At 61.4% G+C, this 57,671-nt stretch carries 51 protein-coding genes (2 of these 51 running past the window's edge); 43 read left to right on the top strand and 8 right to left on the bottom strand.

The window, feature by feature from the left end:
* The 4 genes from ctaE to qcrB all read left to right on the top strand — a co-directional run.
* Positions 1 to 105: the final stretch of an aa3-type cytochrome oxidase subunit III gene (ctaE, locus tag CS919_RS08105; RefSeq protein ID WP_099298983.1), read on the top strand. 507 nt of this gene lie to the left of the window's left edge; only the last 105 of its 612 coding nucleotides appear in the window; its start codon lies beyond the left edge, outside the window; the stop codon is at positions 103 to 105.
* 74 nt (positions 106 to 179) lie between these two features.
* The gene (gene qcrC / locus CS919_RS08100; protein ID WP_099298982.1) at positions 180 to 1,079 is read left to right on the top strand and encodes a cytochrome bc1 complex diheme cytochrome c subunit; all 900 of its coding nucleotides are present in this window, start codon (positions 180 to 182) and stop codon (positions 1,077 to 1,079) included.
* On the top strand, positions 1,076 to 2,284 hold the full coding sequence (gene qcrA / locus CS919_RS08095) for a cytochrome bc1 complex Rieske iron-sulfur subunit (protein ID WP_099298981.1): 1,209 nt from the start codon (positions 1,076 to 1,078) through the stop codon (positions 2,282 to 2,284). Before qcrC ends, qcrA begins: the two co-directional genes overlap by 4 nt.
* Positions 2,281 to 3,906, top strand: a complete 1,626-nt coding sequence (gene qcrB / locus CS919_RS08090) for a cytochrome bc1 complex cytochrome b subunit (protein ID WP_099298980.1) — start codon at positions 2,281 to 2,283, stop codon at positions 3,904 to 3,906. The genes qcrA and qcrB overlap by 4 nt, the downstream gene beginning before the upstream one ends.
* Before the next feature lie 138 nt (positions 3,907 to 4,044).
* On the opposite strand, the gene CS919_RS08085 is transcribed toward qcrB, so the two are convergent.
* Entirely contained in the window at positions 4,045 to 4,641 is a 597-nt protein-coding gene (locus CS919_RS08085; protein ID WP_234990872.1) for a 3'-5' exonuclease, read from the bottom strand.
* 450 nt (positions 4,642 to 5,091) lie between these two features.
* Here CS919_RS08085 and CS919_RS08080 point away from each other — a divergent pair, with 450 nt between their 5' ends.
* The 8 genes from CS919_RS08080 to CS919_RS08045 all read left to right on the top strand — a co-directional run bounded on the left by CS919_RS08080 (position 5,092) and on the right by CS919_RS08045 (position 13,388).
* Positions 5,092 to 5,691 carry a C40 family peptidase gene (locus tag CS919_RS08080; RefSeq protein ID WP_099298979.1) on the top strand — a complete coding sequence of 200 codons (600 nt, stop codon included), beginning with the start codon at positions 5,092 to 5,094 and terminating at the stop codon, positions 5,689 to 5,691.
* Positions 5,692 to 5,895: 204 nt separating this feature from the next.
* Positions 5,896 to 7,050, top strand: a complete 1,155-nt coding sequence (locus CS919_RS08075; RefSeq protein ID WP_234990871.1) for a C40 family peptidase — start codon at positions 5,896 to 5,898, stop codon at positions 7,048 to 7,050.
* Positions 7,051 to 7,072: 22 nt separating this feature from the next.
* Entirely contained in the window at positions 7,073 to 8,254 is a 1,182-nt protein-coding gene (locus tag CS919_RS08070) for a glycosyltransferase family 4 protein (RefSeq protein WP_099298977.1), read from the top strand.
* 78 nt (positions 8,255 to 8,332) lie between these two features.
* Positions 8,333 to 9,313, top strand: a complete 981-nt coding sequence (locus CS919_RS08065; RefSeq protein ID WP_099298976.1) for an ROK family protein — start codon at positions 8,333 to 8,335, stop codon at positions 9,311 to 9,313.
* A gap of 71 nt (positions 9,314 to 9,384) precedes the next feature.
* Positions 9,385 to 10,113, top strand: coding sequence for a lysophospholipid acyltransferase family protein (locus tag CS919_RS08060; protein WP_099298975.1), 729 nt, complete (start codon positions 9,385 to 9,387; stop codon positions 10,111 to 10,113).
* A 118-nt stretch (positions 10,114 to 10,231) separates the two neighbouring features.
* Positions 10,232 to 11,350 carry an acyltransferase family protein gene (locus tag CS919_RS08055; RefSeq protein WP_099298974.1) on the top strand — a complete coding sequence of 373 codons (1,119 nt, stop codon included), beginning with the start codon at positions 10,232 to 10,234 and terminating at the stop codon, positions 11,348 to 11,350.
* 10 nt (positions 11,351 to 11,360) lie between these two features.
* On the top strand, positions 11,361 to 11,873 hold the full coding sequence (locus CS919_RS08050; RefSeq protein WP_099298973.1) for a polyadenylate-specific 3'-exoribonuclease AS: 513 nt from the start codon (positions 11,361 to 11,363) through the stop codon (positions 11,871 to 11,873).
* Positions 11,874 to 11,996: 123 nt separating this feature from the next.
* Positions 11,997 to 13,388: a class II 3-deoxy-7-phosphoheptulonate synthase gene (locus CS919_RS08045; protein ID WP_099298972.1), complete on the top strand. Its 1,392-nt coding sequence runs from the start codon at positions 11,997 to 11,999 to the stop codon at positions 13,386 to 13,388.
* Positions 13,389 to 13,443: 55 nt separating this feature from the next.
* Here the strand turns inward: CS919_RS08045 and CS919_RS08040 are convergent, their stop codons facing one another.
* Positions 13,444 to 15,795 (bottom strand): PASTA domain-containing protein, encoded by a 2,352-nt coding sequence (locus tag CS919_RS08040; protein WP_099298971.1) that lies wholly within the window; start codon positions 15,793 to 15,795, stop codon positions 13,444 to 13,446.
* A gap of 234 nt (positions 15,796 to 16,029) precedes the next feature.
* Between CS919_RS08040 and CS919_RS08035 the strand changes: the two genes are divergently transcribed.
* The gene (locus CS919_RS08035) at positions 16,030 to 16,392 is read left to right on the top strand and encodes an Rv2175c family DNA-binding protein (RefSeq protein WP_143341780.1); all 363 of its coding nucleotides are present in this window, start codon (positions 16,030 to 16,032) and stop codon (positions 16,390 to 16,392) included.
* Here CS919_RS08035 and CS919_RS08030 read toward each other — a convergent pair.
* From CS919_RS08030 to CS919_RS08020, 3 genes are read right to left on the bottom strand one after another with little or no spacing between them, the layout of a single operon-like run.
* The gene (locus CS919_RS08030) at positions 16,361 to 17,935 is read right to left on the bottom strand and encodes an alpha-(1->6)-mannopyranosyltransferase A (protein ID WP_099298970.1); all 1,575 of its coding nucleotides are present in this window, start codon (positions 17,933 to 17,935) and stop codon (positions 16,361 to 16,363) included. The two genes, CS919_RS08035 and CS919_RS08030, sit on opposite strands and share 32 nt — an antisense overlap.
* Entirely contained in the window at positions 17,932 to 19,635 is a 1,704-nt protein-coding gene (gene crtI / locus CS919_RS08025) for a phytoene desaturase family protein (RefSeq protein WP_099298969.1), read from the bottom strand. Before crtI ends, CS919_RS08030 begins: the two co-directional genes overlap by 4 nt.
* 4 nt (positions 19,636 to 19,639) lie before the next feature.
* Positions 19,640 to 20,797 carry a polyprenyl synthetase family protein gene (locus CS919_RS08020; RefSeq protein ID WP_099298968.1) on the bottom strand — a complete coding sequence of 386 codons (1,158 nt, stop codon included), beginning with the start codon at positions 20,795 to 20,797 and terminating at the stop codon, positions 19,640 to 19,642.
* A 77-nt stretch (positions 20,798 to 20,874) separates the two neighbouring features.
* Here CS919_RS08020 and CS919_RS08015 point away from each other — a divergent pair, with 77 nt between their 5' ends.
* Positions 20,875 to 21,843 carry a methylenetetrahydrofolate reductase gene (locus CS919_RS08015; RefSeq protein WP_099298967.1) on the top strand — a complete coding sequence of 323 codons (969 nt, stop codon included), beginning with the start codon at positions 20,875 to 20,877 and terminating at the stop codon, positions 21,841 to 21,843.
* Between the two features lie 55 nt (positions 21,844 to 21,898).
* Here the strand turns inward: CS919_RS08015 and CS919_RS08010 are convergent, their stop codons facing one another.
* Entirely contained in the window at positions 21,899 to 22,486 is a 588-nt protein-coding gene (locus tag CS919_RS08010) for a GNAT family N-acetyltransferase (protein WP_143341774.1), read from the bottom strand.
* Between the two features lie 249 nt (positions 22,487 to 22,735).
* Between CS919_RS08010 and CS919_RS08005 the strand changes: the two genes are divergently transcribed.
* The 24 genes from CS919_RS08005 (at position 22,736) to CS919_RS07900 (ending at position 52,110) form a co-directional block, all read left to right on the top strand.
* The gene (locus tag CS919_RS08005; protein WP_099298965.1) at positions 22,736 to 23,146 is read left to right on the top strand and encodes an SAV_6107 family HEPN domain-containing protein; all 411 of its coding nucleotides are present in this window, start codon (positions 22,736 to 22,738) and stop codon (positions 23,144 to 23,146) included.
* A gap of 449 nt (positions 23,147 to 23,595) precedes the next feature.
* On the top strand, positions 23,596 to 23,997 hold the full coding sequence (locus CS919_RS08000) for a DUF3040 domain-containing protein (RefSeq protein ID WP_099298964.1): 402 nt from the start codon (positions 23,596 to 23,598) through the stop codon (positions 23,995 to 23,997).
* Between the two features lie 1,040 nt (positions 23,998 to 25,037).
* Positions 25,038 to 25,469 carry a division/cell wall cluster transcriptional repressor MraZ gene (gene mraZ, locus CS919_RS07995; RefSeq protein ID WP_099298963.1) on the top strand — a complete coding sequence of 144 codons (432 nt, stop codon included), beginning with the start codon at positions 25,038 to 25,040 and terminating at the stop codon, positions 25,467 to 25,469.
* 226 nt (positions 25,470 to 25,695) lie between these two features.
* Positions 25,696 to 26,733: a 16S rRNA (cytosine(1402)-N(4))-methyltransferase RsmH gene (gene rsmH, locus CS919_RS07990; RefSeq protein ID WP_099298962.1), complete on the top strand. Its 1,038-nt coding sequence runs from the start codon at positions 25,696 to 25,698 to the stop codon at positions 26,731 to 26,733.
* 59 nt (positions 26,734 to 26,792) lie between these two features.
* Positions 26,793 to 27,629, top strand: coding sequence for a cell division protein FtsL (gene ftsL / locus CS919_RS10650; RefSeq protein WP_143341773.1), 837 nt, complete (start codon positions 26,793 to 26,795; stop codon positions 27,627 to 27,629).
* A 177-nt stretch (positions 27,630 to 27,806) separates the two neighbouring features.
* Positions 27,807 to 29,696, top strand: a complete 1,890-nt coding sequence (locus CS919_RS07985; RefSeq protein WP_099298961.1) for a peptidoglycan D,D-transpeptidase FtsI family protein — start codon at positions 27,807 to 27,809, stop codon at positions 29,694 to 29,696.
* A gap of 2 nt (positions 29,697 to 29,698) precedes the next feature.
* On the top strand, positions 29,699 to 31,345 hold the full coding sequence (locus CS919_RS07980; protein WP_099298960.1) for a UDP-N-acetylmuramoyl-L-alanyl-D-glutamate--2,6-diaminopimelate ligase: 1,647 nt from the start codon (positions 29,699 to 29,701) through the stop codon (positions 31,343 to 31,345).
* 6 nt (positions 31,346 to 31,351) lie between these two features.
* Positions 31,352 to 32,866, top strand: coding sequence for a UDP-N-acetylmuramoyl-tripeptide--D-alanyl-D-alanine ligase (locus CS919_RS07975; RefSeq protein ID WP_099298959.1), 1,515 nt, complete (start codon positions 31,352 to 31,354; stop codon positions 32,864 to 32,866).
* Positions 32,867 to 32,870: 4 nt separating this feature from the next.
* Positions 32,871 to 33,971, top strand: a complete 1,101-nt coding sequence (mraY, locus tag CS919_RS07970; protein ID WP_099298958.1) for a phospho-N-acetylmuramoyl-pentapeptide-transferase — start codon at positions 32,871 to 32,873, stop codon at positions 33,969 to 33,971.
* 55 nt (positions 33,972 to 34,026) lie between these two features.
* Entirely contained in the window at positions 34,027 to 35,520 is a 1,494-nt protein-coding gene (murD, locus tag CS919_RS07965; protein ID WP_099298957.1) for a UDP-N-acetylmuramoyl-L-alanine--D-glutamate ligase, read from the top strand.
* Positions 35,520 to 37,148 carry a putative lipid II flippase FtsW gene (gene ftsW, locus CS919_RS07960; protein WP_099298956.1) on the top strand — a complete coding sequence of 543 codons (1,629 nt, stop codon included), beginning with the start codon at positions 35,520 to 35,522 and terminating at the stop codon, positions 37,146 to 37,148. Before murD ends, ftsW begins: the two co-directional genes overlap by 1 nt.
* Positions 37,149 to 37,154: 6 nt before the next feature.
* Positions 37,155 to 38,273, top strand: coding sequence for an undecaprenyldiphospho-muramoylpentapeptide beta-N-acetylglucosaminyltransferase (gene murG / locus CS919_RS07955; protein WP_099298955.1), 1,119 nt, complete (start codon positions 37,155 to 37,157; stop codon positions 38,271 to 38,273).
* A gap of 118 nt (positions 38,274 to 38,391) precedes the next feature.
* The gene (murC, locus tag CS919_RS07950; protein ID WP_099298954.1) at positions 38,392 to 39,882 is read left to right on the top strand and encodes a UDP-N-acetylmuramate--L-alanine ligase; all 1,491 of its coding nucleotides are present in this window, start codon (positions 38,392 to 38,394) and stop codon (positions 39,880 to 39,882) included.
* Between the two features lie 3 nt (positions 39,883 to 39,885).
* Positions 39,886 to 40,557: a cell division protein FtsQ/DivIB gene (locus CS919_RS07945; RefSeq protein ID WP_099298953.1), complete on the top strand. Its 672-nt coding sequence runs from the start codon at positions 39,886 to 39,888 to the stop codon at positions 40,555 to 40,557.
* Between the two features lie 202 nt (positions 40,558 to 40,759).
* A complete protein-coding gene (gene ftsZ / locus CS919_RS07940) occupies positions 40,760 to 42,085 on the top strand; it encodes a cell division protein FtsZ (RefSeq protein ID WP_099298952.1) in 1,326 nt (441 codons plus the stop codon).
* An 18-nt stretch (positions 42,086 to 42,103) separates the two neighbouring features.
* A complete protein-coding gene (gene pgeF / locus CS919_RS07935; protein ID WP_099299065.1) occupies positions 42,104 to 42,826 on the top strand; it encodes a peptidoglycan editing factor PgeF in 723 nt (240 codons plus the stop codon).
* 89 nt (positions 42,827 to 42,915) lie between these two features.
* Positions 42,916 to 43,608, top strand: a complete 693-nt coding sequence (locus tag CS919_RS07930) for a YggS family pyridoxal phosphate-dependent enzyme (protein WP_234990870.1) — start codon at positions 42,916 to 42,918, stop codon at positions 43,606 to 43,608.
* 98 nt (positions 43,609 to 43,706) lie between these two features.
* The gene (locus CS919_RS07925) at positions 43,707 to 44,300 is read left to right on the top strand and encodes a cell division protein SepF (RefSeq protein ID WP_099298950.1); all 594 of its coding nucleotides are present in this window, start codon (positions 43,707 to 43,709) and stop codon (positions 44,298 to 44,300) included.
* Positions 44,301 to 44,306: 6 nt separating this feature from the next.
* The gene (locus CS919_RS07920; protein WP_099298949.1) at positions 44,307 to 44,594 is read left to right on the top strand and encodes a YggT family protein; all 288 of its coding nucleotides are present in this window, start codon (positions 44,307 to 44,309) and stop codon (positions 44,592 to 44,594) included.
* A 283-nt stretch (positions 44,595 to 44,877) separates the two neighbouring features.
* Entirely contained in the window at positions 44,878 to 46,011 is a 1,134-nt protein-coding gene (locus tag CS919_RS07915) for a DivIVA domain-containing protein (protein ID WP_099298948.1), read from the top strand.
* 3 nt (positions 46,012 to 46,014) lie between these two features.
* On the top strand, positions 46,015 to 46,179 hold the full coding sequence (locus tag CS919_RS10780) for a hypothetical protein (protein WP_200818364.1): 165 nt from the start codon (positions 46,015 to 46,017) through the stop codon (positions 46,177 to 46,179).
* Positions 46,180 to 46,520: 341 nt separating this feature from the next.
* Complete coding sequence (gene ileS / locus CS919_RS07910; RefSeq protein ID WP_099298947.1) at positions 46,521 to 49,685, top strand: isoleucine--tRNA ligase; 3,165 nt, start codon at positions 46,521 to 46,523, stop codon at positions 49,683 to 49,685.
* A gap of 41 nt (positions 49,686 to 49,726) precedes the next feature.
* Positions 49,727 to 50,701: an EamA family transporter gene (locus CS919_RS07905; protein ID WP_234990879.1), complete on the top strand. Its 975-nt coding sequence runs from the start codon at positions 49,727 to 49,729 to the stop codon at positions 50,699 to 50,701.
* Positions 50,702 to 50,706: 5 nt separating this feature from the next.
* Complete coding sequence (locus CS919_RS07900; protein WP_099298946.1) at positions 50,707 to 52,110, top strand: DNA polymerase IV; 1,404 nt, start codon at positions 50,707 to 50,709, stop codon at positions 52,108 to 52,110.
* A gap of 6 nt (positions 52,111 to 52,116) precedes the next feature.
* Here CS919_RS07900 and CS919_RS07895 read toward each other — a convergent pair whose 3' ends face one another.
* Positions 52,117 to 53,154: an asparaginase domain-containing protein gene (locus CS919_RS07895; protein ID WP_099298945.1), complete on the bottom strand. Its 1,038-nt coding sequence runs from the start codon at positions 53,152 to 53,154 to the stop codon at positions 52,117 to 52,119.
* A gap of 95 nt (positions 53,155 to 53,249) precedes the next feature.
* Between CS919_RS07895 and CS919_RS07890 the strand changes: the two genes are divergently transcribed.
* Entirely contained in the window at positions 53,250 to 53,759 is a 510-nt protein-coding gene (locus CS919_RS07890; RefSeq protein ID WP_200818363.1) for a WKL family lipoprotein, read from the top strand.
* 116 nt (positions 53,760 to 53,875) lie between these two features.
* Here the strand turns inward: CS919_RS07890 and CS919_RS07885 are convergent, their stop codons facing one another.
* Positions 53,876 to 54,934 carry a hypothetical protein gene (locus CS919_RS07885; RefSeq protein ID WP_143341772.1) on the bottom strand — a complete coding sequence of 353 codons (1,059 nt, stop codon included), beginning with the start codon at positions 54,932 to 54,934 and terminating at the stop codon, positions 53,876 to 53,878.
* A gap of 182 nt (positions 54,935 to 55,116) precedes the next feature.
* Here CS919_RS07885 and lspA point away from each other — a divergent pair, with 182 nt between their 5' ends.
* The 4 genes in view from lspA to rarD are tightly spaced (each overlapping or abutting the next) and all read left to right on the top strand, a layout consistent with a single transcriptional unit that may run on beyond the window.
* Complete coding sequence (lspA, locus tag CS919_RS07880) at positions 55,117 to 55,623, top strand: signal peptidase II (RefSeq protein ID WP_099298942.1); 507 nt, start codon at positions 55,117 to 55,119, stop codon at positions 55,621 to 55,623.
* Entirely contained in the window at positions 55,620 to 56,558 is a 939-nt protein-coding gene (locus tag CS919_RS07875; RefSeq protein ID WP_200818362.1) for an RluA family pseudouridine synthase, read from the top strand. Before lspA ends, CS919_RS07875 begins: the two co-directional genes overlap by 4 nt.
* Positions 56,551 to 57,213 carry a hypothetical protein gene (locus tag CS919_RS07870; RefSeq protein WP_200818361.1) on the top strand — a complete coding sequence of 221 codons (663 nt, stop codon included), beginning with the start codon at positions 56,551 to 56,553 and terminating at the stop codon, positions 57,211 to 57,213. Before CS919_RS07875 ends, CS919_RS07870 begins: the two co-directional genes overlap by 8 nt.
* On the top strand, positions 57,210 to 57,671 hold the 5' portion of the coding sequence (gene rarD, locus CS919_RS07865; RefSeq protein ID WP_099298941.1) for an EamA family transporter RarD. 435 nt of this gene lie beyond the right edge of the window; the window shows 462 of its 897 coding nt (coding positions 1-462); it begins with the start codon at positions 57,210 to 57,212; its stop codon lies off the right edge, out of view. The genes CS919_RS07870 and rarD overlap by 4 nt, the downstream gene beginning before the upstream one ends.

Here is a 57,671-nt window from a genome sequence, read left to right as displayed (position 1 = left end):
TTCACCCCAGCCCAGGCCACCGCAGCCGTCGTTGTGTCTTACTACTGGCACTTCGTTGACGTTGTGTGGATCGGCCTGTGGATCACGATTTACTTCATTCAGTAGGCCGTAGCGGCCGGTAACTTCATCGGCCTACTTACAGCCCATCGCATTCCACAGACGAGTTAATAAGGAACAAGATGGATACCAACTCCACGAGCGTGAAGAGCGAAGGCGTGACGTCCTCCGCAGCACGTAAGGCGAGCGGCCTCCGCCGCCGTCGTAAGATGCGTAAGGCATTTGCAGGCGCACTCGCCATGGCAATTGCTCTAACGGGCGCAGGCTTCATCGCCAACGCCCTGACCCCAGATCCGCAGACCGCTGTCGCCGAGCAGGACACCACTGCACTGGTAGACGAAGGTAAGCAGATCTACGAAGTAGCTTGTATCACCTGTCACGGTGCCAACCTTCAAGGTGTGAAGGACCGCGGTCCTTCCCTGATTGGTGTCGGCGAAGGTGCCGTCTACTTCCAGGTTCACTCCGGACGCATGCCAATGCTCCGTAACGAGGCACAGGCTGCTCGTAAGACTCCTCGTTACTCCGAACAGCAGACCTTGGCTCTGGCTGCCTACGTGAACTCCAACGGTGGCGGCCCAGGCTTGGTCCGCAACGAAGACGGGTCCATCGCCATGGACTCCCTGCGCGGTGCGAACAACAGCAACGGTGAGATCGACCCAGCCGACGTTGCTCGTGGCTCGGATCTGTTCCGCCTTAACTGTGCCTCTTGCCACAACTTCACCGGCCGCGGTGGAGCACTCTCCGGTGGTAAGTACGCACCGGTCCTGGATCCTGCCAACGAGCAGGAGATCTACCAGGCCATGCTGACCGGCCCACAGAACATGCCTAAGTTCTCTGACCGTCAGCTTTCCGCCGATGAGAAGCGCGACATCATCGCGTTCATCAAGTCTTCCAAGGAGACCCCATCCCAGGGTGGCTTCGGACTGGGCGGCATTGGCCCAGTTACTGAAGGCATGATGATGTGGTTCGTCGGCATTCTGGTGATGATTATCTTCGCAATGTGGATTGGAAGCCGGCAGTGAGCGATAACCTAAAGAATCAGTACACGGACGAGCAGCTCAAGAAGATGAGCAACGATGAGCTCGCCCGCTTGGGCACCGAACTCGATGGTGTCACTGTTGCATACCGCAAGGAGCGTTTCCCGCTCGAAAACGATCCCGCTGAAAAGCGCGCCAGCTTCGGAGTAGGCATCTACTTTGCCCTCTCCGTAGTCTTCGGTCTCGCTTTTATCGCGACCTACCTCTTCTGGCCATGGGAGTACAAGCACTTGGCCGAAGACGGCCTGTGGCTGTACACCCTGTACACCCCACTGCTGGGCATCACTTCTGGTCTGGCAATCATCATGCTGGGCGTGGGTGCCGTGAAGTACACCAAGACGTTTGTGCCGGAGGAAATCTCCGTGCAGGTTCGCCACGATGGTCCTTCTGACGAAGCAGACCGTCGCACCCTGGTAGCACTGCTGAACGACTCTTGGCAGACCTCGACCCTGGGCCGTCGCCCAGTGATCGCTGGACTGGCAGGCGCTGGCGCAGTACTCGCTGGCCTGGCCGTGGTCCTGCCAATGGGCGGCATCATCAAGAACCCTTGGAAGCCAAAGGCCATGGGCATCCAGGGCGATGGCACCCTGTGGACCACCGGCTGGACCCTCGTGGAAGAAGGCGAGAAGGTCTACCTGGGCCGCGATAACGGCAACATTGCTGAAGAGCACGACGGCCACTACACCACGCAGGGCATTTCCCGCCTGGTCCGTATCCGCGCTGTCGACCTCGATGCCGGCGCCATGGAAACTGTCTTCCCGCTGACAGAGGAGATGGTCAACGATGGTGACAAGTACGACCCACAGCGTGACGTGTACGAAGAGCACATGCACTCCGTCCACGGCTCACGTAACTCCGTGATGCTGATCCGTCTGCGTCACGAAGATGCACAGCGCGCTGTGCTGCGTGAAGGTCAGGAAGACTTCCACGCAGGCGATTACTTCGCCTACTCCAAGATTTGTACGCACATTGGCTGCCCTACTTCCTTGTATGAGCAGCAGACCAACCGCATCCTCTGCCCTTGCCACCAGTCGCAGTTCGACGCACTGCACTACGGCAAGCCAGTCTTCGGCCCAGCAGCACGTGCACTGCCACAGCTGCCCATCGCCGTTGACGAAGAGGGTTACATGTACGCCAAAGGCAACTTCGTCGAGCCTGTTGGCCCTGCTTTCTGGGAGCGCCGTTCATGACCACTAAGACTTCCCGCCTCAGCCAGGCGGCAAACAACATCGATGAGCGATACACGGCCTCTGGCCTGATTCGCCCACAGATCAACAAGGTATTCCCGACCCACTGGTCCTTCATGCTGGGTGAGATCGCACTGTACGCGTTCGTCATCCTGCTGCTGTCCGGTGTGTACCTCACGCTGTTCTTCGACCCTTCTCTCTCGAAGGTGATCTACGACGGCGCATACGCACCACTCAACGGCGTGGAAATGTCCGCGGCGTACCATACTGCTCTAGACATCTCCTTCGAGGTGCGCGGTGGCCTGTTTATCCGCCAGGTCCACCACTGGGCTGCACTGCTGTTCGCCGTGTCCATCATGGTGCACATGTTCCGCATCTTCTTCACCGGTGCGTTCCGCAAGCCTCGTGAAGCTAACTGGGTCATCGGCTGCGTTCTGCTGCTGCTGTCCGTCGCAGAAGGCTTCATGGGCTACTCCTTGCCAGATGACCTGCTCTCCGGCGTTGGTCTGCGAATCATGTCTGCCATCATCGTGTCCCTGCCGATCGTGGGTACCTGGATGCACTGGATCATGTTCGCTGGCGACTTCCCAGGTGAGATCATCATCCCTCGCCTCTACATCGCTCACGTGCTGCTGATCCCAGCCATCCTGCTGGCCCTGATCGCGGCTCACCTGGCTCTGGTTTGGTACCAGAAGCACACCCAGTTCCCTGGACCTGGCCGCACTGAGAACAACGTCATCGGCGTGCGTATTCTGCCAATCTTCGGTCTGAAGGCAGCGTCCTTCGGTCTGATCACCGCAGGTGTTATCGCCTTCATGGCCGGCGCATTCCAGATCAACGCCATCTGGAACCTGGGTCCATACAACCCATCGCAGGTCTCCGCTGGTTCCCAGCCGGATATCTACATGCTCTGGACTGACGGCGCTGCCCGTGTCATGCCAGCGTGGGAGCTCTACCTCGGTAACTACACCATTCCGGCCGTGTTCTGGGTAGCCCTGCTGCTCGGCATCCTGGTTGGTCTGCTGTTCGCTTACCCTTGGATCGAGCAGAAGATGACCGGTGACGATGCGCACCACAACCTGCTGCAGCGTCCACGCGACGTGCCAACCCGCACCGCGCTGGGTGTCATGGCCATCACTTTCTACGTGATCCTGACGATCTCCGGTGGTAACGACTTGTTCGCCTACCACTTCCAGATCTCCCTGAACGCCATGACCTGGCTGGGTCGCATCGGCTTGGTGTTGGCTCCGCCAATCGCTTACTACGTCACGCACCGCATCTGTGTGGGACTGCAGCGCAACGACCGCGAGGTTCTGGAGCACGGCATCGAGACCGGCACCATCAAGCAGCTGCCTTCCGGTGGCTTCATCGAGGTCCACCAGCCACTGGGCGGCATCGATGAGCACGGTCACGCCATCCCACTGGAGTACCAGGGTGCACCAGTGCCAAAGACCATGAACGAGCTCGGCTTTGCTGGCGCTCCGGGTCGCGGCGGCATGTTCTCGCCTGACTCCCCAGAGATCGCAGAAAAGGCAGAGGATCTGGACCACCGTAACCACGAGGAGCAGAAGGAAATGTTCACTCGTCTTACAGAAAAGGCCCGCAAGGACCACGGCGAGCACTAAGAGTTCGCAGCTAGCTTCCCGCTAGTACGACTCCTGCTCCTCAGCGCCCCTGGTGGGGCGAGGAGTTAGGAGACACAACGACAGGGCCCTCAAGCATCGCGCTTGAGGGCCCTCTCGTTGTGTCTCAAGGGGGAGTAGTTAGGCAGGCGGGGGAGTATGGCGTCGGGAAAGATCAGCGAGACCCACGAGGACCTCGAAGGTGGCCTGCGCATCATCGAGAGCACGGTGAGAAGGCTGATGCGCAGTGTCCAAGTGCGCGGCCACATTGTCCAACTTGTAACGCCCAACGCGCTCACGGCTGATCAACTGGCGGGAATTTTCCGCCGTGCAGACCGAGGGAGTGCGTTCGAGGAAGTCCCACTGTGTGGAGTCAGTTCGCTTAGCTTCTGCAGCAAGGAAGCTGATATCGAAGTTGACGTTGTGGCCCACGAGGACCGGCTGCGAGCCTACTGCGGTCAGGAAGCGCTGCAAGGAGGGTAGTACCGCGTCCATCGTGTCAGCGTGTGCGACGTGGCTGTCTTGCAATCCCGTGAGTTCTACGACAAAAGCGGGGAGCGACCGCTGAGGATTCACGAGGGCATGGAAGGAATCCGCCACCTCGCCATCTTCGATCCGCAGCGCGCCTATCTCGATGATGCGCTCGCGCTCTGGATCCAATCCTGTGGTTTCCAGATCGAGGATCACACAGCTGCGCAGCGCGTGCTGAAGATCGGCGGCCAAGGCGTGGTTATTCACGTTCGCCATCCTAATTGTGGGCGGGACAAGGCCGTGTGGGCAGGTGCGAGATGTGGTGTTTTTTCTGCGCCAACCTCAGGAATATCCATAAATGTGACGAAGGTCATACTAGGTGATAGTGGCGGATATGCAGCCCGAGTGAGGATTTTTGCATGAATGCAACCCTTTGCGTTCGCGCAGGCCAGGGGAATATTACGACTTGATAACTTTCGTTGATATTTTCAGACTTACTCTCGGGGCAAAAGTGCACCATATGCAATCCGTGACCAATTTGAGATTTTTGGCGAGTTGGGTTGGACACGGATCGCAATCATTTCGTAATCTTTTCGAGACCTGAGAGGCGAGGGCTACTCGTCTAGGCCCTCCAATCAATCCGCGGTAGTGGCAATTGCTATCAGCGAGAGGCGCAACCGCCTCAGACTTAGGATCGAAAGGTACGAGACGAAACTTATGGGAAAGCACAACCTGAAGAACAACACCCACACCAAGCGTAATGCCGCCATCGTTGCAGCAATGGGCGTGGGCGCTGCAGTCCTGAACCCAGCAACTGCAGGTGCGGCTCCGGTATCCGTCCCAAACACCAACTACACCGTTGATGTTCCGGACGAGGCAATGCCATACGTTCAGCCATACATCGACCAGGCCACCCAGGCTGCTCAGCGGGCTGAGGCCCCATCCGCTCCAGTGGCTGCTTCCCCAATCAAGTCTGACGGACAGAAGATCGTCGACTTCGCCATGAGCAAGGTTGGCGCTCCTTACGTGTGGGGCGCTGCCGGCCCAGATGCCTTCGACTGCTCCGGCCTGACCTCCTGGTCATACGCCCAGGCAGGTAAGCAGATCCCTCGTACCTCCGACGCGCAGGCTTACGGCGGCACCCCAGTGGCCCTGAACGCTCTGCAGCCAGGTGACATCGTGTCCTTCTACTCCGGTGCATCCCACGTGGGCATCTACATCGGCGATGGAAAGATCGTGCACGCACTGAACTCTGATTCCCCAGTGCGCGTGGACACCCTGGATTACATGCCGATCAACAATGCGGTGCGCTTCTAAATAAGTGCGCGTTGTGACTCAAGAATTATTCACTTCAGTCACAACACTTCACTCCTAGAACTCTAGGAACGCGGGACTGATCTTCTACCCCTAAACGGGGAGGAGGCAGTCCCGTAACTTCGTTAAAACATGTGGCAAGATAATGAACCGTTACAATTTCTCCATGTTTTTAGTCTTTGTCTTTTTTTGAACAAGAAGGTTAGTGTGTCCAGCACCTCATCTCGCCACAGTGGTCGTTTCTCCCGCTCCGTCAGCGCAACACTCCTCGCACTGGCAGTCAGCACTTCCATCGCAAGCCCCATGGCGATCGCCGACCCAGCCCCAGCGGCTGCACCAGGGCAGGACAATCCAGCAGAGTTTGATCGTGACATCGACGAGCTGCTCCGCAAGCCCATCCCACAGGATGTGGACGGACTGCTGGCACACATGCGCGAGATCTCCCGCGTCACCGGTGCGACCAACGAGCAGGTGCAGCAAAACCAGATCGATATCGACGAGGCTCAGAGCGAGGTCGGCCAGTCCCAGCAAGACGTGGAGGACACCAAGCGCAAGGCAGACGAGGCGTTGCGCAAGCTCGATGTTTCCAAGGACAGCATCACCGACGTCTCTCAGGCCATGTACCGTGGCGCCTCCGTGGATCCACTGACTGCCGTAGCCGGCGCCACCGGCCCACAGGCAGCGATGGAGCGCGGCAGCTATTTGGCGAGCCTCTCGGACAGCAAGAACCGCGTGGTCTCCGTGCTGGACGAAGATCTGCAGCAGGCAGTGGAGGCCAACTCCGATGCCAACCGCGCCAAGTTCCGCGCAGACTTCCGCATGAATGATCTGAGCGCACAGCAGCGCAAGCTGGACCAGCGCAATGCCAAGCTGGATCAGCTTAAGGGCCGCGTCATGGAGGTCGTGAACGGCCTGAGCCCCGAAGACCGTCAGCGTTGGGTGGACAGCAACGGCCCGATCGACGTGGACGTCGACGAATTCCTGGGCAAGCTCAAGGCAGAAGCACCGGAAACCGGCGGCAACCACACCGGCGCCGTGGCCGCCGCACTGTCCAAGCTGGGCGCACCGTACGGCTGGGGAGCAACCGGCCCAGACGAGTTCGACTGCTCCGGCCTGATGCTGTGGGCATACCAGCAGATGGGCAAGACCATCCCTCGTACCTCCCAGGCACAGCTCGCCGGCGGCCAGTCCGTCACCCGCGACCAGCTGCAGCCAGGCGATATCGTGGCCTACTACCCGGGTGCTACTCACGTGGGCATGTACATCGGCGACGGTCAGCTGGTCCACGCCTCTGATTACGGCATCCCTGTTCAGGTGGTTCCCGTGGATTCCATGCCGATGGTGGGCGCATCCCGCTACTAGCAGCCCACTACACTGAAGCACCATGACCGTTCGCGTGCTCGTAGTGACAAATGATTTCCCGCCCACCGTGGGCGGGATTCAAACGTACGTACGGGATTATCTATCCGCCCTGAACAATCAGGACGCGGAGATTGTGGTGTTTGCCTCCACCCAGGACGCACAGGCTGCCGCGGAATTCGACGCGAGCGTGGACTACACCGTGGTGCGCTGGCCCCGGTCCGTAATGCTGCCTACTCCAGCCACGGCCAAGCGCATGCAGGAGCTTATTAGGCAGCACCGCATTGATACCGTCTGGTTCGCGGCAGCTGCCCCGCTGGCGCTCATGGCTAAAGCCGCCAAGCGTGCGGGAGCAACGCGCGTGGTGGCCTCCACTCACGGCCATGAAGTGGGCTGGTCAATGTTTCCCGGCTCGCGCCAGATCTTAGGGCGCATCGGGCATGGCGTCGACTGCCTCACATACGTCTCCCACTTTGCACGGGGGCGCATGGCTGGCGCATTCGGCCCCGACGTGGCCTGGGAACCCATGCCTGGCGGTGTGAATACGGAACTATTTCAACCCGATCCGCAGATGCGGGAGCGGTTGCGCGCGCGGTATGGCGTCAAAGATAAAAAGGTCATCGTGGCGGTCTCGCGAATCGTTCCGCGAAAAGGCCAGGACGTGCTGGTTGAGGCTATGCCGCACATCGTGGAACGCGAGCCGGACGCGCATCTACTCCTGGTCGGGCCCGGGGCGATGGGGGACAAGCTGGCGCGCCGCGCGGACGCATTGGGCGTTGCCGATTCCGTGACCGTCACCGGAGCCGTGGACTTCGCGGAGCTGCCCGGACACTACTGCGCCGGCGATGTCTTTGCCCTGCCCGTGCGCACGCAGGCCGGAGGGCTCTCTGTGGAAGGACTGGGCATCGTCTTCCTGGAGGCACAAGCGTGCGGCGTGGCAACCATCGCCGGCAGCGGCGGCGGCGCGCCGGAGACCGTGGTGGATGGACAGACCGGAACGGTGGTCAACGGTCGTGATGCGCGCCAGGTGGCAGCCAGCATCGTTAATCTTTTGTCCGACGCCAACCTCCGCCACAACATCGCTACCGCAGGAAGACACCGCGTAGAAGCTGCCTGGACGTGGGAACAGCTCGCGCATCAGTGGATGGCAGTGATGGAAGGCCACGGGGGAGTGCCGCCGCGTGTGGCGTGGAACGTGCCGATGTGACCGGCCGAGTCAGCGTGGGGACGGCGAGGATGGGTTTCACACCCGCGCAGGATAGAGTGAAACAGATTTTGTTGAGGGATGAGAGGCAGCGGCGTGAGTGAACAGCTTCTGACCATTGGCATCGATATCGGTGGGACCAACCTCCGAGCTGCGGTGGTGGACGAAAACGGGCAAGTGCTAGACGTGGAGCAGTTGCCAACGCCGCCATCCTCAGAGGCCTTAGAGATGGCCGTGGTAGCCGTGGTGGATAAACTACGGGCGCGCCACGAAGGCGTGGCTGCAGTGGGGCTTGCCGTGGCGGGATTCGTGGATGAGAGCCAGCAGATGGTTCGCTTCGCACCGCACCTGCCGTGGCGGGAGACCCCGGTCAAGCGCGTCATGAGCCGAGCGCTGGAATTGCCGGTGATACTGGAGCACGATGCGAACTCTGCTGCCTGGGGTGAACACGAATTCGGAGCGGCCCGGGACGCGAAGAACTGGGTGCTGTTAGCTCTGGGCACCGGCATCGGCGGCGCAATCATGATGAACGGTGAAATTTACCGCGGTGCTTTTGGGGTGGCCCCGGAGTTCGGCCATCTGACCGTGGTGCCCAATGGGCGTAGCTGCCCATGTGGCAAGCGCGGATGCTTGGAGCGCTACTGTTCGGGATCCGCGCTCCCTCTGACGGCGCAAGACCTGATCGCGCGGGGCCAGTTCCCGCACTCACGATTAGCGCAAGACTTTGGCAAGTGCCCCGAAGAGATCAGCGGCCGTGCGGTGGTTCGCATGGCTCGGGAGGGCGACGAGCTGGCCCAGGCCGTCATCAAGGACATGGGCACCTGGCTGGGCCGTGGATTGGCCATGATTCAGGACGTGCTGGACCCGGAGCTGATTGTGGTGGCCGGGGGAGTAGCGGTGGATGCTGACCTGCTGCTGGACTACGCCCGGGACGTCATGGGCAAGACCATCGTCGGTGCGGGGAGCCGGCCGGTGGCTCGCGTTGCTGTTGCCGAGCTGGGATCGCAGGCAGGTATGATCGGCGTGGCAAAGCTGGCGCGCACACTGCTGCCGGAGCAGTAGGCGCGCTGTGCGCATTACTTTCGGCGCTTACGGCTTATCAACCTTGTGACCCGCGTGAAGGACAACTGGAAATGCAGAATAAGACATATTGGTGGCTCAAGCATGTGTTTGTTGGACCTCTGCTGTGGGTATACAACCGTCCGTTTAACCGTGGAATAGACAAGATCCCTTCCGAGGGGGCGGCGATTCTTGCCTCCAACCACCTCGCGGTGATGGACAGCTTTTATCTCCCGTTGATGGCCAAGCGCCAGCTGACTTTCTTGGCGAAGAAGGAGTACTTCACCACTCCGGGATTGGTGGGCGGTATCCAGAAGTGGTTCTTCTCTTCGGTGGGGCAGGTGCCGCTGGATCGTTCCGATAAGGATTCCCAGAGCGCAGCATTGGAAACCGCAACCCGGGTGCTCGAGCGCGGAGATGTTCTGGGAATGTACCCGGAAGGCACGCGCAGCCCCGATGGGCGTTTGTACCGCGGCAAGACCGGGCTGGCTCGCGTGGCGCTGAAGACCGGGGTGCAGGTCTATCCCACCGCGATGATCAATACGCGCAAGGTCAACCCCATTGGCTCCTGGATTCCACGCCCGTTCCGCTGTGGTGTTTATGTGGGAGACCCCATTGACCCGGCGGATTTCCGAGATGCCGGAGACGAATACGCCCAGGCGCGCGCACTCACCGATGCCATTATGGAAGCGCTGGCCGAGCTGTCCGGGCAGGAGTATGTGAAGGACTTCTACGCAGCGGACGTGAAGAAGTCCCTGGAAACCGGCGACGGTTATCCGAAGGGTTCCGAGCCACGATCCTAGGGCTTTCGGGGGCCACCTGGTTCACTGGCAATACCGCCAGTTCTGGCAACCATCTGTGCATTGCTGGGCGAGACGGTTTGCGTTTTCTGCCTATGCCCTGTGATTCTTAACGGCAGTCATGAACGCCCCAGCACAGTCCCAAACCCGTCGGCCGTCGTATCAGCGACAGCCGGCTACGGCAGCGTCCGGTCGAGTGAACTGGGCAGACTGTGCCAAGGGGCTGTCCATCATCGGCGTGTGCCTGATGCACGTGGTCACGGGCGCGCCGGGCGGCACAGACACCGCGTGGGGTCCGATATCGAGCTTCCTCGATCCACTGCGGATGCCGCTATTTTTCCTGGTCTCGGGCCTGTTTGCCCACCGCGTCATCACACGCAACTTGGAAGATCTCTGGTACCGACGTCTTTGGTTCCTCCTGGTGCCGTATCTGATTTTCACTCCTTTCCAGGCCGCCTCGCGTTTTTACATCTATGACGAGCTGACCTGGCAGAACGTGGTTCGGGCGGTGATCGTCGGCGATCCTGGGTTGTGGTTCCTGTACACGCTGATGGTGTACAACATCGCGGCCGTGGTTCTCCGACGCCAACCTCCCTGGCTGGCCGTAACCTTGTCCTTCGTCCCCGCACTCGTGGCGGCCATGAGTGGTCTGATGGTGCATCAAAGCGTGCACCAGGCATTTATGTATGGGCCGATCTTCTTCATCGGTTTGCACTACCGATGGGTGTTTTTCCAACTGGCTCGGCGCGCTTTCCACCTGCCCACGATCGCCTGGGCGCTTCTCCTGTTCGCTGGCTGGGAGGCGGTCTACCGCGGAATGCAGGCCTTCTACTTCGATGGATGGGATGAGGCAGTAGCAGGCCATCAGGCAGTGCTCGCGCTGGTGCGCACAGTTACGGCAGCGCCCATGGGCGTGATCATTGCGGTTTGGCTTTCCCGTATTCCCGTGGTGGAAAAGATGATCGGCTTCGTAGGACGTCACACACTGCCTGTCTACGTGTCCCACCACGCCACCCTGACCTTCTTCGATTTCTACGTCTACCCACGTCTGTGGGAAAGCCATCCCGCGTGGCGCCACCTGATCGATGACCCGAACACCCGCATCATCTGGGGGCTGCTGATCTGCATCGCCGTGGGCGGACTGTTTTACGGCATCTCCAAGATCCCCGTGCTCAAGTGGTGCCTGTACCCGCCTCCGCTACGCCGACGCACTGCCACGCCCGCCACAGCCACCGTTTAAGCTGGGCACCGTGCGCTATTTTTATGACACGGAATTTATCGAAGATGGGGAAACCATTGACCTGATTTCCATCGGAGTGGTTGCCGAGGACGGCCGGGAGTTTTACGCCGTGTCCAAGGAGTTCGACGCCTCCCAGGCAGGGGACTGGGTGCGCCGCAACGTGCTGAACCAGCTTCCACCCAAGTCTGACGCGCGGTGGATGGATCGCGCCACGCTGCGCAGCAAGCTCTACGAGTTCTTGCTTCCCGATCACGTTCCCGGCCAGCGTTTGGCACAGCAGGACCGCCCAGAACTTTGGGCGTGGGTGGGAGCCTACGACCACGTGGTGCTGGCACAGCTGTGGGGAGACATGACCGGCCTGCCCCGGGAACTGCCCCGCTTCACCCACGAGCTCAAGCAACTGTGGGAAATGGCCGGTCGTCCCCGGCTTCCCGAATCTCCCTCCAACGCGCACGATGCGCTCGCGGATGCGCGGTTCAACGTCATCAAGTACCGGCTTTCGATGGAAGCGCTGCGGCGCTAGGTTGGCGTCAAAAAAGGAAAAATTGCGCCACCATGTACCCTAAACGGGGGCAAAAACACGGTGAGGTGGGCGAAACCATCCGCCCATTCCAGGTCAGACAACCGACCGCGTATGCTGTGATCCATGGCTTGGACTATTGACCTCCCCTTGGACGAACTTCCTGATCTCCCTCCGCTTCCGGAACCGCTAGCGGAAAAGCTGTACTCGGACGTGCTTTCGCGTGACGCGAAGCAGCAGCCTTCGTGGGATCCGGACCACGCTGCACGCGTGCGTAAAATCCTCGAATCCGTCCCGCCGATCGTGGTGGCACCGGAGGTACGTCGGCTGAGTAACCAACTGCGCGACGTGGCACTGGGCAAGGCATTCTTGCTGCAAGGTGGCGACTGTGCCGAGACCTTCGAGTCCAACACCGAACCGCACATTCGCGGCAACATCAAGACCTTGCTGCAGATGGCCGTGGTGCTGACTTACGGTGCCTCCACCCCGGTGGTGAAGATGGCTCGTATCGCTGGCCAGTACGCGAAGCCCCGCTCCGCGGACCGCGAGGCCAATGGCCTGCTGAGCTACCGCGGTGACCTCGTCAACGGCGTGGAAGCCAACGAAGAGGCCCGCAAGCACGATCCTTCCCGCATGGTGCGCGCATACGCTAACGCTTCGGCAGCAATGAACTTGGTGCGCGCGCTGACCGGCTCCGGCACCGCGGACCTCTACCGCCTGCACGAGTGGAACCGCGAGTTCGTGGCCAACTCCCCAGCAGGTGCCCGCTACGAGGCGCTGGCCGAGGAAATCGACCGTGGCCTGGAATTCATGAATGCCTGTGGCGTGTCCGATTCCCAGCTGCACACCGCAGATATCTACGCCTCCCACGAGTCCCTGGTCATGGACTACGAGCGCGCAATGCTGCGCCTGGGCCACGATTCCGAGGGCAATGACGCGCTGTACAACCTATCCGCACACCAGGTGTGGGTCGGCGAGCGCACCCGCGGACTCGAGGACGCACACATCCAGTTTGTCTCCATGATCGCCAACCCCGTGGGCGTGAAGATTGGTCCGACGACCACGCCGGAAGAGGCCGTGGACTACGTCCGCACCCTGGATCCACACAACATTCCGGGGCGCCTGACCCTGATTTCCCGCATGGGTTATGACAAGATCCGCACCGCCCTGCCTCCGATCGTCAAGGCAGTGGAAGCCACCGGACACAAGGTCATCTGGCAGTGCGACCCGATGCACGGCAACACCTACACCTCGTCCAACGGCTACAAGACCCGCGACTTCGATCGGATCATCGACGAAGTACAGGGCTTTTTCGAGGTCCACCGCGAGATCGGCTCCCACCCCGGAGGCATCCACGTGGAGCTGACCGGCGAGGACGTCACTGAGGTTGTTGGCGGCGGCCAGTCCATCACCGACGTGGACCTGCCTACCCGCTACGCCACCACCGTGGATCCACGCCTGAACACCCAGCAGTCGCTGGAGCTGGCGTTCCTAGTGGCGGAGATGCTGCGTAACTAACGCTGGCATAGTCCGCCACACGCAATAACCCCTGATGGGCACGCTCTGGAGAAATCTAGAGCGTGCCCAGCGTTATTGTGTCGCCCACTCGTACGCGAGAACCGAGGCCAGGGGACTGGGTGATCACCAGGCCGGAACTGTCTGAGGAGAACTTCACCTTCAGGCCCAGCGCCTCGAGCTTCTGCTTTGCCGAGGCCGCAGTGCTGCCGATGACAAACGGTACGCGCACCGAATCCGATTCGTGGATGGTGACGTTCGTGTCTTCTTCAGGGTTGATCAGCTGATCCGCAGCAGGGGACTGGGAGGCAACGTGACCGGCCTCGACGTCCTCGTCCGTGAGGGGATCGCCATCGACAGGATTGAGTCCAGCCTCACGCAGCTTCTCCTTGGCCTTGTCTGCGGATAGCCCTGTGATGTTCGGCACCTTGATGGCATTGCTGATCACCAGGGTGATTTCGCTGCCTCCCGGCGCCTCTTCTCCGGATCCGGGGCGAGTTCCTATGGCATCGCCAGTTTCCACTTGCTCGCTGAACTCCTGGACTACGTCGCCGACCTCGAGACCGGCCGCCTCGATGGTTTCGGTGGCGCGCTGTTCCGATTGTCCCTTGACTCCGGGCACACGAACAGGCCTCGGCCCCTTGCTCAACTGCACTTCCACGGTGGAGCCCGTGTTCACTTCTGCGCCGCTGGCAGGCTTGGTACTTGCGATCTTGCCCTTCGGCACGTCATCCGAGTACACCTCGCTGCCGAGCCGTGCCTGTAGCGTGCGGTCTTCTAATTTCTGCGTATACGTGGCAACAGTGTCTGCGCTTCCAGGCTGTGGGACGGTGGGCTTTCCCAACGAGGCGAGCACCGCTACCTGGCTTCCCCGCGGCGCTCGTTCACCGAAAGGGGGATCAGTCCCCATCACGGCCTGCCGGGCCGTGTCATTGGAGTATTGCTCCTCCAGATCCGAGGTAAACCCCGCCTCCTCCACAGTGGCCTGTGCGGAGGCCTGATCCATGCCCACCACATTGGGCACCTCTCCATAGCGCCCGCTGGTCAGCCACCATGCGCCCGTGGCTACGGCAGCAACCAGCGCGAGGATCACCAAGATCCACACCACGGTGCGGCCGCTGGATCGGTTGCTCAACGCTGGCTTGCGGTTGCTTTCAGGGCTCTGTACTACCTCTGCGGCATGTCCGCTGTGGTGTAGCGGACCAGCGGGATAGGCACTGGGAGGGTAGCCCTGAGGGTTTCCAGCATGGGCAGCTCCGGGCTGTCCTATGCCCGCGCGTGCTCCCGCCGGGTAGGCAGCAGCGGGGCTGTGAGCGTCCACGCCGGGAGTGCCGGAATACGGAGAATAACCGCCGTCTGCAGGTTGAAGCTGAGTGTGCGCGGTTTCGCTGAATGGCTGAGCGTGGCCGGGCTGCTCCGAGGTGCGCGGATCCGTGCCCAGCGCGACAGCGCGCGTGGACATGGACTCGTCATCCCAGGACAAACGCTCGCCATAGTCGGCGCCTTCCAACGCGCGGCGCACCGCGGAATCTGCAGGGGAGGGAACCTTGAAAGGCGGAAGGTTGAGATCCCTCGTGACGGCATGAACCGCGTTGAGGAACTCCGTGCCGTCGGAAAATCGGGTCTCCGAGCTGCGGGAGGTTGCCCGCGCAACCAACTGGTCGATCTTTTCAGGCACGCCACTGATCACGCTGGACGGGGCCGGTACGTCCCGATTGAGGCGGGCCATCGCCGTGCCCACGGGAGAGTCCTCCTTGAACGGCGTGGTGCCGGTGATCAGCTCGTACAACAGGATGCCGGCGGAGTAGACGTCTGACGTTTGATGCAGCGACTTGCCCTCGACCTGCTCCGGAGAAAGGTAGCCCACCGTGCCGATGACCTTGCCATCGTGAGCAGTGTGCGCGCCCGAGTTCACCCCGGTGGCGATGGCCCGCACCAAGCCGAAGTCCGCGAGCTTGACCTGGTGGGAATCACTGATCAGTACGTTATCCGGCTTGATATCGCGGTGAATCATGCCGGTGGCATGCGCCACGGACAGTGCGGTCAACACTGGCTCCATGACTGCGAGTGCGGCGTGGGGAGGCATGGGGCCGCGTTCTTTCAGCAGTTCACGCAGAGATCCGCCGACCACCAGTTCCATGACGAGGAAGACGTACTCTCCGTCCACTCCCTGGTCGAAGACATTCACCAGCGCTGGGTGATTGAGCTTGGCCACGGCGCGCGCCTCGCGCTCAAAGCGGGCACGGAAAGAACGCTGGTCAGCCAGGGCGGGATCCATCACCTTGACCGCCACTTCGCGGTCCAGGCGGGTATCCACCGCGGAGTAGACCGTCGACATGCCACCGCGGGCGATCTGCGCACCGATGCGATAGCGATTGTCGAGCAGGTCTCCGGAGTACAACTGGCTCACAGCGAGTTCGGCCGTCCTTTCATCGCTTTGCCGAATGGGAATGGCTCAGGGCCCAATGGAAAGGCCTAGGTAAATCCCATCCAGACATAATAACTTCCCTCCATCTTAGGGCGCGGGGAGACAAGCCCGGCTTAGGCAGGGCGTTCGGACGGACGGGCGTGGGGGATTGGCTTCGCGTGCACTACAGTGGCAGCTGTGAATAACGAGCGATCAAAGACCACTGCACAGTCCGTTATTTTGGAAAAGCCCGTTGGTGGCATTCCTGCGGGAGAGTCCGTCATCTCCATCCCAGACGCCGCCGAGCGCATGGGCGTGGTGGTGACGAAAGTGATGGATCTGCTCCGCAATGGCCAGATCCTGGCGGTTCGCGTGAACAACGTCCGTTACATCCCCGAGCTGTTCTTCGATGAAAGCGGCCGGCTCAACCGATTCGTCCCCGGCGTGGTCTCGCTGCTCGGAGACGGCGGGTATTCCTCGACGGAAGTTCTTGAGTTCCTCTTCCAGCCCGACGACACCCTTCCCGGCCGACCAGTGGATGCCCTCCATGGTCATCTGGCCCGGGAGGTCATGCGCCGGGCGCAAGCGATGGCGATTTAGCCGGTTCTTCTCGGGGGAGACGCGGTTCATCGAGAACCCACGCGTCTGTGTCTTGTGGCTTGCGCAAGGGGCTGTATCCCAGCGAGGAACGCATAGCCCACCACATGATGGCACCGACGGCCAGGACCCACCAGAGGTTGTAGAGGCGGTTGTTGCCTCCGCCGTCGAACATCATGCACAGGAATGCGGAGAACCACGCTGCGAAGAAGATGATCCGGCGATCGGGGACCCACACGGCCAGCAGAGCGAGCACCGCAGCGTAGTACCACGGCAGGGTCACGGTGTTGAAGACACAGGTGACCAGGTAGGCCACACACGCGCCCTTGAGTGCCTGCAGCTCATCGCGGCGGAAGACCCACCATGCCACCATCAGCCCGATGCCCATCAGCGCGGTGCTGTAGGGGCGGAAGAAGTTCACCAGAACGTTGAAAGTGAGATCATCGTTGACTAGGCGCGTGAGCGCCGGTTCCAAGGTGGATGCCAACATCGAAGGCAAGGCCAGAGGGTTGATCACCTTGGTGTTGCCGGATATTTCCTCGACCCAGCCCCACGTCTGACCCGAGAGCACGGTCACCGCCTGCATGATCAGCCCGGTCAGCCCCAGTGCGGCGATTCCGCTGATAACCAACGTTGCCAAGCGCTTCCACGTTTCCTTGAACAGTCCCTCCGGGCCGCGCCCGGCCCAGCGGGCGACAAAAATCCACACGAGGAAAGGGAAGGCCAGAAATGCCGTGGCCTTCAAAGATGTGCCCAGGGCGATCAGTAGCGTGCCAACCAACAAGCCGGGGATCGGCTTGAGACGGAAGCTAAACACCAGTCCCGCCATCACCAAGGCCATCATGGTGTTTTCATTGTGCATACCGCCCACCAGGTGGATGATGACCAGGGGATTGGCCACACCCAACCACAGGGTGATAGATGGGCGCACTCCGAGGATGTGCGCCAACTGAATCGTGGCCCATCCCATCACCGCCACGGATGCCAGGGACAAGACCTTGTAGGCGATGGTTCCAGCGGTGATGTTATCGCCGGTCACGCTGGTGATGATCTCGCCGATCCACAAGTGCAATGGGCCATAAGGCGTGGTGGTATTGCGCCAGTCCGCGCTGACCTCAAACAGAATTGGGCCAGGGTTGGCAGCGGCGCCGTGCTGGTAGGGGTTGATGTCATCGCGAGCCAGCGTGCCCTGCATGAGGTAGGAGTACAGATCCCGAGACATCATGGGGCCGGCGAAAAACAATGGCGCGATCCACGCAGAGACCATCCGGGCATCCAAGGACCGGCCGTGGCGCAGAATATGGCCGCCGGCCACGATCCAGCTCAACAGCAGAAGAACCACGCCGATCCACATGATCACCACCAAGATGCCGGTGAAGTGCCCGAAGGTCAGCGAAGTCAGATTCAGCACGTGCAGCACACCACCGCGGGCGCGGACAGCACCGGCGGCATGGGAACTCAGCGCGAGAATGATTGAGCCGACTAGGCCGATGATCATGGCCTGCTGCCAGGTGATGCGGCGCAGCTTCAACGTCAAAGGGTTCATCGAACGCCACCTCCGGTGATTCTGCGGGCGGCAAGAGCGCCAGACAACAAGACAGTAGGCACGCCTACTCCTGGCGTGGTGCCGCTTCCCGCGAGGATCACGTTATCTACCCCGTAGCTGCCAACGTTGCGTGGCCGGAATGGGCCGGTCTGGGCAAAAGTATGTGCCAAGCCAAACGGTGTACCTTCGCCGTAGCCGTAGGTCTCCGCCCACGATTGCGGGGTATCCACCCGCGCTATGGACAGGGACTCGCGTAGTCCAGAAAAACCTCGTCCGTCCAGTTCGCGAAGAATCTCTTCTACGTACCGGTCCTGAATGTTTTTCCACTGCACCGGAGCGGAGGCAAGGTTGGGAGCCGGGGCGAGGATGCTCATCGGCTCGAAAGTCTCACCAGTGTGTGCGGAGCCCTCCGCGCCCTGAATGATGCGGCTCGGGGCGGACTTCGCCGGACGAGTGATCAGCAAGGAAGGGTCCGTCATCAGCGAACCGCGCCCGCGAGCGCCGGTGATCTGAGTAAACGTCTCATCCCAGGCCTCGCCGAAGCTCAATGTGTGATGGCTCTGCGAAGCAAAAGTATCGGCGACCTTGGTGGGCACCGTGCCGTGGATAACCACGGCCGACGGTGCCCAACGCAGGGGAACCGGCCGCCGCTGTGTAGTGCGCGGGCGGTTCATGAGGCGGTCCGTCACTGCGAGGTCAGTCGTGCAGATCACCGCATCGGTCTCGATGACCTCGCCGGAGGCCAGTCGTACCGAACTCACGGAGGTGCCGGAGGCATCGAAATTGAATCCAGCCACGGGCGTGCCCGTGCGCACTTCCGCCCCAGCGGCCACCAACGCACTGGCCATGGCCTCAGCGGCCTCACCGATCGAGTGCTGCGGGTAGAACACGCCCATTCCCGTGTCCATGTGGCTGATCACCGAATAGACTGCCCGCGCCTTCGCGGGTGCTTGACCCGCATAGAGGGCTTGAAAAGTAAATAAGCGGGCGAGCTCGGCGTCGGACACAAAACCTCGTGTGGCGCGCGCCAACGAACCAAACGCTCCCAAACCAACTAGCCGCCCCAGATCCGATGCCGAAGACGGAGTGGCCACCAAATCGAGGACCGAATCGAAGTCCGCAGCCAGGAAATTATCGAATGCGGCGCTGAACATGTCCTGTGACCAGTCGCGATAGTCCTCGTAGCCGCTAACTAGACGCTCTGCCTGACGGGAGGCATCCTCCGGAAACTTGGCGACCGCGAATTCCGCGATCTCTTGGCTCATGCGCGCCGGGTCCGAATACAGCCGAATGCTGCGCCCCGAGGCGAACTGCGCGGTATATGCGGGGCTGAGTTTGGTGAGCTTCCACGAATCCGGCATCCGTTGACCCAGCGACTGCACCGCGGCTTCCACCAGCTGCGGCATGGTTAGTACCGTGGCCCCGGTATCGGCCTCGAACGTGCCATGCGCGCTGGTCAGGCGCTCTGTCTTGCAACGCCCGCCTACGGTTTCCTCGGCCTCCAGAACCGTGACCTTCAACCCGGAAGCACGCAAACGAGCCGCCGCAGACAGCCCGGACAATCCCGCGCCCACAACCACCACGTGCTGAACATCTGCCGCCAACCGCCGACGCGTGGTCGCACGCGTCATGGGAATCAGCGGGCGGGGAAGCTTCAGGTGGCGCCTGCTGCCCGCCTTGCTCTCGTAGGTCTTGCGCATTGTCCTAGAATTTCCTAACGCTCAGCGCCAGAGTCATCCCCACCAGTTCATCTGAAATCTGCGAACCGAGCCGTGCAGACGTGATGGTCTCGATGGCCCGCTGGCTGCGCTGCGTAATCCGCCGCTCCACAATCTCGGCCGCCCCCGTTGCCTCGATGATCTCGCGCAGCGCATCGACTTCCTCTTCCGTGCTGGCCGTACCCAGTCCATCTCGTAGTTTTTCGACGCCAACCCCCGCGCCCTCGCCACGATCTCCCGCCTGTAGCGCGAGGTTGATCAGCGCGGTCCGCTTGCCCGTGCGCAGGTCATCACCACTGGGCTTGCCCGTCACGGAAGGATCACCAAACACCCCCAGCTGATCATCGCGAAGCTGGAACGCCTCGCCGATGTCCTGACCGATGCTCCGCAACGTGTCCACCAGTTCTGGGTCCGCGCCCACCATCGCTGCTCCAATGTGCAGCGGGCGAGACACGGTGTAGCTGGCGGTCTTGTACTCGATGATCTTCAGCGAATCATCCACGCTCTCGCTGCCATTGGCCTCCATGGCCACATCTAAAATTTGCCCGGCGATGACTTCCGTGCGCATCGCCCGCCAAGCCGGACGGATTGCAGCAAGAGACTGCGGGCTCAAACCAGACCCCACCAACATGTCATCAGCCCAGGCTAAAGCCAAGTCACCCGTGAGAATGGCCTGGCTCACGCCGTAGTGCTCGCTGCTTCCCGCCCAATTGGAGGAACGATGCTGGGACTCAAACCTGCGATGCGTTGTGGGATTGCCGCGCCGGGTATCGGACTGGTCAATGATGTCATCGTGAATTAGCGCGCACGCTTGGATGAACTCAATCGCAGATATCGCGGTGAGAAGTACGGAGGGATCGGAGTTGGCGTCGGGAAAAGGAACCTCGATGCTCCCACGACCGCTCTCCAAACCAGCACGCACGCCAGCCCACGCGAACATCGGGCGCACACGCTTGCCACCCTGCACGGTAAAGGCGCGCAAGGCCTCGATTGCGTCTGCGAATTCGGGGCCGATCGCGGAAAACTCGCTGCTGCTGGCAGCAAAGTATTCCGAGACGCGTTGATTGACGGCCGCGGGCACATCAGCCAAGGCAGAAGACATACCCCAAGTGGCTGTACCCTGATCAAACTCAGCAGAACTCATGAGTCCTTATCCTACAGTGCCACCATTTCCGCCCTCGCTGTACAGAGCAATGTGGGCGGGCATTATCATCATTGGGCATGGCACACATCCGCAGGCAGGTCGCAGTCTCTGACTCCCTCAAATTCACCACGCCCGGTCGAGTACCTTTCAGCGTGGAATTTATGCCTCCGCGGGACGATGCTGCAGAACAGCGACTGTGGAGCGCAGCGGAGGCGTTCCACGACCTCGGCGTGAGCTTCGTCTCCGTGACCTACGGCGCCGGTGGATCTACCCGCGGACGCACCCTGCGCGTGGCCGAGCAACTGGCGACAAAGCCGCTGACCACGCTGGTGCACATGACGCTAGTGGAGCACACCGCTGAGGAAATCCGCTCTCTGATCAGGACTTTCGCGGACCTGGGTCTGACTAACTTGCTGGCGCTGCGCGGCGACCCGCCGGGGGACCCGAACGCGGAATGGGTGCAGACCGAAGGCGGCCTGCTGTACACCAACGAGCTCATCGGGATGGTCCGAGAGATGCCGGAGTGCGAGAACTTCGATATCGGCATCGCGAGCTTCCCTGAAGGCCACTTCCGCGCTGCGGATTTGGAGATGGACACGCAATACACGCTGGCGAAGTTGCGCGCTGGTGCGGAGTACTCCATCACGCAGATGTTCTTTGATGTGGACCACTACCTGCGACTGCGTGATCGATTGGTGACGGCAGATCCAGAGCACGGGGCCAAGCCGATCATCCCCGGCCTGATGCCGATTACATCCCTGCGTGCGGTGCGCAAGCAGATGGAGCTGGCGGGCGCGTCTCTGCCAAAGTCATTGGAGCGGCGCCTGTTAAATGCGGCGAATGGCGATGAAGAGGGCAACAAGGCGGCTATTCGCGAGGTGGGAATCGAAGTGACGTCCGAGATGGCGGAGCGGTTGATCGCGGAAGGTGCGCCTGACCTGCACTTCATGACCATGAATAACGTGCGCGCCACCCAGGAAGTACTGCACAATTTGGGTATGGCACCGGCGTGGGGACCGGGGTACGGGCACGATATGGTTCGCTAGGTTTGTTTTTTTGCGGTTCTGCCCGGGGTACTGGGGCTTTGTGGGGGGCTGGGGCTTACAGCGCCTTGCTGAGGATCGCGAAGGGGCGCGCATCAGCAGGGAAGTAGAAGTTCCGCAGCACGTCTTGGAACCCTAAGCTGCGGTACAAACGCCACGCCCCGTTGGCTTCCCCGGGCACTTCTGGTGTGGAGAGCATGACGTGCTGCTGCGTGATCGACTTCATGTGCACAGTCAGTAGCCCGCGCCCGATGCCGAGCTGTTGCACGCGAGGACTGACGTGGATCTCCGATAGCTCGGCGTAATCCTTGAGCACGGATTCTATCTGGCGCCGCGAGTGCCCTGCTTCGTGGAGACCGCGTGTGACCTGCTGATTCCACCAAGTATCTGAGCTGCCGCGGAAGCTAAAGCACACTCCCGCGCACGGTTGCTGTGGGTCGCTGGGGTCCGGGTGAGCATTGTTTGGGTGGACGAGGGCGAGGTGGCAGCGGAAATCGGGGTGGTGGATGTTGGACAGCCAGAGTGTGCGTCGTTGGTCTTTGTACGACGCCGGGTAGTCCATAGCCGAGAGGTGGATATCTATCAGCTCGTCAATACGACGGCGGAACTGCGCTGGGGTGACAGCGACGATAGATACCAAAGACATGACGTACATCCTGCCATGTGGTGCAAAAGTGCGGTTGCGTTTCCTTAACTTGGCACTAGTTCGAACAGGTGTTCTATTATCGAGTTGGTGGAGGCGGTTGTTGTCTCGCTGCTGAATACCTTGATGGCTAGTTGGATACGCGAAGTGCTGCTGCGGAGCGTTGCAAGACCCAGCGTTGCAAGACCCAGCGTTGCAAGATCTAGCGCTGCAAGACCCAGTTAGCGAAAGATTAAGGAAGGCGAAGGCGCAATGAGTACGGTACGAAAATTACGGGCGCACACGGTACATAAGAGCGCTGTGTCCTTCCTGGATGATGCGGAGCGACAGCTTGCTGCATCAAGGCAGGCGGAACGTTTGGATGAGGCTCTATCGCTTTCTTACCGTGCCGCTTTGCGTGCAGCAGGGGCGCTGATCGAGCACAAGATGGCAGGCCGAAAGCGGCGGCCGCAGGGGAGTGCGTGGGACAAGTTGAAGATGTTGGATCCTGCGATGGAACAGCGTTGCCAGCGTTTTGAGGTGCACGCTCGTCTTGCGAGCAGGGCGGACATGGGGCTTGAGAAAAACGTCAACCCCTTGGTGGTGCAGAAGCTCTACGACCAGGCGTGTGTGCTGGTAGATGAAGCTCGGGCGGAGGTCGAAGGCGCTGCAGTGGTTGCTTAGGCTTGGTTGGCTCGCAGTGTGAGCGGCGCAGACGTGACGTTTATTCTGCTGCGGCCTGGTGGTTTTGGTTTGGCTATTGGGATTGGCAGAATCGGCAGTGGCTGGTGCGGTGCGCTCATTGCGGTACGGCTCGAATGGTGTGGCAGTTCGACTTCAGTTGATTGGTTGATGGAGCTGAGCGGAGGAAGTTGAGCCTGATTCTGGATTTTCTCTGGTGACGGGAACTAAATACGTATGCTGGACGTTGTATCTAACAGAGCCTTCATATCCGCTGGGTTGAGTTCGCGTCTACGATAGCACGGACTGGATATTCAGTAACTACCTTTCACTTCGGGAACCACCTTTCGAAGTTGTTAGGGGCACTGATCACCTAGCCGGTGAAGGCACCAATACAGCAAGAACGATGAGCACTCACAAGGGTTTCATCGCAGCGACAGTGGAGGTTGGACGTGGCTCTATCTGAGCAAGAGCAACGGATGCTCGAAGAGATCGAACGCGCACTCATCGCGGAAGATCCGCGTTTGGCACACCGGGCTTCGAGGGACAGTCAGGGCACTTTCGCCTTCAATATTCAATCCGGGGCGATCATGCTGGTCGGCCTATGCATGTTGGTTGGAGGAGTGAGTCTCGCACAGTTCTCCCTGTGGTTCGTGGCTCTGAGTATCCTCGGCTTCTTCGCCATGTTCGCTGGAGGCATGATGGCGTTCCATCGCACCGGAACTCGCTCGAAAGCGGCGAAGGGTAAGGGTGCTGGTTCGGCGAAGGTCTCTGCTGCTAGTTCGAGGGCGGCGAAAAACGGCGGCATCGGCGACCGCATGGAAGATAGCTTCCGCAAGCGCTTCGAACGATAAGCAGCATCCGCGAGACTACTGGGGAGTGAGGAGTCTTCCTCGAGTTCTTTCGCTCGTGAGACATATTTCTCAGGCTTCGCTATTTTCTGCCTTCAAATACTGGCTGCTCTACCGGAAACGGTGGGGCGATTTTTTATGTCTACTTCTGCCTCTTTTTGCCTTCGCACCTGCCTTCCTCAAGCTTGTCCGCGTCTCCTTTTAGCGCTTTCTCTCAGCACTACCAGTTGTCTTCGTCCTTCAACCAAGAAATCAGTCCAAATTGGACGTTTTTGCGCGGCAAGCAAGAGCAGTTCATACTTCCCTACCAAAACTCATTTGGAGACGTCACTTGCGCCACATTTTCCTGGGGAAACACGGTGCGAGATTTGAGGATTGGTACAGAAGCATGAAGCTCGGCGGAATTCGGGGAAGTCGTGGAAGCGGGGGGGAGAGTCTCTCGGGCGCCGGGCCTGCCACTAGTGCCGCCCCTCGCGCTGCTTGGGCCGACCACTAGCGCCGCTGCTAGTACCTCCGATCGCAATCTAGGCCCACTTTTGGCCGGAGATTGCCGAAGATCTGCCATTAGGCCCCATTTTTCCCCCACTTTGCCCCACATTGGTTCAGTAAGGGGCCTCGGCAGGGTTGAGTGGCAGTCAAATGCGGCTGAGAGGGGAGCGGCGGAGATCCTTCAGAAGACAGAATGGCGCTTATGAAGCGCGATAACACCACGAACTCTGCAATGAGGGCGCAAAGATAAAGGGCCGACTGGTTGGCGCACAGCGGTGGGGTTGTCGCCCTGCAAACCCGGATTAAGAGTGCGCGAACCGTAGAGGAACCTGTGAATCTCACTTGCCGAAAATCTCGCCACAGGGAAAGATGGCGCAGGTCAGAGAAAACATCCGGGAATAGAAAGCCTTAAGTATTTGTTTAACGTTCGGCGCGTGGCTGTTCTAGTGGGGGACAGTGGGGTAAAGTGGGGCACGGCGACGCGCTGAATAACTGAACAGAGCTGGTGAAAAAGACAACGTTGTGTCGATCGGTAACAGGAAGGAGCCGCAGACATGTTCTTCGGCACCTTCACACCGAAGTTGGACGACAAAGGGAGACTCACCTTGCCGGCCAAGTTCCGCGAGGAACTGGCCGATGGGCTGATGGTGGTCAAAGGGCAGGATCGAAGCTTGGCGGTGTATCCGCGAGGTGAATTTATGGTCCGCGCCAAGAAGGCCGCAGCTGCTTCACGCACAAACCCCAGGGCACGAGCATTCGTGCGCAATCTGGCGGCGAGCGCCGACGAGCAGACTCCTGATTCGCAAGGCCGCATCACCATTCCCGCTGCACACCGCGATTACGCGGAACTCAGCAAAGAATGCGTGGTCATCGGCAATGTGGACTTCCTCGAAATTTGGGATGCCCAATCCTGGGAGGCCTACAGCGCCGAACATGAGGCTGACTTCTCAGTAGGCGATGACGAATCCTTCGCGGAGTTCCTCTAGAACTTTTTCGACACACAGAGTGTGCGCAGGCCCTTATCTGCGTGGACGACGTGACGTTTGATGTACTTCCCCGATATCAGACCCACACCCACGCAGGTAAGGCCCTGTTCACACTCTTTAACTTTGTCACCAGCTTTTTCACGTCGGCACGAAGCTGATTCCGCGAAGGGCGGCGTCGGCACAAAAGAACAGCAAGATCCCGCAACAGCACGAAAGGAGGACAACAATGAACCCACGCCAACCTGGCCACACCCCGGTCATGCGCGATCGGATGGTAGAGCTGGTGCAGCGGGGTGTCCAGTCCTCCGATGCGCCGGTGACGCCGGTAATTGTCGACGGCACGCTCGGCGCAGGTGGACACACCGAAGCATTCCTTGAGGCGATGCCGCAGGTAGTGGTGGTGGGGCTGGATCGCGACCCGAACGCGCTGGCAGAAGCCAACGAGCGGCTGGCTCGCTTCGGTGAGCGCTTCGTGAGCTACCGCACCCGCTTCGATGGCATCACCGATGCTTTGAACGAGCTGGCGGAACAGGGGCGCATCCCCACGGACGTGCGCGAACACGGAATCTCCGGATTCCTGTTTGACCTGGGTGTTTCCTCAATGCAGCTGGATCAAGCGGATCGTGGTTTTGCTTATAGCCAGGATGCACCGCTGGACATGCGGATGGATCCAGAGACTTCGCTGACCGCCGCGAACATCTTGAACACCTACTCGCACGGCGATCTGGCGCGGATCCTGAAGACCTACGGCGACGAGCGTTTCGCGGGCAAGATCGCCAGCGCTGTGCTCCGCGAGCGGGAAAAGGAAGCGTTCAGCGATTCCGGGCGCCTGGTGGAGCTGCTCTATGCGGTGATCCCGGCAGCGTCCCGGCGGACCGGTGGGCACCCCGCCAAGCGCACCTTTCAGGCATTGCGCATCGAGGTCAACGCGGAGCTGGAAGCACTGGAAAACGTGGTTCCCGCAGCGGCAAGTTGGCTGCACCTCGGCGGCATGGGCGTGTTCATGAGCTACCAGTCGCTGGAAGACAAGATCGTCAAGAAGGCGCTGGCTGAGCTCTCCGCCTCGCAGACCCCCGCCGGTCTGCCGATGGAACTTCCCGGATCAGAAGCGGAGTTCGAGCTGGTCACCCGCGGTGCAGAGAAGGCCACCGAAGAGGAAATCGAACTGAACTCTCGTGCCGCACCCGTGCGCGTGCGGGCTGCTGCTCGAGCGAGCATGCGGGGATACAGCACATTCCCCGTGCCCCCGAGGACAAAAACATGACCACGCGGATTCCCACCAACCCACGAGCAACCACCACACACTTTCCAGAAGGACACAGTATGACCACCGGAACGCTAAAGACCAGGAGCACCGCCTTACCACGCAGTGACTCTGGTGCGCGCTCGTACCAGTCCACGCGCAGCACTCGTACTTCGCGGACCGTGGAGCGGCCAGCCCAGCGAGGCGAACGGACCATCTCGCAGCCGCAGGCGTTGCAGGATCGACGCAAGCGCACGGGCCGTCTAGGCTCCCAGCAGCAAGTTTCGATGCGTGGTCGCCGGATTGCACCTCGGGATAACACTGATCCGCGGGCGCGCAACTTGGCCTTCTTCATGGCTTTCGCGCTGATTGCGGGCATCGTTTCGGTGATGTGGCTGTCCGGAATTACCACGGATCAGTCTTTCCAGATCGCGGATGCGCGCAAGCAGTCCACCAACTTGACCAATGAGCTGGAATCTTTGGAGCGGGATGTCTCTGATGCACAGTCTGCAGCCAACATTGCGGCCCGCGCCTCGGAATTGGGAATGGTGGTGCCGGATCAGACGGGTGTGTTGAACGTCAACGGCGACAAGGTAGACGAGCAGCGTCCAGCTGACGCTGCCGAGAACCGTCCGGTGATCGACGTCAACGGCACTAAGAAGCCAAGTACCGCAACGTCCGATCCAGCCCAGACGGCGAACGTGCCGGGACTGGCGCCTGAGAGCCCAACCGGTGCCGCAGCGCAGAACGGCACCGGCGAGGTTCCTTATTCCAATCAGAATTCTGCAGGCGGCGCAGCCGCGGGCAACCAGACTCCAGCGCCTGCTGCACCAGCACCAGCACCAGCCCCAGAGCCGGCACCGGCTGCGCCTACGACGGCTCCCGCGCCAGCGGCACCCGTCGCCCCACCAAACTGATCAGAAATTACCAACTAGTTACCCACCGTTGACCTCAACGAGGTAGACACGCAATCGAAGGACAACCGTTGGCTCACCCCATGCTGACGGAGACACGCCGGGCAGGTTGCCCGGCACATTGCGTTCAGCGGTGGACAATGAAGCAACATGCTGTCCGCAGAAAGGAGTGAGTAGGTTTTGGCACAACAGCGAAAGCCTCAATCTTCGCGTACTGCGGGAGCAAACAGCTGGTTGATTCTCGATAACAGCAGCGCCCGGTTCAGCAAGCGCCTGCGCATGGTCCTGAGCCTGATCTTGCTGCTGGTCATCGCACTGGTACTGCGCCTGACGTGGGTGCAGTTGATCGCCGGACCGTCATTGGCCGCGCAGGCGCAAATGCAGCGCACCACGGTGCTGGCCGAGCCTGCACACCGCGGAACAATCACGGACCGCAACGGCAATATTCTGGCCTACACCATGGAGGCTCGTTCGCTGTCCGTACACCCGGGCAAGCTTCGCGACTTCATGCAGGAGCGCCACGAACTCGACCCAGAAAACGTCCCAGAGCCGGACGAACGCCTGGATGAGATCGTCGAAAAGCTGCCGAAAATGATCGACCAAGAAGGCGCGGACATCAAGGAGTCCGACCTACGCAAGAAGCTCACCTCTGATGCCACCTATGAGGTCCTCGTACGCAATGTGGATCCGGACATCGCGCAAAAGGTGGTAGCTGAGTTCCCGGAGATCACCTCGGAGCGTCAAGACATTCGCCAATATCCCAACGGTGCAGTGGGAGACAACCTGATCGGAAAGATCAGCCAGGATGGCCAAGGCCAGTTTGGCTTGGAGCTGTCCCAGGACGCTCGCCTGCAGGGAATCAACGGATCCCGGACGGTGGACGTCGGCGGCGATGGATACGCCATCCCGGGCTCCGTCCGCGACGAACACCCACCGGTGGATGGAGATGCCTACCAGCTCTCTCTGGATCTGGATGCCCAGACGTATATCCAGCAGCAAGTTCAGCAGGCTAAGGACAATTCCAAGTCGAATTCCGCCAGCGTGGTGGTCCTGGATGTGCAGACCGGCCAGGTTGTAGCCATGGCCAGCTCCGATACCGTCGACCCGAACGGCGACGTGGAAAAGCAGCTGGATCAGGACAAGATCTTCGGCGACCGAAACACCACCAATGCCTTCGAGCCGGGTTCCGTGGCCAAGATCATGACCGCAGCAGCGGCAATCGAAGAGGGCAAAACCCGCCCATCTGAGGTTCTGCAGGTTCCCGGCAGCATTGAGATGGCGGGTGTGACCGTCAAGGATGCATGGGAGCACGGCACGGTTCCGTACACCACCACGGGCGTGTTCGGTAAGTCCTCCAACGTAGGTACGTTGATGCTGGCCCAGCGCGTGGGTGAGGAAAAGTTCAACCAGTACCTGCGCGATTTCGGCGTGGGTCAGGCCACCGGGGTGGGGCTGCCGAACGAGACGTCCGGCTACGTGCCGGAGCTCAACCAGTGGTCCGGCGGTACGTTTGCCAACCTGCCAATCGGCCAGGGCATGTCCATGAGCTTGTTGCAGATGACCAGCATCTATCAAGCGTTGGCCAATGACGGCAAGCGCATCGAGCCTCGCTTGGTGGAATCCATCACCACTGCGGATGGCTCTACCGTCAACCCGCCAGCACCGAAGGAAACCCAGGTGGTGTCCCCGGAAACTGCGAAAACGGTGGTGGATATGTTCCGCGCAGTTACCCAGTCTGATCCCACCGGCGTGCAGCAGGGCACGGGCGCTTCCGCATCTGTGGAGGGCTACCAGATTTCCGGCAAGACCGGAACGGCCCAGCAGATCAATAAAGACACCGGTGCGTATTCCAATTCGGATTATTGGATCACCTTCGCCGGTATCGCCCCAGCCGACAACCCTCGGTTTGCCATTGGTGTGATGCTCGATGACCCAGAGCGCGGCACCGATGGTGGTGGCGGCGGTTCAGCAGCTCCTTTGTTCCACGACATCGCATCGTGGCTGCTGGATCATTACAACGTTCCTTTGTCCGGTGACCCCGGCCCGATGCTGATGTTGGAGAAGCAGTAGTTATGACCACCCTCATTGAATTAGCGCGCCTCACCGGAGGCTCCCTTTTGCCTGATCCAGGAACTGCTGGACGGGTTGAGGTAGCCACCTGCACGCTGAGCTCCGACGAAGCCGGCACGGACACGCTGTTTTGCGGCGTGCCCGGCACCCGTACTCATGGCGCATCCTTTGCGGTGGATTCCGGTGCACCGGCTGTACTGACGGATTCCGAGGGTGCTGCGATTATCTCTGCGGCTAGTCCTGAGTTGCCTGTGTTAGTTGTCGACGACGTCCGCCGTTGGATGGGCGAAGTTGCAGCCGAGATTTACGGGCATCCCTCCAGCAAGCTAACCGTGGTGGGCATCACCGGCACCTCCGGCAAGACCACCACCAGCTACTTGGTGGAACGTGCGTTGATGGACAGCCATTCGGTGGGCATCGTCGGCACCACAGGCACCCGCATCAATGGTCGCCCGGTGGAAACCAAGCTGACTACCCCGGAGGCGCCCACCATGCAGGCCCTGCTGGCTCGCATGGTCGAGGAAGGGGTCACGCACGTGGTGATGGAGGTTTCCTCCCACGCACTGGCGCTGGGGCGGGTGCGCGGTATTGGTTTCGACGCCGCCGCGTTCACGAACTTGAGCCAGGATCACCTGGATTTCCATCCCACGATGGAGGACTACTTCCAGACCAAGGCCAGCTTGTTCAGTGCGGAATATGGCGATCCAGTGCCAGTGATCTGCGCAGATGACGAGTGGGGACAGCGGCTGGCACAACAGGTGCTGCGCAAGGCGGAATCCGCGACCGACGTGGCAGCTTTGTCCTATGTGGTGACCACGAATCCGGAAGCCGCTGCGGCGACCAGCGAGTTGCCGGTATGGCACTGGAATGCCGATGACGTGCGCGTACAGCCCAACGGCACTCAGCTGATCCACGTTTCCCGCACCGGCCGCACGGCCTTGGCGGAGCGCGCGGACAACGAAGACTTTGAATACAGCATCGCGCTGGCGGGGAGTTTCAACGTGCCTAACAGCCTGCTGGCCCTGGCGTGTGTTGACGCACTGGGAGAGCAGCAGGACGCGGGAAGCGCCGCGGAACTCGCCACTCGCATCGCAGAGGTGCGGGTGCCGGGCCGTATGCAGGCCATCAATGTGGGTCAGCCCTTCCTGGCGATGGTGGACTACGCCCATAAGCCAGGCGCGGTGGCCAGTGTGGTGCAGACTCTGGTGGACTACATTCCGGCAAAAGACGGTCGCATCGCCATGGTTCTCGGCGCAGGTGGAAATCGCGATCACGATAAGCGCCCAAAAATGGGGTACGAAGCAGCTCGCGTGGCAGATGCCGTGTTCGTGACGGATGATAATCCCCGGGACGAACAACCAGCAGACATTCGGGCGCAAGTCCTGGAGGGGACGCAGCGGGCGGCGTCGGAAAGAAACGATCACCCCGTGCACATCGAAGAGGTCGCCGACCGAGCTGAAGCGATCTCCAAGGCCGTGCGCTGGGCTCGTCCGGGTGATGCGATTGTGGTGGCTGGCAAGGGGCACGAAAAGGGCCAGCTGGTTGCGGGCGTGATGCACGACTTTGATGATGTGGCCGTCCTGACGTCGGAGCTCAACGCTCTGATGGCGGACAACGGTGAGACGACAGACCACGGTGAGAGGAGCTAGGAAGACATGATTGAACTAAAGCTGGGGGAGATCGCCGACGTCACCGGAGGCAGTCTCATCAACGGCGCCGATCCCGAGGCTGTCATCGCTGGTCCCGTGGAGTTCGATTCCCGCGTGATCAAGCCGGGGCAGATCTTCATGGCGCTGCCGGGCGCGCGCGTGGACGGTCACGATTTTGCGCAGGGCGCGCTGGACGACGGCGCGTCGCTGCTGCTGGTGGGGCGTCCCATTGAACTGCCCGCGTTGCTCGCGGCGCCGGTTGAGACCTCCGAGGAGGCGGCCAATGCCTCTGCGTTTGAGCACGATAACGAAGGCCACGGCGCGGCAGTGCTGGCCGCAGTGGACAAGCTGGCTCGGCACAACACGGATCGCCTGGTGGCCGAGGAAGGCCTGACCGTGGTGGGCGTGACCGGGTCTGCGGGCAAGACCTCCACGAAGGATCTGCTCGGCGCTGTGTTGCGTGCGGCGGGGGAGACCGTGGCGCCTCCGGGCAGTTTCAACAACGAGATTGGCCTGCCATACACCGCGCTGCGCGCTGGTCGCAGCACTAAGTTCCTCGTCTCCGAGATGTCCGCTCGAGGCGTGGGCCATATCCGCCACCTCACCGAGGTCACTCCGCCGTCCGTCGGTGTGGTGCTCAACGTGGGCAGCGCGCACCTGGGCGAGTTCGGTTCGCGTGAAGCCATCGCGCAGGCCAAGGGCGAGTTGGTGGAATCCTTGCAGGCAGAGGGCCTTGCGGTTCTCAATGCCGACGACGACAAGGTCAATGCCATGGACGCGCGCACCCAAGCGCGAGTGGTGCGTTACTCCACCAGCGAGACCACGGGTAAGGCTGGCCGCGCGGAGTACTACGCCACCAACATCGCTTTAGACGAGGTGGCACGCGCTGAGTTCGACATGCACTATCCCGGTGGCGAGCCAGTGCACATCAGCCTGGGTGTGTTCGGCGCGCATCAGGTATCGAATGCACTGGCCGCTGCGGCGGTGGGCATTGAGCTGGGCATGGACCCACAAGTTGTGGCTGATGCACTGTGCTCGCACGTGGCTGCCAGCGCCAACCGCATGGACGTGCGCACCCGCGAAGACGGCGTGACCGTGATCAACGATTCGTATAACGCCAACCCGGAATCCATGCGGGCAGGAATCGATGCTTTGGCTTATACCGCGGCCGGTCGCCCGGACGCGGCGAGCTGGGCGGTGCTGGGCCAGATGGGCGAGCTCGGCGAGGATGGCTCGGACGAGCACACGGAGCTGGGCACGTTCTTGGCCAGCCGGCGCGTTGATCACGCCGTGATTGTGGGGCGTGGAGTCAACCAGAGAGCCTTGTCTCATTCTGCAAAGGCCGAGGGCGTGGATAGCCAGCTGGTGGATGACATCGATGCCGCCGTCAACTTGTTGGATCTTCAACTGCGTCCGAATGACGTGGTGCTAGTCAAGGCTTCGTATAGTGACGGACTGTGGGGCGTAGCCCAAGGGCTCTTGGCGAATCGCCGGGGCGAAGTGAACGAGGGAGACAACTAAGACCATGATGCAGATCTTTATTGGAGGCGCGGTGGCGTTTCTGGTCACCGTGTTTTTCACTCCCGTTCTCATCAAGAAGTTTTCCGCGGAGGGCTTGGGCCAGGAGATCCGCGAGGATGGCCCCCAGTCGCACTTGAAGAAGCGGGGCACGCCGACGATGGGCGGCATCGCCATCATCGCCGGTTTAGTGTTGGGATTCCTCGCTGCTGCGGTAGCTGGACTGCTCACTTCGGGTGCCGGTCCTGGTGCATCCGGGTGGATCGTGCTGGGTCTGACCCTGTCCCTTGGAGCCGTGGGCTTTGCCGATGATTACATCAAGCTGGTCAAAGGCCGGAACTTGGGTTTGAACGCCAAGGCCAAGTTGATTTGCCAGTTGGCCATCGCAGTGATTTTCAGCGTGCTGGTTCTGCAGTTCCCGGACGCACGTGGTTTGACGCCCGCCAGCACCAACCTGTCCTTCATCCGTGATATCTCCACCTTCAACATCGCCATCGGCGGTGCCATCCTGGGCGGCGCGTTGTTCATGGTGTTCATCTACCTGGTGATCTCCGCGTGGTCGAATGCCGTGAATCTCACCGATGGTTTGGATGGCTTGGCTTCCGGCGTGACGGCCATCGTGATGGGCGCCTACGTGCTGATCACTTTCTGGCAGTTCCGTAACTCGTGTTCTTATGGCGCGTCCGTGGGCTGCTACTCCGTGCGCGACCCCCTGGATCTGGCGATTTTGGCTTCGGCCGCTTTGGGCGCCTGCTTGGGCTTCCTCTGGTGGAACGCCGCTCCCGCGAAGATCTTTATGGGCGATACTGGATCCTTGGCGCTGGGTGGGTTGGTGGCGGGCTTGTCCGTGACCACGCACACCGAGTTGTTGATGATCATCATCGGTTGCATCTTCGTGGCGGAGGCCGCCAGCGTGGTGATCCAGGTGGGATCCTTCAAGGCCACCGGCAAGCGCGTGTTCCGCATGGCTCCGATCCACCACCACTTCGAAAATGGTGGTTGGGCGGAGACCACCGTGGTGGTGCGTTTCTGGTTGATCGCGGCATTGGCTGCAATCAGCGGTTTTGCGCTGTTCTACGGCGAGTGGCTGACCACCACCGGTTTCTAAGTTTTCACCGAATCCCCGCACACCACACCACAGCACGTTAGTGAGGCGACTGACCATGACTCAGCAGACACTTTCCCCAGCCGAGGCACTGAGCCGCATGCTGGATTCTCGCGGTGTGTTGGTGGCAGGCGCCGGGGTAGCTGGTCGGGGAGTGCTGACGATGTTGCGGCACCTCGAGGCGCCCTCGATCGTTATTGCCGACGACAACGTGACCGAATCTGCCTTACTGACCATGGAGACCCCAGCGCACGCCGCGGAAACCTACGTTGCGGTGGAGCAAGCCCGCAGCGTGCTACGAGGCGAGTCTGAGGATTCTCCCGTGCCCGGACTGGTCATCACGTCCCCCGGCTGGCGTCCGGATTCCTCACTGCTCGTGGAAGCTCAAGAGGCCGGTATTCCCGTGATCGGGGATATTGAGGCCGCGTGGTTGGCTGATCAGGCGGAGGCCTTCGGCCCGTCCCGCACGTGGGTGGCCATCACCGGCACGAACGGCAAGACCACCACCACCGCCATGCTCACCGCCATGCTGGTGGCGGATGGTCAAGCAGCCGTGGCGGTGGGCAATATCGGCACGCCTCCGGGAATCGCGCTCACCGCAGACTTGCGCGGCGAACCGCGGGCGAACGTCCTAGTCGCTGAGGTTTCCAGCTTCCAATTGCACTGGGCGCCGTCGTTCCATCCTCACGTGGGCTGCGTGCTGAACCTCGCAGACGACCACCTAGATTGGCACGGAAGCTACGCGGGATACGCGGATGCGAAGGCACGGGTATTCCGCGCCGACACTGCAGTGATTCCTTCCGCCGAGGCAGAAGTGCTGAAAACTATCGAGCGTCTGTGGCCCACTGAAGCTGAGCGCCCGTGGGCTACCGCGCGCCTGTTTAGCGCGGGCGAAACCCACGATGTTCTGCAGGCCGAGCACAACGTGGGCATCCGGGATGGAAAGGTGGTTGAACTCGATGAGGAGATCGTGCTGGCCAGCGCCGAAGGCATTTCCCCTCCGGGGCCCGCCGGATTGGCCGATGCTGCAGCCGCCGCCGCGATGGCGCGCAGCGTGGGAGTTCATCCCAGAAGCATCGCCGAGGCTCTGAGTTCCTTCCGCGTCCAAGCCCACCGGGGACAGGTAGTGGCCACCACCGCGGGAGCGCAGTGGATCGATAACTCCAAGGCCACCAACCCCCATGCCGCCGCGGCTGCCCTGAAGGGCCAGAGCAACGTGGTGTGGATCGCTGGCGGTCAGCTCAAGGGAGCAGCCATCGAGCCATTGATTCGCGATGTGGCATCCAGCCTCAAGGCAGCGGTTGTGCTGGGCACGGACCGCCAACGTATTGCTAATGCTCTTGCCGAACTCGCTCCAGAGGTGCCCGTCAGCCTCGTCGACGAGACCGATCCGGAAGAGGCAATGCGCTCCGTAGTGAGTCATGCACTCTCGTTCGCGGCTGAGGGCGATAACGTCATTCTTGCCCCCGCAGCAGCATCGCTGGATATGTACACAGGCATGAGCCAACGCGGGGATCTATTCGCACAGTTCGCCATGGAAGGTGGCCAGTGATGAGCACCCGGATGCCGGAGAAGAACTCCCGCGCACGCCGCCCCCAAGCTGCCCAGAAGCAGCTGTCGAACAACGCGGAACGGAACGAGTCAGCGCGGGTCTGGAAGACACTGGGCAGCCGCGTACAGGAAGTGCTCTCGAAGCCGCAACTCAACTACATGGTGATTCTCACCGTGACCATGCTGCTGACCGGGCTGGGCTTGGTCATGGTGCTGAGCTCGTCGATGGTGAACTCGCGCGCCAGCGGTGGCAGCGTGTACACGGAGTTTTTCCGCCAGGCTGCCATCGTGGTAGTCGGTTTGATTGCGATGTGGTTTGCGCTGCGCATTTCGCCGCAGCGGATGCGTAAGCTCTCGCCATATCTCATGGGGCTTGCTTTCATATTGCTGATTGCGGTGCTCGTTCCTGGCGTGGGTGTGGGCGGCGACGAAGTGGGTTCCAACTCGTGGATTCGTTTCGCCGGCGTGGGCATCCAGCCCTCGGAGGCGGCCAAGCTAGCTCTCGCCGTGTTTGGTTCCTCGGTGGCGGCGCACGGCATTGCCAAGTACAACACCGTGAATCAGGCACTGGGACCGTTGTTTGCGGCCGGCGGAGTATTCATGCTCCTGGTCATGTTGCAGAAGGATCTGGGCATGATGCTCTTGGTGGGCATCGTCATGCTCGCGCTGGTGTTCTTCGCAGGCGCAAACCAGCGCGCATTCTTGGGCGCGCTTGGAATCATCTTTTTGGTTGGTATGGGGGCCATCGCCTTGCAGGCGTATCGTTCCGCCCGCATCACCACGTGGATAGACGCGCTGTTTTTGAACTTCTCTGATTCGTCCACACAAGGTTCTGCCTATCAGTCCCATCAGGGCATTCTTTCTCTTTCCGACGGCGGTTTCACCGGCCTGGGCTTGGGCCAATCCCGCGCTAAGTGGTTCTACCTACCGGAGGCCACCAATGACTTCATCTTCGCTGTGGTGGGCGAGGAGCTGGGCTTCTTAGGTGCCATCCTGGTGGTGGTGCTGTTCGGTCTGCTGGGTTGGTTCGGAATCCGTACGGCGCTAAAGCACACCGATCCGTTCATGCGCATGCTGTCTGCCACCCTGACTTTGGGTGTGGTGGTGCAGGCGATGATCAACATCGGCTACGTGGTGGGCCTGCTGCCTGTGACCGGTATCCAGCTGCCGTTGATCTCCGCCGGTGGTACCTCTGCGGTGATCACGCTGATCGCCATGGGACTGTTGGCCAACTGCGCTCGCCACGAGCCAGAAACGGTCTCGTCGATGCAGCACGAGGGCCGTCCTTTGATCGACCGGATCCTCATGCTCCCCGAGCCTCTGCCAGTGATCGCTGGTGCGGAACGCCGCCAGGATCACCGAAACACCACCCAGCAGTTCGGTGAACCTGTCACCCGTCAACGCGGGGGCGCGGGCCGAGTGGGTCAGGATGCTCGACGCGAGCGCGATCGGCTGGAGGAGTCTCGCCGAAGGGTCGGTGCCGAGTTCCACGAACGCGACTACGATGGTCGCAGACACGGTTCGCTTCCCCCCGTGCGCGAAACTCGCTCCGAGCGGGCGGCGCGCGAAGGAATGCCGCGGACCACACAGGCTCGACGAAGCAATCGCCCGGACTCAAGGAGGCGCTAAAACCCTATGAGCGAGACTCGGAACAACGATGCGAGTTCAACGCTGTCTGTGGTTGTTGCAGGCGGTGGAACGGCGGGCCACATCGAGCCCGCATTGGCGGTCGCTGAAGCAGTACGCCGGTTGGTGCCAGACGCACGAATCACCGCGCTGGGAACTCCACGCGGGCTGGAGAGCGTGCTGGTGCCTGCCCGTGGCTTTGACCTGCGGATGATTCCGCCAGTGCCCGTTCCCCGTAAGCCGAACAAAGACGCACTGACGTTGCCTTTGCGCCTGCGTAAGGCCATCACGGAGACCAAGAAGGTGCTCAAGGACGTCCAGGCGGATGTGCTGATTGGCTTCGGCGGATACGTTTCCGCCCCCGCGTATTTGGCTGCCAAGACCCTGGGCATTCCGTTCTTCGTGCATGAGGCAAATGCTCGGGCTGGGGTGGCGAACAAGCTGGGCGTGAAGCTCGGTGGCACCGCGCTGGCCGCAGTAGAGGGCTCTGGGTTGGATGCGGAAATCATCGGCATCCCTGTCAAGGAGTCCGTGCTGGAGCTGGACCGCGGAGCAATCCGCGAGGAGGCCCGCGAGTTCTTCGGTGTGGATCAGGACGCGCCTCTGCTGCTGGTCACCGGGGGTTCTCAGGGCGCCCAATCCATCAACAACGCGATGGCAGAAGCGCAGCAGATCCTGGCCGATAGTCGCGTGGGCGTGCTGCACGCCTACGGCAAGAAGAATTCTTTTGACGTCACGTCCAGTGGTGGACCAGCGTATGTCGCCGTGCCGTACATCGATCGGATGGACTTGGCTTACGCGGCCGCGGACATGGTGCTGTGCCGCTCCGGAGCGATGACCGTGGCAGAAGCTTCCGCGGTGGGGCTGCCTGCCGTCTATGTGCCTCTGCCACATGGAAATGGCGAACAAGAGCTCAATGCGCGCCCGGTCGTTGCGGCTGGTGGCGGGGTGATTGTGCCGGACGCGGAACTTTCTGCGCAGCGAGTGGCGCGAGAAGTAGTTCCTGTCTTGCGCGATCCGCAGCGCTTGGCGGAAGCCTCCGCTGCCGCTGCCCAAGCGGGTCACCGGGATGCTGCGCACAACATCGCGCAGAAGCTGGTGGATGCGGCGGCTATGGGCGCAAAGTAGTCGGCGACTCGGGTAGTGAGCCGACCCGTGTCACCGCTGCCCGGTGGAAGCCCAAGCGCACCACAATTTCATAATTCTTCAATCACAACTCTTCGTCTTCGAAAGGCCGTGTTCTTCCATGACACTTCCCGCAGCTGATCTTTCCCGTGTCCACATGGTGGGCATCGGCGGAGCAGGCATGTCCGGCATCGCCCGTATCTTGCTGGCGCGCGGACACCAGGTCAGTGGTTCCGACATGAAGGATTCGCGCAGCATCCTGGCCTTAACCAGTGCCGGAGCGAAGGTGGCGATTGGACACGCGGCGGAGAACCTGGATTTGCTTGGGGACAAGCCTACGGTGGTGGTCACTTCCTTCGCGGCGATCCCGCAGGACAACCCGGAACTTCAGGGCGCACGCGAGCTAGGCATCCCTGTACTGCGCCGCTCGGACGTCCTAGCGCTGCTGATGGAAGATCGGCGCGCGCTGCTGCTGGCGGGAACGCACGGCAAAACGTCTACGACGTCCATGGCCGTCGCTGCTCTGCAGGCCGCGGGTACTGATCCCTCCTTCGCCATCGGCGGTCAGCTCAACCGTGCGGGTACCAATGCGCACCACGGCACTGGAGATATTCTCGTCGCGGAGGCAGATGAATCCGACGGATCCTTCCTGTCCTACTCCCCAATGGTGGCTGTCATTACCAACGTGGAGCCAGACCACCTGGATTACTTCGGCACGGAAGAGGCATACCGACAGGTCTTCGTGGACTTCGCCCAGCGCGTTCAGCCCGGCGGGGCACTGGTGGTCTGCGTGGATGATCCCGGCGCAGCGCAGTTGGGTACGTACGTGGCCTCGGGTCAATGGGCGGAAGATCGTGGAGAAGCGGGTGAGCCACACCCCATCACCGTGTGGGGTTATGGCACGCGTGAGGCCATCGATGCACACCCAGAAATTCCGGCGGGCGCTGTCGTCGAAAATATGACGATCACCCCACAGGGCACCCACGCCAGCATCACGCTCCCTGCTCTGGAGGATCAGCGCATCGAACTGCAGGTTCGTATTCCGGGCGCGCACATGGTCCTCAACGCCACGTCGGCGCTGCTGGGTGGTGCGTTGTTGGGTGCGGACGTTGCCAAGCTGGCGGAGGGAATCGGTGATTTCGATGGTGTTCGACGCCGCTTCGACTACCACGGCGAAGCAGCCGGCGTGCAGGTCTATGACGATTACGCACACCACCCCACGGAGATCACCGCAGTGCTGACCGCTGCCCGCGAGCGCGTGGTGGCCACCGGATTGGGCAAAATCATCGCAGTGTTCCAGCCACACCTGTACTCCCGAACCATGACCTTCGCGCGCGAGTTCGGCGAAGCGCTCTCGCTGGCGGATGAAGTGATCCTGATGGAGATCTTCGGCGCTCGGGAAGACCCCGTAGAAGGCGTGGATTCCCGAATCATTGGCGAGCACATCGATGGCACGTGGGACTATCAGCCGGTGTTCAACGCGGTGCCGCAGGATGTGGTGGAGCGTGCGAACAGCGGAGACATGGTGCTGACCATCGGCGCGGGCACGGTGACGATGCTGGCCGATGAAATTCTGCTGGCGCTGCAGGATGCAGACGCAGCGGGGGAATAGACCATGAAGAAGAACTCTCGTCGCAGGCTTCCCGCGCTCATCGCGGCGCTGGTGGTGCTGCTCGCGATCGCGGGCATCTGCGTGTACTTCATCCCGCTAGTGAAGGTGAAGAACATCGAGGTGCACGGCGCCACGAATGCGGATACCGCACAGGTTGCTGAAGCCACGGGTATTTCCGTGGGCGAGAACATGCTGCGTGTAGATTCCGCTGCGGCGGCGAAGAACGTGGCTTCCGTCCCGTGGGTGGAAAAGGTTACGGTGTCCCGTTCGTGGCCGTCGACGATCACGGTCGACGTCTCCGAGCACCAGCCCGTGGGTTATGTCAAGGACAAAGGCACGCCCCTGGCTGTCAATGAGCACGGGCAGGTCTTCCTCAGCGGCGCGCAACCCGAAGGTGCCGTGGAGTTCCGCAACGTCAAGGCCGACGATGCGGCAGCCATCGAAGCAGCGGCCCAGGCCGTGGTGGCACTGCAGCCACAGGTTCGCGAGCAATTGGAATACATGTCCGTCAAGAATGCGGAGAGCATCGAACTGCACTTCCGCGAAGATCGGACAGTGTTCTGGGGTTCGGCCGATAGGGCGCGGGAAAAGGCGGAGGCCACGCGCGTGGTTCTGCTGCGTGACGGCGCGGAATGGAACGTTTCGAACCCCGCCATCCCGGCTCTTGATAGTTAAAGTAGAACTTTAGACCTACGACACGCAACTAAAAATGTGCGCGTAAATGACACGCGTGGCAGTCATGATGGTTAGCAAGATCGGACTCCAAAACCGGATCGCTACAGACCAACAAAGACCACACAGTCACAGTCACCGACGACCTCCTCGAGCCCCGAGAGGTTCACGTCACAGGGACGTCAAGAAAGGCGGAGCACAGGATATGACCACTCCAGGAAACCACCTAGCCGAGATCAAGGTGGTTGGTGTCGGCGGCGGCGGCGTCAACGCTGTCAACCGCATGATCGATGAGAAGCTCCAGGGCGTTGAATTCATCGCGATCAACACGGACGCGCAGGCGCTCATGCTCACCGATGCAGACGTCAAGCTGGACATCGGCCGCGAAGAAACCCGTGGCCTCGGCGCGGGCGCTAACCCGGATGTCGGACGCAAGTCCGCTGAGGATCACAAGGACCAGATCGAGGAGATCCTCTCCGGCGCAGACATGGTGTTTGTGACCGCTGGCGAGGGCGGCGGCACCGGCACCGGTGCGGCTCCCGTAGTGGCCAACATCGCCAAGAAGCAGAACGCACTGACCGTCGGCGTAGTGACTCGTCCCTTCACCTTCGAGGGTCGTCGCCGTGGCAAGCAAGCTCTGTCCGGCATCGACGAGCTGCGCGACGTGTGCGATACGTTGATCGTTATTCCAAACGACTCTCTGCTGCGCATGAGCGACGAAGAGCTGTCCATGATGGAAGCTTTCCGCAAGGCCGATGAGGTTCTGCTCTCCGGTGTGGAAGGAATCACCAAGCTGATCACCACCCCAGGTGTGATCAACGTGGACTTCGCCGACGTGCGCTCCGTCATGACGGACGCCGGCTCCGCACTGATGGGCATCGGTACTGCGCGCGGCGAGAGCCGTGCGATCAAGGCCACCGAATCTGCCATCAACTCCCCACTGCTGGAGTCCACCATGAAGGGCGCCAAGGGCGTGCTGCTTTCCTTCGCTGGTGGCTCTGACCTGGGCCTCATGGAGGTTTCCCAGGCTGCAACTCTGGTGGAGGATCTGGCAGACGAGGATGCCAACATCATCTTCGGCACCATCATCGACGACCAGCTGGGAGACGAGGTCCGCGTGACCGTCATCGCCACCGGCTTCGACGATTCCCCATCCGCAGATTCCCGCGATCAGCGCAACGGCCAGCAGCGCCCATCCGCCGCACCAACGCAGAGCGCGACCATCTTCGGTGGCGAAGAGCCAGCTCAGCCTTCCGTATCCCCGCTGCCGCAGCACGCAGTGGAGCAGCCTGCTGAGCAGTCTCGCCACGCACAGGGCGGCTACGGCCAGCAGGAGTCTCGCCCATCAAGTAGCTTCGCGCAGCGCACTCGCTCGGATGTCCCACGTGGCGATGGCTACCCCGGCCAGAGCAACGGTGGCCTGTTCACCTCCCGAGGTGAGGATCGCTACTCGAACGATCGCTACGCATCTGACCAGCGCTTTGCCGCGCAGGACGATGAAGACGATCTGGATCTCCCAGACTTCCGATAGATCAGGAATCACGTGAGCATTCAGTCAGAACAGCCCACTGTCCGCAAGGTATTCACCAACCGGCACGGCGGGTTTTCTGCAGGTCCGTATTCCTCCTTCAACCTGGGCGATCACGTCAAAGATGATCCCCGGGCAGTAGCGCAGAACCGCGAACGGCTGGCAGACATCATCGGCCTGCCCGCCGAGCGCGTGGTCTACATGGAACAGATCCATTCCCCCAACGTCACGGAAGTGACCGCGGACATGGTGGGCGCCGGTCCCATCGAGGCCACGGATGCGTTGGTCACCACCGTCCCCGGAGTGGCTCTGGCGGTGCTAACCGCCGATTGCGTGCCGCTGTTGCTCTCGGACGAATCCGCCGGAGTGATCGCCGCGGTGCACGCTGGCCGGATGGGTGCTCGCAATGGAGTGGTGCGCAGAACCATCGCCCGCATGGAAGAGCTGGGAGCCATTCCCGCACAGATCCATGCCTTGATGGGTGCCGCTGCCAGCGGCACCAACTACGAGGTCCCCGATTCCATGGCAGCAGATGTGGAGTCCAAGCTGCCAGGCTCACGAACCACCACAGCCCAAGGGACAAGTGGTGTGGATATCCGGGCCGGCCTCACCCGCCAGCTGCTCGGCCTCGGCGTTCGTTTGATCGACGCCGACCCGCGCTGCACGGTAGAAGACAAGAATTTTTTCTCTTACCGTCGTGAGGGTGTGACCGGTCGCCAAGCCGGCATCACCTGGATGCCGTAGAGCCATGGCTCGAAGTTTTCGGCGCGGCGAGTATGGCGTCGGGAATAAAGAAACACCGAAGTCCCCAGATGAAGGAGCGAGAACACCGAATGGACGCACAAGGTACGCGCGCCGAGGAATTGGCGCACCGGCTCCGGGACGTTCGGCAACGCATCGCGATCGCCGGTGGGGCAGACCTGCTGCCCATCACCAAGTTTCACCCTGTGGAAGACGTGCAGGCTCTCGCCGGATTCGGCGTGGGTGCCGTGGGGGAGAACCGCGAACAGGAAGCGCGTGCCAAAGCGGAGGTGCTGCAAGGAACCCCCGAGATTCACATGGTGGGGCAAGTGCAGTCCAAGAAGGCCAACTCGGTGGCGCGGTGGGCTGCAGCCGTGCACACCGTGGATTCCCGGAAGCTGGTGGAAGGCTTCGAAAGAGGCGCCACGCTGGCGATCGCCCGCGGTGACCGGGAGGGCGCGCTGCCCGTCTTGCTGCAGTTCAGTGCAGACGGCGACCCACAACGCGGGGGAGCAGTGGCCGAGGATATCGACGCCCTGGCCGATGCGGTGGCAGTCGCCGATCACCTGGAGCTGCGGGGTTTGATGACCGTTCCTCCTCTCGACACAGACGCGGCCGCTGTCTTTGCTGCCGGCCGCAAACTGCTTGATTCAATCTCCGACCGCGTGCTGGGCGCGCCCGTCTATTCGGCGGGGATGAGTCACGATTTGGAAATCGCAATTGCCGAGGGCTCAACGCTGGTGCGTGTCGGAACGGACATCATGGGCCCAAGGCCAGTAATTTAGACCACGAAAAGTTGCCGTATCGTGGCTGGTAGCAACGAAAGCAGCACATGTATGTGCAGCCAGATATCGGCACAAATTTTAGGGAAGGAACCACACCCATGTCTGATGGTTTAGGCGGAAAACTCAAGGAGTTCTTCGGCTTTGGAGAGGTCGAAAACTACCAGGATCCCTACTTTGGCGATGGGTTTAGCGAAGAAGGCGCGGGGGCTCGTCGTGAGTCCGTAAGCCGAGATGCCGCTGAACGATCAGCAATGGACCGCGGCGCTTCCACTCGTGCTCGCGAGGATCGTTACTCTTCCCGCACTCGCTCCTCCTACGGCGAGTACGGCTCGGGCGCATCCCGCACGCCGGGCGCTAGCCGCTTTGATGAGCCTGCCGTGGGTGCTCGCTCTTCTGCTGCGAATCCTGTCGCGGATGAGCCGAAGGAGCCCAAGGTGGTACGCATCGCCTTGAGCACCTACACGCAGGGCAGTGACCTCGCGGAAATCATCAAGTCTGGCGACGTGACTGTGTTCAACTTGGGTGGCATGGAAAAGGGCGAGGCACGTCGCGTGCTGGACTTCGCCGCTGGCTTGGCTCGCGGCGTGGATGCCGAGTTGAAGAAGCTCAACGGTGTGCGCAACTTCGTGTTGATTCCACAGGGCCTGCACCTCGAGCCAAGCCAGCTGGAGCAGCTGGCTGAGGAACTCTAAGCCACCGTGTCTGCCTTCTTCCTTCTATTAGTCTGGCTGATTCGCTTTTACACCTTTATTTTGGTGCTGCGGATCGTCATTGAAATGATCCAATCCTTTTCCCGCAACTGGCGGCCACAACGGTGGTTCTCCATCCTGGCGGAGCCGGTGTTCGTGGTGACGGATCCGCCGGTCAAGGCTTTGCGCAAGCTCATTCCGCCACTGCGGATGGGTGGCATCGCTTTGGATCTGTCCATCCTGGTGCTGTTCTTCGGATTGCAGATCTTGTCCCGGATCTTCATGGCCTTGATCTAGTTGATCTAGACGCTCCTCGACGTTGCGGTTCCGCTTTCTGACCCAGAGTCTTAAAAGTCCGCGCCTTACCTCTCACAGGGTGGCGCGGACATTTTCGTGGAATTTTTCAGCGCTGTGGAAGAAAACGCTGTTTCGCTCTGTAACAATCTGCCAATAGACACGGTAGAATTTACACGTGTAGTTAAGCCTTATATGGTGAGCGCTGCTATGCTACTTAAAAGTTTTCATAAAAATTAAAACCTCTGGCACAACGAGGCAATTCCGATTTGGAAGGGACGAACCTATGCCACTGACTCCAGCTGACGTTCACAACGTGGCTTTCAGCAAGCCGCCTATTGGCAAGCGAGGCTACAACGAGGACGAGGTGGATCAGTTCCTCGACCTCGTTGAGGACACCCTTGCTGAGCTGCAGGATGAGAATGCGGATCTCCAGCGCAAGGTAGAAGATGGCTCCGGCGCAGGTACCGCTGCTGCCGCCGCTCCTGCTGTTGACGAAGCAGAGCTGCGCCGCAAGATTGAGGCTGACGTTCGCCGTGACGTGGAAGCCGACGTTCGCCGCGAGGTAGAGGCCAAGGTCCGCAAGGACGTTGAGGCCGAGTACGCTAGCCGCGCTCCACAGCAGAATTCTGCTTCTAACTCCGAGGTTGAGGCGAAGGTCCGCCGCGAGCTCGAGTCCAAGTACGAGTCCCGCATCAAGGACGCAGAGTCCCGTGCCAAGGCCGCTGAAGAGCGCGCTAAGAAGGCCGAAGCCGACGCTGCAGATTCCCGCAAGTCCGGCAACGCCGTTCCTGCTGCTGCAGCAGCCGCTGCTTCCACCGGTGATGCGCCCCAGGGAACCGCCACCGCGGATACCCACATGCAGGCTGCCCGCGTGCTGTCCCTGGCTCAGGAGATGGCAGACCGCCTCACCGGCGATGCTAAGGCAGAGTCCTCCTCCATGCTGGCAGATGCCCGCAACGAGGCTAAGCGCACCGTCGATCAGGCCAACTCTTCCTCCTCCAAGACCCTGGAAGATGCGAAGAAGACCGCTGACGCACAGCTGGCCGATGCCAAGGCTCGTTCCGAGAAGATGCTCGCCGAGGCCAAGCAGAAGTCTGACGCTCAGCTCGCCGATGCAGATCAGCGCTCCAAGACCCTGCTGTCTGATGCCAACGCTCAGTCCGAGGCTCAGATCCGCCAGGCTCAGGAGAAGGCCAACGCTCTCGAGCAGGATGCAGAGCGCAAGCACACTGAGATCATGAACACCATCAAGAAGCAGCAGACCACCCTTGAGGCTCGTATCGAGGAACTGCGCACCTACGAGCGCGAGTACCGCACCCGCCTCAAGACCTTCTTGGAGTCTCAGCTGGAGGAGCTCACCTCTCGCGGAACCGCCGCACCGGCTGGTACCCCAGAGGTAGAGAACAACAACCGCTAGTTCATGTTCATCTACGCACTGGCCCTCTCCGTTCTGGGCTTCATCGCCCTGATCGTGGCCCTGATCTTCGGATCGACGGCCTGGGCCATCGTCTGCGTAGTGATCGCGGCAGCCGGAATCGTCCTGTTCATCGTGGACTGGATCCGGCATCGTAAAAACCGGGTGTAGACTCGGCACTATTCGCGTAGATCCGGCAATCACCGGGGAGCGTCACCGGAAGAACGGTGGCTCTTGCACTCTCGAGAGAGCGAAGGGCGCTCAGTAGAACCGGGCGGGTTCGCGGCACGATACGCCGCATGATGAGTGGATCGGCATTCGCGCCTGTCTGTGCGTGTAGCACAGAAGTGGTGCGTGGGTGTCGGTCAACCAGGGTGGTACCGCGTGTCCGTCACGTCCCTGTTTTCTTCTTTTCGACGCCACACTTCAGGCCTTACCGAGGCTGGCGTCGAGAGAAAGAAGACACGGTGAGACGAAACGAATAACACGGACACAAAGGATCTTCAACCACCATGAACACCCCAGCTGGCGGCGCGTATCCCCGCAAGGACATGACCCAGGGCACCTCCTCTTTCCCTGTGATGGAGCAGGAAGTCCTGGATTATTGGGCTCAAGATAACACCTTCGCGGAGTCCATCGAGCAGCGAGACGGCGCGGAAGAATACGTCTTTTACGACGGCCCACCCTTCGCCAACGGCCTGCCACACTATGGCCACTTGCTGACGGGCTACGTCAAGGACATCGTTCCTCGTTACCAGACCATGCGCGGCAAGAAGGTTGCTCGTGTATTCGGCTGGGATTGCCATGGCCTGCCAGCGGAGCTGGAGGCGGAGAAGCAGCTGGGCATCAAGGGGCGCCAGGAAATCGAAGAGATGGGCGTGGCCAAGTTCAACGATTACTGCGCCACTTCCGTGCTGCGCTACGCGGACGAGTGGAAGGCGTATGTCACTCGTCAGGCTCGCTGGGTGGACTTCGAAAATGGCTACAAGACCATGGATCTGGACTTTATGGAGTCTGTGATGTGGGCGTTTAAGGCGCTGTGGGATAAGGGCCTGGTGTACCAGGGCTTCCGCGTGCTGCCCTACTCCTGGGCGGAGAACACGCCGCTGTCTAACCAGGAGACGCGCCTGGATGATTCTTACAAGATGCGCCAGGATCCCACGCTGACCGTGACGTTCCCCATCACGGGCGTCACGGACGGCTCATCTGCGAATGCGGACCTGGTAGGCGCGACCGCGCTGGCATGGACCACCACGCCATGGACGCTGCCTTCCAACTTGGCGCTGGCCGTCAACCCTTCCGTGACCTACGTGCAGGTCGAGGTGGGCGAGGACGGTGCTGAGGGCTTCGTTGGCCGTCGTTTCCTGCTGGCGCAGGACCTAGTGGGCGCGTATGCTAAGGAGCTCGGCGAGAACCATACTGTGGTTAGCGAGTACCCCGGCACAGAGCTGATCGGCCTGACCTACGAGCCGATCTTCGGCTACTTCCGCGATCACCCCAACGCGTTCCAGATCCTCGGTGCGGACTACGTCACCACCGAAGACGGCACGGGCATCGTCCACCAGGCCCCGGCCTTCGGTGAGGACGATATGAACACCTGCGACGCCGCCGGCATCGAGGTAGTCATCCCCGTGGACATGGACGGCAAGTTCACCTCCCTCGTTCCTGAGTACGAAGGCCTCCTTGTTTTCGACGCCAACAAGGAGATCATCAAGGACCTCAAGGAAGCCGGAAAGGTGGTCCGCCACCAGACGATCGAGCACTCCTACCCGCACTCGTGGCGCTCTGGTGAGCCGCTGATCTACATGGCTCTACCGTCCTGGTTCGTGGCCGTGACGAAGTTCCGCGACCGGATGGTGGAGCTGAACCACGATGAGATCGAGTGGCTGCCGGAGCACATCCGCGATGGCCAGTTTGGCAAGTGGCTGGAAAACGCCCGCGATTGGAACATCTCCCGTAACCGCTACTGGGGTTCGCCGATCCCAGTGTGGGTCTCGGATAACGACGAGTACCCACGCGTGGATGTGTATGGTTCCCTGGATGAGTTGGAGCGCGACTTCGGCCGCCGTCCTGCGTCTTTGCACCGTCCGGACATTGATGAGCTGACCCGTCCGAACCCGGACGATCCCACGGGCCAGTCCATCATGCGCCGTGTTCCCGAGGTGCTGGACTGCTGGTTCGAGTCCGGATCCATGCCGTTTGCGCAGGTCCACTACCCATTCGAGAACAAGGAATGGTTTGAGACTCACGCTCCAGCGGACTTCATCGTGGAGTACATCGGTCAGACCCGTGGCTGGTTCTACCTGCTGCACGTGCTGTCCGTGGCGCTGTTCGACCGCCCTGCATTCCGCAAGGTGGTGGCTCACGGCATCGTGCTGGGCGATGACGGGCTGAAGATGTCCAAGTCCAAGGGCAACTACCCGGATGTCAACGAGGTCTTTGACCGCGATGGTTCCGATGCCATGCGTTGGTTCCTCATGAGCTCGCCGATCCTGCGCGGTGGCAACTTGATCGTCACGGAGCAGGGCATCCGCGAAGGTGTGCGCCAGGCGATGCTGCCGATGTGGAACGCGTATTCCTTCTTGCGCCTGTACGCTTCTCAGCCGGCGGAGTTCTCCACGGATTCCACCAATGTGCTGGACCGCTACATCCTGGCGAAGCTGCGCGAGGCCGTGGAAAACACCACTGCGGCGCTGGACGCCACGGACGTGGCTAGCGCCACGGATGAGATCCGCACCTTCTGTGACGCGCTGACCAACTGGTACGTGCGCCGCTCCCGCAACCGCTTCTGGGAGGGCGATACCGTCCACCCTGAGGCATTCAACACCTTGTACACCGTGTTGGAGACGCTGTCCCGCGTGGCCTCGCCGCTGCTGCCGATGACCACCGAAGTGATCTGGCGCGGGCTGACCGGCGAGCGCTCTGTGCACCTGACCGACTGGCCAGATGCTTCGGCTCTGCCGGAGGATCCGCAGCTGGTGGAGGCGATGGACGCGGTGCGTTCTATCAGCTCTTCTGCGTCCTCCCTGCGCAAGGCGCATAAGCTGCGCAACCGCCTGCCACTGCCCAAGCTGACGGTGGCTATGCCGAACGCCTCGGCTCTGCAGGACTTCACCTCGATCATCGCGGATGAGGTCAATGTCAAGGATGTAGAGCTGACTGACGACGTCGCCTCCGTGGGAACCTTCGAGGTTGTGGTCAACGCTCGCGCGGCTGGACCGCGCTTGGGCAAGGACGTCCAACGCGTGATCAAGGCTGTGAAGTCCGGCAATTACACCGTCTCCGAGGACGGCGTGGTGGTCGCCGATGGCATCGAACTGCAAGACAACGAGTACACCCGCAAGCTCGTGGCGCAGGATCCGGACAACACCGCGGACTGCCCAGCGATCGGCGGCCTGGTGGTATTGGACACCAACGTCACCGAGGAGCTGGAAGCCGAAGGTTGGGCCGCCGACCGCATCCGCGGTCTGCAGGATGCTCGCAAGAACGCTGGTTTTGAGGTTACGGACCGCATCGCTGTGCGCCTGGCCGTGCCAGAGGATAAGCACCAGTGGGCATTGGAGCACTCGGACACCATCGCCAATGAGGTGCTGGCTACCAAGTTCGACGTCGTTATTGGCGAAGAGCTGCCCGTCGACGTGGCAGACGGCTGCACCGCAGAAGTGCAGCTTAGCTAGTGAGCTCTTCGAAGGCTTCGCGGTGGGCGGCGCCGGGGGTCATGGTGGCCTCCGGCGCGTCCCTGTACGCGGGTGCGGCCCTGGCCGTGGGCCTGTTCGAACAGTTCCCGCCCGCGATCGTGGCATGGATGAGGATGAGCGCCGCGGCGGTCATCCTGGTGGTTCTGCTACGCCCAAAGCTTTCGGAATTCATCAGTACCTCCGGCCGCCTCGCGGGGCTCTTCGGCCTGGTGACGCTGGGCATGAACATGGTCTTTTACGAGGCCATCGCCCGGCTTCCCATGGGCACCGCCGTGGCCATCGAGTTCCTTGGTCCCATCGCCGTGGCTGCCCTGGGCAGCAGATCCGGCAGGGACTGGCTCGCCCTGATCCTGGCCGCCACCGGCGTGCTCACTCTGTCTGGGGCGCAGTGGTCTAGTTCTGCGTCTGGTGTGCTGTTTGCGCTGGGCGCTGCCGTGCTGTGGGCGTTCTACATCGTGCTGGGGGACAAGGTCTCCCGCGATGCCGTGGCACCCGAGCCGGTCACCGGTGGGCTGAGCGCAGAGGAAGACTTCCAGCTCTCAGGCCAGCTTGCAGAACAACCTGCGCAGCAATCCAGCAAACGCACTGGCCTGGCCGTGGGCTTTGGATGGGCCGCGGTGCTCAGCGCTCCATTGTTGGGCTTGGGATTGTATGCGGCGGAGCAGGCAGGGGTGGCGTCGATAAATACGACGATGGCCCCAATGCTCATCGTCGGCCTGGCCATCGGACTTGGCACCCTGAGCGCGGTGATCCCGTACAGCCTGGACCAGGTGGTGCTGAGGATGGCCGGTCCGGCGTACTTTGCGCTGCTGCTGGCACTGTTGCCGCTGGTGGCGGCGATTGCGGGGGCGATCGTGCTGGGGCAGATGCTGACTGCGGTGGAAGTGGTGGGAATCGCCGCTGTGGTGGCAGCCGTGGCGGTGCGCAAGCCGGGGGAGTCCGCTGCAGCTGATCCGGAGGCCGGCGAAAAAAGTAATGCCGGGGACAGTGCTTAGAGCAAATGACGGACAGCGAACTGACGGGTGAGTCTCAACCACGGTGGGTCGCGCACATCGACATGGACGCATTTTTCGCCTCGGTGGAGCAACTGACCCGGCCCACGCTGCGCGGACGTCCCGTGCTGGTCGGCGGCATGAGTGGGCGAGGAGTGGTCGCCGGAGCCTCCTACGAGGCGCGGGTGTTTGGTGCTCGTTCGGCGATGCCCACCACCCAAGCGGTGCGCATGTGCCACGGCAAGGCAGTGGTGGTGATGCCGAGATTTTCGGTTTACTCGGCCGCATCGCAACGCATCTTTGACGTACTGCGGGAACGGGCGGGAATCATCGAACAGCTGAGCGTGGACGAGGGTTTCGCCGAGCCCACCCAGCTGCGCGACGCCACCGATGAGCAGGCCTACCAGTGGGCCCTGGAACTGCAGCAGGCGGTGGAGGAGCGCACCGGTCTGCCCGCCTCTGTGGGCATGGCGGCCACCAAACTGGATGCGAAAATGGCCAGTGATCTGGGCAAACCGCACGGCATCAAAGTGGTTCCTGTGCGTGAGCGTTTGGAGATTTTCGGCTCGCGCCCCGTGGGGGAACTGTGGGGCATCGGGCGCGTGGCGCAGGGCAGGCTCGCCGAGGTGGGCGTACGCACGATCGGTGATTTTGTGGCGATGGATCCTGCCGACGCCCGCTCCTTACTCTCCTCAGTGGGCGCCGAGATCCAGCGCATGGCCGCGGGCGATGACCCCCGGCCCGTGGCACCGCGAGCCCGTTCCAAGCAGGTCAGCGCGGAGCGGACCCTGGAGACCGACGTGCGAACCTCCGCCGAGGTGTGGGGCTATGTGGAAGATGCCGCCCGCGCTGCACACAAGCGGTTGCTCAAGGACGGGCGAGCCGCGCGGACCATCACCGCGAAGGTGCGCACCAACGATTTCCAGATCCACACGCGCTCTGCCACGCTGCCCGCCGCCACCGATGACTTCGAGACGATCGTGGCGGTGGCACGCCGCGTGCTCCCGCGGCCGGAGAAGGTCGGCGCGATCCGGCTGGTGGGCGTGGGCCTGACCGGGCTGATGGACGACCGGCAGGAGTTGTTGTTCCCGGAGCTGAGCAACCCCGCTCACGGCCCGGATGTGGTGATCACCTCGCAAACGGACGAGTCCGAGCTGGGGCCGCTGAACGCTCGCTCAGCGGGCGCCGAGATGTGGCATAACACCCAGGACATCGTGCATTCCGAGTATGGCCACGGATGGGTGCAGGGCACGGGATCTGGGGTGGTCAGCGTGCGTTTTGAGACGCGCTCCACGGGCCCGGGGAAGACCAAGACCTTTGCTATTGATGATCCGCATTTGTCCGCGGGCAACCCCCTGGATTCCCTGGATTGGGAGCTGCCCGATGAGGATGACGACGAGCCGGAGGACTAGCGCTCTTTAGCGTTCTCCGGAATTCTCGTTTCTAGCCTTGCGGGCGAGGTACCCAATGAGCCCGATGCGCGCCTGAGATGGTCGCAGATTTCCGCCGGACATCATCCCGTGCCGCGCCAAGTTGGCACCACCACCTGAGCCGCCGTAGACAAAGTGCACACCACCCTCTGGCACCCGCGAGCACACCACCACCGGCATCCCGGTGTTAGAAATGGCCTCGAACAGCGCGTCTGCCATCAGTGGCGGGATGTTTCCGCTGCCCAGGCCAGCGACAACCATGGCGTCGATAGGAGGAATCTCACCACGCCGGGCCCCGCCCATCATCGCCCGCACGAGCTGCCCATCGGCGCCGGCGTACGCGTCCAGGATGGGGACGTTCCATCCGGAAAACCGGGTGGGCGTGGGTTCCGTGTTGAGGAACGACGCCCTGCTCTCGGCAGCCTCATACGATAAGCCCGCATCCGCCGTGGTGTGCGTCTTGGTTGTGCCCGCAGCGGGGAGAACCTTCCCGCCGAAGACAATGTGAGGGCGGCGCGTGGCCGAGTTTTCCGCAGAGGATTGTGTGCCCTCTAGGAGGTGGGCAACGGCATCCTTCAGATTCCCTGGGCCGTCCGCTTGCGGATGGTCCGCTGGGCGCTGCGCTCCGGTGATAGCTACTGGAATGCTCGCACCGAGTGCTACGTCCATGGCCATGGCGGTTTCCTCCATGGTGTCCGTACCGTGCACCACCACCACGCCAGCCAACTGTTTACCTTGGGCGCGTGTGGTTTCGGCGCACGTGACAACCTCGCTGATCAGGGCATCGATGTCTTCCAATTGCAGAGCGGAGGAATCCAGGCTCATGGCGTCGAAACAAGAAATCTCGCACGTCGGCATATCGGTGACCCCGGCCTGCTCGGCGATGTCCGCGATGGACAGCGACGGGGTGAGATCGCCGTTGCTATCGGTGGTGCAGGAAATGGTTCCGCCGGTGCCGATGATGGCAATGACTGGGGCAGATGTGGTGTACTCGGGTGGCTTCTGAGGGGTGGAATTGCGATCCATAGGATTCAGGCTAGTAGTCACACGATTAACATGTGTAACATGGGTGCCTATCAAAACCCACTGTGGCTCACATGAAACAAGGAGCAATATTTCTCATGCGTAAGGCTTCCCTGAAGGCTCTTGCACTGGCCACCGCGCTCGGCGCCGGCCTGACCCTGAGCGCTTGCGGCGACGACGAGTCGGATACCCCGGATACCACTACGTCCACCACCACTACCTCCAGCCAAGCGCAGACCGCTCCAACCGCAGCTGACCTGCAGACCGTGCTGGCCCGCGCAGTGGATCCCAACGTGCCCACGGACCAGAAGCTAGACACCGTGATGGGTGGCCAGGAAGCTCCTGAACTGTTCGACGCGCTGACCAAGGCCAGCGTTGATTCCGGCGCGACCTTCGAGGTCAAGGAGCCTGTCTTGCCATCGGCTCTGCCGGGAATTTATACCGCCTCGGTCAACCTGATCATGCCGGACCGTGAGCCACAGCTGATCTCCGGTGTGGAGTTCGTGCAACAGGACGGCAAGTACAAGCTGGACCGCAAGTGGGCGTGTGACCTGGTGACCAACGTGGTTCCAGACCAGGTCCCGCCGATGTGTAACCAGGCGCTGTAGCTTCTGCTGTAGCAGTTGCAGCTCAAGCCCGGTCCGCAACGATTGCGGGCCGGGCTTAGTGTGATGGCGCGCTTCCGCGGTGAGGTGGGCAGTTGCCTGCCGCACGGCCCCCGCAGCTAGGACCAAGTGCTCTTGCTGGTGGACTTCTGCACTACCTCGGTGGCGGAATCGTCCTTGCCATAGCGAGTTGTAGTGGTCAGGTTCACCGATCCACGCTGCGGCAGCGGATGCGTGAGGTCTACGGTGATCTGCCCGGAAGACTCGGTGCTGACGTCGAGAATCTTCAAATCAGTGCCCGCAAGAAACTGCGTGGCCGGACGACGATCCACCGAAACTGCCAGCGTCACCGTCTTATTCTGCTTGCTCGTCACGGTGTAGGTGACGTCCTGCAGCAGGGACATGCCACCATCGTCCACACGATTGGAGACAGTCCACTTCGCGCCCTGGCCCAGCGGCTCGGAGGGGAAGACCAGCGGAAGGTTATTCATCTGCACCAGCGCCTCCTCCACGCTGGCGCGGGCGGAATCGGTGGCCCCTTCCGGCGCGGAGAAGGAGCGGGTTTGGGTGCGACCGCTGCTGTCCTGCTCGGAGGTCATGCGGAAGCCCTCGGCGGAGGCGATGTCTTCATTGCGCTCGGTGTTATCGCCAGTGGGGGTGCCCACGGTGACGGTGCTGGTGCGCACGTCGCCATCGGTTTGGATGTTGGCCGTCAGCGGCAACTTCATCGTCACTTCGCTATAAGGAACGTTGAAGTCTTCCTTGTTCAGCTCGGAATCGGAGTTAGAGCCGGACTCGGCTGCGTCGGTGTTGGCCGCATCAGTGCCGGAGGCGGATTCAGGTGCGGACGCATCGGCAGACTCGGAGGAGCTTGTCTCTGCGCTGGAAGGCTCGACGCTTGCAGAGTCGGAAGAAGCCGCAGCCTCCGCATCCAGACGCCGCTTCATCGCCTGATCGACCTCCGTGTGCTGCTCCAGCCCGCGCGTGTAGGCGTACTCCACCTGCTGTTCCTCCGGCGCGGTGAACCACACCAACGGCTGTTTGGGAGCCTCGCCGGCATCCACCAGCGTCACGCGCACACCCTCCACGGGTGCGTCCACGGCGGCGGGGGCTTGGTCGGCGTCAGTGCCACACGCAGCCACGGCGGTGATGGTCAGCGTGACCATCACCGCCTTCACTATGCGAAGTTTTCGGTCTACCACGGTTACTCAGCCTAACAGTTGGCCCGCCGCCCTCTTCCGAAGCGAACCAACCCGAACCAACCCACGCCAGCCGAACGCCAACCAAACCCAGCCCAAACCTCCACCAAACCGCTTGCGGATTCCAGCGCCAGGGCGGGGGACTACTAGACTGTCTCTTTGTGAAATCCCAACGAGTGACCGTCCTATCGCTAGTCCTGCTGATGGTGATCGTGGGCGTGGATCAGCTCACCAAGTGGTTGGTTGTTGAAAATTTGGATCCGCGCACGTCGTACCCCATCATCGGCGAGTGGTTCCGCCTGTTTCTGATTCGCAATCCGGGTGCCGCTTTTTCCTTTGGCGTGGATGCCACCATCGTTTTCTCGATTTTCCAGATCATCGCCACAGTGGTGTGCGTGGTCACGCTGTTTCGCGTGCGTTCGTGGTGGGCGGCCGCGCCTGCGGTGCTGATCGGCGCAGGTGCATGTGGCAATCTCCTGGATAGGATTTTCCGTTCGCCGGGTGCGCTGCATGGCCATGTGGTGGACTTTTTCTCTTTCGGCAGCTTCGCAATTTTCAACGTGGCGGATGCGGCCATCACGGTGGGTGTGGTGGTGTATTTGTGGTTTGTTGTTGTCGTCGAAAATAAGGAACAACAACCTGCCATGGACGGCGAGGTGGCACGATGACCAGGGAGAATCGTGTGATGCCGGTGCCTGACGGGCTCGGTGGGATGAGGGTCGACGCAGGCCTGTCCAAATTGTTGGGCCTGTCCCGAAGTGTCGTGGCGGAGATGGCTGTCGACGGGGACGTGTTGCAGGACGGCCAGGTCGTGGGGAAGTCGGATCGCTTGTTGGCTGGCGCGTGGCTGGATGTGACTTTGCCTGAACCGCCGCGTGACCTGGCTGCGGAGCCGCCGCAGCACGTGGAGGGGATGAACATCCTCTACTCGGATGATGACGTGATTGTGGTGGATAAGCCGGTGGGCGTGGCGGCACACCCGACGTTGGGTTGGGAGGGTCCTACCGTCACGGCTGGTTTGGCCGCTGCTGGTTTTAGAATTTCGACGTCAGGTTCTCCCGAGCGCAAGGGAATCGTGCAACGCTTGGACGTGGGAACGTCCGGAGTGATGATCGTGGCGGCATCCGAACGTGCTTATACCGTGTTGAAAAGGGCGTTTAAGCAGCGTGAGGTGACCAAGACGTATCACGCCCTGGTGCAGGGTCACCCGGACCCCACGGATGGCACCATCGATGCCCCGATTGGCCGGCATCCTTCCGCCGGCTGGCGGTTCGCAGTGCGAGATGATGGCAAGCACGCCGTGACGCACTACAGCACGCTGGAGGCTCATCGCCAGGCAACGCTGGTGGAAGTGAAGTTGGAGACGGGCCGCACGCACCAGATCCGCGTGCACTTTTCCTCCATGCACCATCCGCTGGTGGGGGATCCGGTGTACGGCAGTGATCCCAACTTGGCCAAGAAGATGGGACTGGTCCGGCAGTGGCTCCATGCGGTTTCGCTGGGATTCCCGCACCCCAATGGGGAGTTCATGACGGTGACCTCTGAGTACCCGGATGATTTGGATCATGCTCTGCAGGTGTTGAGGGAGGTCAACGGTGTCTAAAGATCCACAATTCTCCGCACGGCAGTCGCAGCAGGTGGCGGCGGATAAGAAGCGCTCGCGTCAGTTGGATTGGGAGGATACTCGCCGCCCGGCATGGGTGGCGTGGCTATCTGTGCTGTGTCTGATTGCGCTGCTGGTCAGTATCTTGGCGCTGTCTAGCTCGGACCGAGTGTCGAAGCCGCAGAACATTAACGGCGATCAGCTAGGCCCGTTTGATGTGGCAACCTCGCAGGAGTACTTCGCTGAGTCGGAGCAGAAGCTGGAGCAGGCGCAGGGCGATCAGCCGCGGTGGGCGCTGGTGACTCCGCGCGCTCCGATGGCGCCAAGCAAGCTGGCGGGCTCTGTGAGCGACCCGGACCTGCGTGTCAGCACGTTGTTGGTGGGGCCGGTGCAGTGGGTGATCCCGGAACCGGCCAGTGGCCTTCGTCGCGCGGACGTTCTGCGTGGTGCGGCCGAGCAAATGGCTGAAGGTGCCGGAGTGAAGCCGAGCGACATCAAGGTGGAAGGCGTGCTGGTACGCGGAACCCCTGAGCAGCTGCGAGCGGTGGCGGAGGATTCAGCAATCGCCGCCGTGGAACCTGCGGATGCAGGTGCCGTATACGGGCGAATCGGGATCCGGCCTGTCAGCGAACCAACGGCAGGGGAGAGCTCGTGATCTGGGGTTGGCTGGCCTATGGCATGTGGGGCATGTTCCCCGCCTTCTTCCCGCTGCTCAAGCCCGCGCAACCGCTAGAGATCCTGTCTCACCGGTTCCTTTGGACTTTCGTATTCATGGGCATTGTCTTGGCCCTGATACGCAGCCTGAAAAAGCTCAAGACGCTCACCGCCAAGGAATGGATCCTAGTGACGGTGGCGGCCGTGGTTATTTCCGTGAACTGGGGCGTGTACGTCTATGCAGTGAATAATGATCACGTGGCCGATGCCGCACTGGGTTACTTCATCAACCCGCTGGTGAGCGTGATGCTGGGCGTGGTGGTGCTGAAGGAATCGCTGCGCAGGTTGCAGATAGTTTCCGTGGGCTTGGCGGTGGTTGCCGTGCTGATCATGACCTTGATGCTGGGCAATCCGCCGTGGATCTCCCTGTTGCTGGCCTTCAGTTTCGGTATCTACGGC

Origin of the sequence: Corynebacterium dentalis, assembly GCF_900232865.1 — a bacterium.
In the GTDB taxonomy this organism is placed as follows: Bacteria; Actinomycetota; Actinomycetes; order Mycobacteriales; family Mycobacteriaceae; genus Corynebacterium; species Corynebacterium dentalis.
This window is presented reverse-complemented; position numbering and strand designations above follow the sequence as displayed.

Bases quoted from the DNA above. Each gene is read 5' to 3' on its own strand.
- ileS (WP_099298947.1), top strand. From the start codon at position 46,521: ATGAACACCCCAGCTGGCGGCGCGTATCCCCGCAAGGACATGACCCAG.
- CS919_RS07890 (WP_200818363.1), top strand. From the start codon at position 53,250: ATGCGTAAGGCTTCCCTGAAGGCTCTTGCACTGGCCACCGCGCTCGGC.
- CS919_RS07975 (WP_099298959.1), top strand. From the start codon at position 31,352: ATGATTGAACTAAAGCTGGGGGAGATCGCCGACGTCACCGGAGGCAGT.
- crtI (WP_099298969.1), bottom strand. From the start codon at position 19,635: ATGCGCAAGACCTACGAGAGCAAGGCGGGCAGCAGGCGCCACCTGAAG.
- qcrC (WP_099298982.1), top strand. From the start codon at position 180: ATGGATACCAACTCCACGAGCGTGAAGAGCGAAGGCGTGACGTCCTCC.
- CS919_RS07925 (WP_099298950.1), top strand. From the start codon at position 43,707: ATGTCTGATGGTTTAGGCGGAAAACTCAAGGAGTTCTTCGGCTTTGGA.
- CS919_RS08070 (WP_099298977.1), top strand. From the start codon at position 7,073: ATGACCGTTCGCGTGCTCGTAGTGACAAATGATTTCCCGCCCACCGTG.
- CS919_RS08020 (WP_099298968.1), bottom strand. From the start codon at position 20,797: ATGAGTTCTGCTGAGTTTGATCAGGGTACAGCCACTTGGGGTATGTCT.
- CS919_RS07945 (WP_099298953.1), top strand. From the start codon at position 39,886: ATGAAGAAGAACTCTCGTCGCAGGCTTCCCGCGCTCATCGCGGCGCTG.
- CS919_RS07875 (WP_200818362.1), top strand. From the start codon at position 55,620: ATGACCAGGGAGAATCGTGTGATGCCGGTGCCTGACGGGCTCGGTGGG.
- ftsZ (WP_099298952.1), top strand. From the start codon at position 40,760: ATGACCACTCCAGGAAACCACCTAGCCGAGATCAAGGTGGTTGGTGTC.
- ftsL (WP_143341773.1), top strand. From the start codon at position 26,793: ATGACCACCGGAACGCTAAAGACCAGGAGCACCGCCTTACCACGCAGT.
- CS919_RS07900 (WP_099298946.1), top strand. From the start codon at position 50,707: ATGACGGACAGCGAACTGACGGGTGAGTCTCAACCACGGTGGGTCGCG.
- CS919_RS08010 (WP_143341774.1), bottom strand. From the start codon at position 22,486: ATGTCTTTGGTATCTATCGTCGCTGTCACCCCAGCGCAGTTCCGCCGT.
- CS919_RS08005 (WP_099298965.1), top strand. From the start codon at position 22,736: ATGAGTACGGTACGAAAATTACGGGCGCACACGGTACATAAGAGCGCT.
- CS919_RS08055 (WP_099298974.1), top strand. From the start codon at position 10,232: ATGAACGCCCCAGCACAGTCCCAAACCCGTCGGCCGTCGTATCAGCGA.
- CS919_RS08045 (WP_099298972.1), top strand. From the start codon at position 11,997: ATGGCTTGGACTATTGACCTCCCCTTGGACGAACTTCCTGATCTCCCT.
- CS919_RS08080 (WP_099298979.1), top strand. From the start codon at position 5,092: ATGGGAAAGCACAACCTGAAGAACAACACCCACACCAAGCGTAATGCC.
- CS919_RS07980 (WP_099298960.1), top strand. From the start codon at position 29,699: ATGACCACCCTCATTGAATTAGCGCGCCTCACCGGAGGCTCCCTTTTG.
- CS919_RS08015 (WP_099298967.1), top strand. From the start codon at position 20,875: ATGGCACACATCCGCAGGCAGGTCGCAGTCTCTGACTCCCTCAAATTC.
- rsmH (WP_099298962.1), top strand. From the start codon at position 25,696: ATGAACCCACGCCAACCTGGCCACACCCCGGTCATGCGCGATCGGATG.
- CS919_RS08030 (WP_099298970.1), bottom strand. From the start codon at position 17,935: ATGAACCCTTTGACGTTGAAGCTGCGCCGCATCACCTGGCAGCAGGCC.
- qcrB (WP_099298980.1), top strand. From the start codon at position 2,281: ATGACCACTAAGACTTCCCGCCTCAGCCAGGCGGCAAACAACATCGAT.
- murD (WP_099298957.1), top strand. From the start codon at position 34,027: ATGACTCAGCAGACACTTTCCCCAGCCGAGGCACTGAGCCGCATGCTG.
- CS919_RS08060 (WP_099298975.1), top strand. From the start codon at position 9,385: ATGCAGAATAAGACATATTGGTGGCTCAAGCATGTGTTTGTTGGACCT.
- murG (WP_099298955.1), top strand. From the start codon at position 37,155: ATGAGCGAGACTCGGAACAACGATGCGAGTTCAACGCTGTCTGTGGTT.
- mraZ (WP_099298963.1), top strand. From the start codon at position 25,038: ATGTTCTTCGGCACCTTCACACCGAAGTTGGACGACAAAGGGAGACTC.
- CS919_RS07895 (WP_099298945.1), bottom strand. From the start codon at position 53,154: ATGGATCGCAATTCCACCCCTCAGAAGCCACCCGAGTACACCACATCT.
- CS919_RS07905 (WP_234990879.1), top strand. From the start codon at position 49,727: ATGGTGGCCTCCGGCGCGTCCCTGTACGCGGGTGCGGCCCTGGCCGTG.
- ftsW (WP_099298956.1), top strand. From the start codon at position 35,520: ATGAGCACCCGGATGCCGGAGAAGAACTCCCGCGCACGCCGCCCCCAA.
- CS919_RS07930 (WP_234990870.1), top strand. From the start codon at position 42,916: ATGGACGCACAAGGTACGCGCGCCGAGGAATTGGCGCACCGGCTCCGG.
- CS919_RS08065 (WP_099298976.1), top strand. From the start codon at position 8,333: ATGAGAGGCAGCGGCGTGAGTGAACAGCTTCTGACCATTGGCATCGAT.
- CS919_RS10780 (WP_200818364.1), top strand. From the start codon at position 46,015: ATGTTCATCTACGCACTGGCCCTCTCCGTTCTGGGCTTCATCGCCCTG.
- mraY (WP_099298958.1), top strand. From the start codon at position 32,871: ATGATGCAGATCTTTATTGGAGGCGCGGTGGCGTTTCTGGTCACCGTG.
- CS919_RS07915 (WP_099298948.1), top strand. From the start codon at position 44,878: ATGCCACTGACTCCAGCTGACGTTCACAACGTGGCTTTCAGCAAGCCG.
- murC (WP_099298954.1), top strand. From the start codon at position 38,392: ATGACACTTCCCGCAGCTGATCTTTCCCGTGTCCACATGGTGGGCATC.